Source organism: Alteromonas sp. PRIM-21 (genome assembly GCF_027563165.1).
Classification (GTDB): Bacteria; Pseudomonadota; Gammaproteobacteria; order Enterobacterales; family Alteromonadaceae; genus Alteromonas; species Alteromonas macleodii_A.
This window is the reverse complement of record NZ_JADOEK010000009.1, coordinates 173,014-218,299: the sequence shown is the minus strand read 5'-3', so window position 1 is coordinate 218,299 and position 45,286 is coordinate 173,014. Positions and strand designations below refer to the sequence as shown.

The window sequence follows — 45,286 nt, the reverse complement described above, 5'->3', positions numbered from 1 at the left end:
CATCAACTTCCTTTAACACCCCAATGATCTGAGATTCTGTATAGCGTGATTTTTTCATAGTCGTCTCCTGCGTTAATCATTGCAGAAAACTCCAATTATGTCTGTCTCAGTTTAGGGGAAGTGGACAAAGCTATCTCCCATCTAAATACCATCTGTCGGTTGAAGAAGCTAATTGATTCTAAAACTTATGCTCACATATGCACTAGTCAATCCTCGTTTAGTTTTGGCACAAAGCTAGGTATTGAAAAGGGAATACAACACGTTAAAGAGTATGCCATAGCGGGCAAGTGCGTGTGGAATTCATCTGAACAGTCTGAAAGATATTTAGAGTTTAAATCAGGCAAAGTCAGAAAAGGGCGTAGTCGATTGGGCTCCTTCAATAAAGTATGGAGACGTGTCATCCGAGAATTTGGCTTCGCATACTTTTACTCATGCTGAGATAAAACTCTTCTACACAGAGCAATATCAATATTTAGTTGCGCTGGACTTGGCTACAGCTGAATTCATGCCTTCGAAAAGGAGCTTGTTAATCAAGATTGAAAACAGGCAAAAGGTATTTGACGACTTATTGGCGATATTTGAACACTTTGACATTGCTCTTGAATTTACTATGAAGCACATAAAAAAGGCCTTAGCAGCTAATGGTGGTTACATCTCATCGGCAATTTATATCCATTGAGCTATAGATGAAACTCAGGGAAGCTTCAGGTAAAACCGACTTGTATTAGCTTAGGCTATTTGACTACTTAACCGCAGGAATAAATCTTAATCAGTCACTCAGTAATTGTTTTAATCATTGTTATTAGTATAAAGAAAAGATCTTCTGGGGTAATGATTGTACAAGTTTTACTCTTGAATATATGGGGTTCAATCGTCAAAGCGTAGGGGTGAATAATTTGGCTCTAGGATAAAGAAAAAATCATAAATACAATGGCTTATCGATATTAAAATAGTGTTTTTTTGATATGTTTTGTGACTGTTTCGACGAGAAATGATACATTAGCTCTTGGTGTAGGAGTAACGTTATTGCTGCCATTGGCAAACGAGTGATTGAAATGGACAAGATCAAAGAGTTAGCTAAGGTATTTAGTGGAGAAACGATACTTTTTATTGGGTCAGGGGCTTCGCGGCGGTCTGGTCTGCCATTCTGGGGAGAATTAATTGAGTGGCTAAAAGAGTATTGTGCAGAACAAGGTTGCGATATCTCTACAGCGCAAATACTTATAGATAAAAAACAACTTCTTAATGCATCTTCTGAATTAACCCACCAATTGCAACAAAAAGATAAGTCATTGGCTGATTTTTTTAATGAGTATGAAAAGAACACAGTATTCCGAGATGCTGAGCCTTCGGAAGTACATCAGTTACTAGCAAAATTACCGTCTCAATTATTTATTACACCTAATTACGACTTGTTACTTGAAAAGACATTTATTCAGAACCTGGGGTTTACGATTATTCGCAGAGGGGATAAAGCAAAAATTGGCGAACTGCTTTTTGGCGAGTTACAAAGTTATGTTTTCAAGTATCACGGGTGTATCGAAAATCCAGAAGATATTGTGCTTACCTATGAGCAATACAACAAAGAAATTCATAATTATACCGACGAGCTAGATTGCCTTAAAACATTGGTCAAGACTAAAACCATCGTTTTTATAGGGGCTGGACTAGATGATCCTGATTTTAAATTTGTACGTGATGAATTAATACAGCGAAGTGGAGCGGATAGACTCAGAGTGTGGGCTTTTATAAGTGATTGCTCAGAAGAAGCAGAGTTTTATAAACGAACACATGGCATAAATTTAATCAGTTACAATAGTGAGAATAACCATGCGGATTTACTCGTAAAGCTTGAAGAGCTAGTGAAAAATATTATTGAAGTTGATAATTCGAAAAAAGCTGCCGCAAGTATAGTAATGCAGGGGAATAGTCTTACCGAAAACCAAGAAAATGGTGAGATAAAACTAAGAGAAATACTAGTAGCCGCCAATGAGGAAGTTATACCACTAGACAAGCAGATTCTTGGTTTTGTTGCATTAATGAATGTTGTATTAAAGTCTGAGTGTGATGACTTTTTAGTAGGTTATAAAGGGAACAATAAGGCTGATGTTGCTAATAGAATTGATTTCCTTATTAACAGAGAGTTGATTAAACAAACGCAACATCATCTTATGTCAGTCAAAGAAGCATATTCAGTAGAAGCGGCTATGGGTATTGAGGATGATGTGATGGCATATGTAGCGGAGCGTGAAAATGGATGATTTAAAACTTAAAACAATTCAATACTTTGCGTCCAAGCCGCACGATGATGAAAAAGCCAAAAGATTTTTGGGTAAAGTGTATGAGGAATTGCGTGAAGCAATAGTCACTCCTCAATCATATGATGTTACCAGAAGCTCTTTGGATATTTTGGAAAAATTTATTAGCCATGTTTCAGAAGATGCAATTAACGATCTGGTAATCTGCTGGAAAACGCTACATCAATCAAAAGCGTTAATTTTTGGAGATAGACATTTAGCTAAATACCGTTCAGTAGAAAGCTTATATTCAAAGATAATTAGCTTATTGGGGCTTTTACGCTACCTTGAACAAGAAACTGTCGTAAGCGTTTTACTTGAGTTTTGGGAAGAAGATAGCGCTCTCAGAAGCAATGTTGAATCTACATTAAATGAACTTGCTGAATTTAATTTATATGCAGTAGAGAAAATTGGTTTTGCACCTCAACTTGCGTTGCTTGAGACAATTAAGGCCTTTAGTCATACTGAAAGAGAGGTGCGTAGCTCATTATTTTTGCCTATATTAGAAAAATTCTTATCGACTGAAATTGAAAGCCACGAATGGAATTACAAGGTCGTTAGCATAAAATCTATGGCTATTCCTGCTATTGATGAAATAAAGGTTCTAAGGGAGGGGGCTGTTCATATATTGATCGACATGTATGAGCATGCAAATGATGTAGAACTTAAAAAAGCTCTTATTTCCAGTATGAACAATGCTTGTCGTTTATGGTCAAGGAGCAAAATCTCTGAAGATGTTATTGAAATGGTAAAGGATAACTCAATACAAGTTCTTAGATATTGGGTTTCATTGGTACCAAGTGAGCCGCTGGATATAGTTCAAAAAATTGAGCACGATGCGTTTTGGAATTACTATCATGCTGCTAATGACAAAGTTAAACAAGTAGCTCTGGAAGTTGAGTCAGCTATTGAGCTAAATGAAGAGTATCAAATCTATCGTGACTTAGTCGGCTTTGAGGGCATTTTTTTACCCTGGGAAAAGGAAAAAAGCGAAGAAGCTGAAGGGTTAAAGCCTAGAGATATAAGGAAGAAAAGAGTCGAAAAGCATATTGCTTCTCTTAATGAAGCAAATGTACAAAAGTGGATCGATCGTGTAGAAATTTATTTTCAGACAAGATCAGATGATTTAGCGACTTTTCCTGAGCTATATCGTTTTGTAGAAAAATTATCTCAGTTGTTTCCATTACAGATTCTTGACAGATTCAAACAATCAGAAATACTCAAAAAGTCAGCTGTAGTTATATTCAGGGGTATTTGGTCATCTCATTATTCAGACGATTTTAAAGTAACTATAAATCAATGGTTAGATGATGGTCTTTACTTATGGGAGTTATCAGTAGCATTTTTGAACGCAGAAGATTTAGACATTAAGCTATTAGAAAAGCTTGTTAACAAAGCTATCGAACAGCATGATTTAACTGCTCTAAATTCCTTTGTTGAAACGTTTGACGAACATAAACAACAATTATCTCCTGATTTTGTAAATGAGCAATTTGAAAAGATTTTTCAGTATCTAAATGAAAAAGAAAGCACTGGTTGGTTAAATCGAGGATGGTATAGGAGTAAGCAAGAATCCTTTATAGAGGTTTTGTCTGACACAAACCTCAATTTGCTAATTGACAATTTGGTGTTTGTTAGAAAAATTGATCATAGATTAGAAGCTGTCATGGTAGTCATTGCTGATCGAAATGAAGAAATATTGTTTGAGCTGCTAGATAAGCGACTTACTTATGAGTCAGGTCATGGGAAAGGTGATGAGGAAAGGTACGAAGGAATTCCATATACATTCCATTCACTGCGCGAAAAACTTGCTATTCACCCACATTTATTACTTCAGTTGATTATAAAACACTACAAGTATGAATGGGGGGTTTACCATTATGGTGTCGCGGGCTTGTTTAAACAGTGTTTCTCTCAATTCACACCCGATCTAATCAAAATGTTGTTTGTCGAACTTGAACCATCGAACGGTGATCAGTTAAAGGTTCTTCTAGCTATCGTTAGCAGCTATGAAGGGGATGTCTCTATTTTTCCACTGGTTAAAAGAATCCTAGTTACATGTTCATTCGACGATGAGTTATGTAGACGTATTAATAGCGCATTAATAACGTCTGGAGTTGTACATGGTGAATTTGGAATTGCGAATAACTATAAAAATAAGTTAGAAAATATTAAACCTTGGCTTGATGACAATGAGGTAAATGTAGTTAAGTTTGCTCATCAGCACATCAAGATGCTTGAGTCTATGATAGAAGATGAAGTCAAACGTGTTGAAGAACAAGTTGCTATAGAAAAACATCAATATGGTATCGAATAGTTTAAAGAGCGGTTTATATGCGGGAGCGGGACATAATTTAAGTATCAGTTATATCATGTGACCAAAAATTTGTAGCCTAATTGCTAGCTCAGACCTGATCTGACGCCGACACCAGAAAATCTGTGTAACTGTATATGCACGCGTGATGACACTTTTAAAAGGGCACCTTTGGGTGCTCCAAATATTTTTTAGCTTGGAAATATTTGCTTGCGTAAGATCTCTCAGGCTTAACCTATCGAAAAATGCCGAAAATAGTAACCCAGCCTTCTAACCCTAGAAATGGATAAGATGCATGTGCTTCGAACTGAGTAATAAGTTGGTTTATCCACACTGCAAATAGCACTTCTCCAATCAATTACCCAATATAAAATCCGGTTAATGTAACTGGTATTTACGTTCTATCTCGCCTCCCTATTTTTTGAGTTGACCTGAAGAGAAATAAGGAGCCAATAGGGGAAGATTAGGCGCTTTGAATCGACCAGACTTTACTAGACAGATTTTCGTTTGAATTCTTCTAGCTTTTCATAAGCCAGTGGAGGCATATTATTCGCTTCACCATGCTTGCGTCTAGAGTTGTAAAACATTTCGATATAATCGAATATGTCAGCTCTTGCATGTTCACGTGTATTATAAATTTTTCGCTTTATTCGCTCTCGCTCAAGTAGTTGGAAGAAGCTCTCTGCTACCGCATTGTCATGGCAGTTCCCTCGACGGCTCATGCTGGCCTTGAGATTATGTTCTGTTAAGAAGTCACTCCATTCATAACCTGTAAATTGACTACCTTGATCTGAGTGTATGAGTACCTGCTTTTTGGGCTTTCGTCGCCACACCGCAGCTAGCAGTGCTTGTGTAACAAGCTCAGATTCCATACGAGAACTCATCGACCAACCACAGCGCGAGAGTATAAGTCTAAAACGACGGCAAGGTAGAGCCAGCCTTCATGAGTGCGGATGTAGGTAATGTCAGTGACCCAGTATCTGTTCGGTTTATCTACCGTAAATTGCCTATCAAGCACGTTATCGGCAACAACAGCAGGCTTTCCACTGTAATGCCTTTTATGCTTTTTATAACCGACTTGTGCCTTTATACCTTCTAATTTCATCAGTTTAGCTACACGATGTTTGCTGCAAGCTTCACCTAAATCTTTAAGGTCACTCGTGACTTTTCTATACCCATAGACACAGCCACTTTCTAGCCAAGAATGCTTAATTAGCCCCATCAGGCGCTCGTCCTCAAGCTGTCGTTTTGACTTCGGTTTATCCACCCATGCATAAAAGCCACTTCGTTGTATAGAGAGTGCTTCACACATGAGTTTTATTGGGTAATTCTTGAGCCTGGTCTTTATGAACGCGTATTTTTCTTTGACTCGCCCGCGAAAAATACGGTGGCTTCCTTTAGAATGTCGCGTTCCATTGTTACGCGTTTGAGCTCTTTTTCTAGCTGCTTAATTCGGTCGGATTGTTCTTGAGACTGCCTATGTTCTTCACTGTCTGGACCGTAGGCTTTTATCCAGTTATACAGCGAACTGCTAGTAACTCCCAGCCTCTCAGAAACGCTTGCCACCGAATAACCTTGGTCGGTAACTTGTTTGACGGCTTGTATTTTAAATTCTTCTGTAAATCGCTGAGACATCATTTCTCCTTAGTACACATAATTATAAAGCAATTAAGTGTCTAGAGAAGTCTGGTCGATTCACAATAGCACAGGCCCTTGGCCTTGGGTAGTGTAGAAAATTTGCTGATCATTAACGTTTAGAAATTGGCCTGAGCTACGCCATTGTGAAAGTTGCACACGAAAAGCCTTATTATGTTTTTATGCTCAGCTTGCCTATTGCGAGGCTTTAGGTCTGTCGTAAGCGCGACATTTAAACTATGTCGCGCTTGTTATGTCAACTTAAACCAAAACAAATGGGCGATAGGGCGGTAACTGCATTAACTCTCGACAGGTATACAAACTGTTACCGTGGTTCCTTCACCAGGCGACGATACTAAATCAATTTCGCCATTAAATTTTTGGCGAACGAGGTTGTACAAAATATTTAAGCCCAAACCGGTGCCGCCCTTGTCACGAGCTGTTGTATAAAAAGGCTCAAACACTTTTTTATGGAATTCTTCAGGAATGCCTTTTCCATTATCGTGAACGCTTACCACAACACCTTTTTCATTTTGGCTGCAGCTAACAGTAACTTTGTTTACTTCGTTATTTAGTGAGCCGTCGAAGGCATGGCGCTGGGCGTTCGATATTAAATTCGTAAGCAACTGGGCGATAATGCCAGGGCAGGTGGTGATTACTAAATCGGGTGTTACATCTATACTAAGCTCTATTTGCTCTTTGCGAAGCATAGGTTTTAATGGGTTACAAACCCGCGGTATGTATTCATCTAGCGCGATTTCTTCAATTTCCAGCGAGGTTTGGTCGGCTGAAGTTCGCTTAAAGTCTTGAACTAAGTTTGCGGCTCGCATCAGGCTTGTTTCAGCTAACGTAAGCCCCTCAGTGCAAATCGCTTCAAAATCTTTGAAACCCTCTTCTGTTAATTCACCATCTTCGAAGTCTCGATAAATCTCTTTCAGTTCTTCTTTGCAGTTACTTACGGAGGTAAGCGCAATGCCTAACGGCGTATTAACTTCATGGGCTATGCCGGCTACAAGGTTACCCAAGGCGGCCATTTTTTCTGATTCAACAAGCTTTTCTTGGGCAGCCTCAAGTTCGGCAGTGCGATCTTTTACTTTTTGCTCTAGATTCTGGTTAGCTTCTATAAGCTGTTGCTCATAGTCAGCCCGTTCGTTAGCACTTACCGCCCGCCCGTAAAGATCGGCAAGGGAAGCCGCAAATACCATTTCATCGTCAAGCCATTCACGAGCTTTGCCTTGGTGTTCACAGCAGATTATTCCTATCATCTTACCGCGGTGGCGAATAGGGACGTCCAGCATAGAACTTATGCCCAGTGGTGTAAGATATACTTCAGCAAATTCAAATGTCGCAACATCGGTTAGCGCGTCATGAGCGGCGATTGTTCTACCTGAATCAAGCGCTTCAAAGTAATGTGGAAAATCCCTTCGAGTTAGCACTAAACTCTCGTTATCAAGATCATTGCCTTTGTCTATAAGCAATGTGCACTGCACAAGAGTTTGGTGTTCATCATATAACCAAATCCCTGCTCGAGTAATCTTCAAGCCTTCACACACAGAGTTGATAATTAGCCTAGACGCCACGTCTAGTTCACCTTTATCAATATCTGGGCTTCGGCTAACGCGTAGTAAAATTAACTCTAGGTTTTCTTTCATTCATCTTCGTCCGGTTCTGTGGCACGGATCTCAAGTATTCTATCGAAGTGCTCTAGCATTATGTGGGTGATTAACGGGTCGAATTGTTTTCCTGCGTTTTCTTCAAGGTAAGCTTTTACCTCGTCAACGCTCCATGCGGGTTTATAGCAACGTTTAGAAAGCAGGGCATCCACCACGTCAACAATAGCCATGATACGCCCTTCAACAGGGATGTTGTCTCCGGCAAGCCCGTCAGGGTAGCCTTTACCGTCCCATCTTTCGTGGTGGGTCTTGGCAATAATAGCGCCCATTTTGGCAACGATGCGATCAGAGTCGGCAAGCAGTTCATAGCCCTTTTGCGCGTGGGTTTTCATTATTTCCCATTCATCAGGGTCAAGCTTTCCAGGCTTGTGTAAAATAGATTCTGGTATGCTGATTTTGCCCACATCGTGAAGGGCAGCAGAGTAGCGAATGGTATCTATGAACTCTCTGCTCATGTGCAGCTTTTCTGCTAGAAACTCTGTCATTAATATAACGCGTCTAACGTGGCCGCCGGTTTCCTTGCTACGCATTTCGATAGCGTCGCTTAGCACCATGATGAGTTCTTTCTGTGTTTTTTGTATATCTTCTTTCTGCGTGAGATTCTGGAAAATAACCGCTACATTGGATGCAAACATTTCCAGCGTTTTTCTTTGCATTGCATCTAAAGGTTGGTCTAGCTTTACATACAAAATATTGTGGCTATCTTCACCTGTGGGGTAATAACCGATAAATACTTTATCGCTTTGGTAGTGCGATTTATTCGCCAGTACCTGTTTAACCTCTTCTTCAATGTCTTCTGGTATACGCGTTGAGATACCCGGTTCACATAAACCAACAAGGTCTCCGCTTGCCCCTAATACGGTCATACTCGTATCGCCATACAAATCGGTATGCTGAGTGGACAGATATAACACTGAGTTGTTTAAGTTGAGAAGGGTAAGCGTTTGTTTCAGCACGGCAGTACCGAATTGAGCCAGCGACTGACTTGCCAGTACAGATGAGGATGACTTTAAGACCTCTTCCATACCACGCTTACCTTGCTCTATGGTTTGTATATCACGATAAGAGCGAATTGCTGTATAAACGCATGATTTAAGCTTTAGTGAAGAAAGCTCTGTCTTGGCTTTATAGTCATTTATGTCATACCGTCTAATCACATCCTCTTCAGGCGCTTGCCCGGGCTGGCCAGTCCTTAGTATTAGTCGAGTAACGTGGTTTTTAAGATCGTTGCGAATAGCATCTACCAGTTTCAATCCAGCGTCGTCGGTTTCCATCACTACGTCAACAAACGCAAGGGCAATGTCAGGGTTAGCTTTGAATAGCGCTAAACCTTCTTCGCCACTATGAGCAGATAAAAACTCTACGCCACGCTTCTCAAAATGGAATTTGCGTAGCGTGAGTTTGGTAACCTCATGAACGCCTTCTTCATCATCAATAATGGCAATTTTCCACGGCGCTAAACGCGGGGTATTTTGTTCAGTTTTAGACTTTTTGAATAACGACATACACAGTGCAGTGAACGATTAGATACCCTAAACGTAAGCCACAATTTTCATTCTCGCAAATCTGTGAATAAACTTTTGTTCTAAAGTTGAATGCCGTTGATTTGTTAAGGAAAGCGATTGTTATTGCTGACTCATTTCGTGTTCTGAATGGAAGTGAGTAAATGAAATTTTTTCAATATTTCTATATATATCTATAAGAACAATCAATCTTAATAAGCTTTCCTGCCTATTGAAGAGTCACTTCCCCGTGTTTACTCTAAATTAACAATTTGAATAACCGCGTTTAAGGAAGTGTATGAATTTTGCAGAGTTTGCAGCATCAAGAAAAAGTGTTCGAGGGTTCACCAAACAGCCCGTTACTAAGGAAACGGTGGACGCCATTATTAACGCAGCGAAGTGGGCGCCATCATCATATAACACGCAAACTTGGAAAATTCATGCGGTGGCTGGTGATGTTTTAGATAAAATTCGCGAGGGTAATACCAAGAATACGTTAGAAGGCAAGCCTCACGTTCGAGATTTTCCCTACAAAGAAGACTATGAGGGTATACATCGTCGACGCCAAATAGATGTAGCGATTCAGTTGTTTGACGTAATGGGTATCGCGCGTGAAGATAAAGAGAAGCGCATGGATTGGATGATGCGAGGTTTTAGACAATTTGATGCGCCTGTATCTTTGGTGCTGACGTATGATAAATCTCTGGAGCCTGCTGGTATAACGCAGTTTGGCTTAGGATCTTTAGCGTATGGTATCGTACTGGCGGCGTGGGATTTAGGTCTGGGTTGCGTTATCAATGGCCAAGGTATTATGCAGTCTGACGTAGTACATAAGTACGCTAATATCCCTGATGACGAAGCCATTATGATTTGTATTGCGCTAGGTTACCCAGACCCAGATTTTCCCGCAAACGATGTTCGCTCTACTCGTGCTGACAACGAAGAGTTTGTGACTTATCACGGGTTTTAGCCTATTAAACTTATGCTTTGCTTTTTTGATAGCGTAACGGTTGTGCCCTTCTTTAAGAAACACTAGGCTGGGCTACGCAACGCACTAACAAAGGAGCAAGCGAGGTGAAATTCTTAGTTTTTCTCGGCACCGTACGTGACAGCACGCCCCCTAGACCAGCAAGGTTAGGCCTTCGAGTCGCAAAAGCGATAATGAATTGGGCCAAAGATAATATGGCTGAACATGAGTTTGAGCTGATTGACCCTTTAGATTATTCAACCGGTGAAGTATTCAAACCTCATTTTGCGTACGCGCAAGGAAAAGCTCCCGAGGCGCTATCTACTCTTGCCGAGAAAATAGAGGCGGCTGATGGCTATGTGATGGTAAGCCCTGAGTACAACCATTCGATGAGTCCAGCGTTGGCGGATTTACTTAACCACTTTGGTAGTTCTTTATATTCATTCAAGCCCAGCGTTATTGCCACTTATTCAGCAGGGCAGTGGGGCGGAATGCGCGCTGCAGTCGCAATGAGAACTTTTCTATCTGAACTGGGGTGTCTTCCTGTTTCAGCAATGATCCACGTGCCTCATGCGCAAGATGCGTTTGATGAGAGTGGGGTAGCTGATAGTGAACAAGAAGATAATTGGCGAACCTACTTTGGTCGTGCGCTTAGCCAAATGCTCTGGTGGGCTGAAGCTACGTCAAATCACCGCCAAGAAAAAGATCCGTTTGAAACCTCAAAAGCTTTTAAAGCATCGCCAACTCAAAGAAATATTAAGTAGGAGCAAACTAAGCGCAAACGAAAAAGGCAGCATGGCTTAAAGCCTATGCTGCCGTTATTTCTACTTATTACCTTTCATCTGATGGAGCGTAACGCTCCAACCAATGAGCGTAAGGCGCAGGCATTACCCATGACGGTTTCTCAACGCCTAACTGTTTTGCTGCATAGTACGTCCAATGTGGGTTAGTAAGGTGCATTCTACCTACCATAACAACGTCAAGCTGTTGGTTTTCGATAGTCTCGTTAGCAAGCTCTGGTGTGTCTACACCCCAAGCCGTTGCAACAGGTATATCAGCTTCGTCTCGTACGCGTTTTGCAACAGGCGCTAAGAAAGCGGGGCCCCACGGAATATTCGCCTCAGGGGTATTGAAGCCCACGCTAACACTTACAAAATCAGCACCAATTTCTTTAAACTGTTTAATGAGTTCGATAGATTCGCTTAGCGTTTGCTCGTCTTCACCATCGTATTCAATAACGCCAAAACGCACAGTCAGCGGTAGGTTTTCTGGCCAAACTTCACGCACTGCGCCTAGTGTTTCAAGCAAGAAGCGTCCGCGACCTTGTGCGTCACCGCCGTATTCATCTGTACGCTTGTTCGCGTGTTTCGAGAAAAAGCTTTGGGCCAGATAACCGTGAGCAAAGTGTAGCTCAAGCCATTCGAAGCCAGCTTCAAGTGCACGCTCGGCGCCTTTAACAAAGTCAGCCTTAACACGTTCAATGTCGGCCTTGGTCATTTCGGTAGGTGTTACCGGAAGATGCGCGCCAAACGCTTCTGCAGATGGGCCAATAGGTTGCCAACCGTTTTCTTCACTTGGCTGAATGTGATCGTCGCCTTCCCAAGGACGGTTAGCGCTAGCTTTTCGTCCTGCATGAGCAATTTGAATACCTGCAACCGCGCCTTGGCTTTTAATGCGCTCTGCGATGTTTTTAAGGCCACTGACGTGTTCGTCTTTCCAAATGCCTAAGCAATTTGGCGTAATACGACCTTCCGGAGAAACTGCGGTAGCTTCGACGATTACAAGTCCTGCGCCACCACGGGCGAACGACTGATAGTTTGCTTCATGCCACTGGTTGGTAAAGCCGTCTTCTGCCGAATATTGGCACATAGGAGGTACAGCAATACGATTGCGAAGCGTGACGTCTTTTAACGAAAACTGTTCAAATAGTGCAGTCATATTTCTCTCTAATTAGGATAAGAATAAAAAGTACCCAGACTATGCTGGGTACTTAAATGTTGAAAAAGCATATGCGCATAGCGTCATATGCAACCAGGCTTATGCTGCGAGGGTTAAAATTTCGCGGGCTTTTGCCAGGTCGATATCGCCATGCTCACCAAGCGCTGTTAATCCGTTGCGCTCTAAGTTGTCGATAAGCCCATCAATTGCAGACTTTTCAATGTCGTAGTCTGATAGGCGGGTTTTTACCTGCATGGTTTCGAAAAAGTCTTGTACAGCCTTAATGGTCAAGTCGATGGCTTTTTCTTTGTCATCTTCTTGAATACCGAAGACGCGCTCGCCTAGCTGCAGTATTTTTTCCTGCTTCTTGTCGCGCTGCACGAACATAAGCGAAGGCAACACAATAGCTAACGTTGCGGCGTGATCTAAACCGTGTAAGGCCGTTAGTTCGTGGCCAATCATGTGAGTACCCCAGTCTTGTGGTACGCCTTTTCCAATAAGGCCATTAAGTGCCATAGTTGCTGACCACATCACATTTGCACGTACGTCGTAGTCTTCAGGTGTTGCTAAGGCTTTAGGGCCTTCTTGAATTAAGGTTTGTAAAATACCTTCTGCAAAACGGTCTTGAAGCGGCGCATTGACTGGGTATGTTAGGTACTGCTCGATTACGTGAACAAATGCATCAACTACACCGTTAGAAACTTGGCGAGGCGGTAGTGAATATGTGAATTCCGGGTCAAGTACAGCAAATACTGGCTGTACCGTTTCCGATGAAAAAGCGCGCTTCTGTGAAGTTTCCTTTCTGTTTACTACCGAGTTGCCGTTGCTCTCAGAGCCTGTTGCAGGCAGTGTAAGCACTGCGCCAATAGGTAGTGGATTTTCGAAAGATGCACCCTTGATTAATATATCCCATGGGTCTCCTTCAAAGTTTACTGCCGCAGCCACAAATTTTGCGCCGTCGATAACACTTCCGCCGCCTACAGCAAGAATGAAGTTAACGTCATTTTCACGGGCCACATTCACCGCTTTCATCAATGTTTCGAATTCTGGGTTTGGTTCAACGCCTTGAAATTCAATAACGTCAGCGCCTTCCAGCGCGGCATTTACTTTATCGTAAATACCATTTTTCTTAATTGAGCCGCCACCATACAGGAAGAGGACTTTTGCTTGTTCCGGCAAACGTGAAGACACTTCACTTAGTTGACCCTTGCCGAACAAAATTTCGGTTTGATTTTTAAATGTAAAATTAAGCATCGTGTTGCCTGTCCTTAATTAGTTTGTGAATTTAGCTGTTGTAATAACTTCTCAGCTAGCAGTTCGTCAGAGAATGGGTTTTGGCCAGTAATAAGTTCACGGTCTACTACTACATTTGGCGCCCACATTTCTTTGTATTCCATATTTCCACCCGCTTGCGCCATGGCATCTGCTGGGTAGTATAATAGCTTTGCATCATCTAAAGTGCTTTCAAAATACTCTTCTTCTGGTGTAGAGAAGATTGTCATTTTGTAGCCTTCATAAATCCAATTGTCAGATGTGGCTTGCTCGTCTGTTTTCAATGCCAGCTCAAATGCCTTTGGGTTAGATTGCCCAGAAAGTAAGGCGATTGGGCCATGGCAAATTGCGGCAGTAGGTTTTCCTTCATTGTGAAAGTGAGACAAAATCTTGCCCACTTGAGGGTTGTTTGCTAAATCGATAAGCGGAGCATGCCCACCTGGGATAAATACACCCTCAAACTCATCAAGCCCTTGTGCGATAACTTCATTTAATGACAATGTGTCATTAATTCCATCTATTGATGCAACAAATGTTTGAATATATCGCATTTGCGATTCGCCGCCATCAAAGTACTGTGGAATAACAGACTTTTTATCTACCGCTGGCGCATTGCCTTTAGGTGTTGCTAGTACTAGCTTGTAGCCCGCATCTACCAAAGCTTTAGCTGGCACGCCAAACTCGTTGAGGTAGTAACCGGTAGGTTCTGTCTTCCCTTCTGCAAGCTGCATTACATTTTCGCTTGAAAGTAGAACAAGCACTTCGCCTTTACTGGCTTTTGCCGACTGAGCGTCTGCAGCATACGCTGACTGTGATAACCCAGCGATGATGGCGAGTGATAGAATTGATGATGATTTTTTCATGTGCTTTTCCTGTCGCATTTGAAAGTGCAAGCATCTTAGAGTTATTGGTTTAAAAGCAGAAGTCAGATAAATTATGATGAGTCATCAAAAATCTGATGGGTGGAGAATTATGTCGTACCTAACACAGCTAAAAACTTTTGTAGAAGTCTATCGAAGCGGCAACATCACACGCGCCGCAGCAAGGCTTCATATGTCTCAGCCAGCAGTAACTTCACATATTCAGGCAATGGAGCATATTGTCGGTAAAGAGTTGTTTGTACGAAAAGCCCGGGGCGTTGAACCTACAGCCATTGCCGATGACTTAGCGCTACAAGTAGCCAGTCATATAGATACATTAGAACAAAAAGTAGCGTCTATCCGAAGCCGCGCTTCTACCGACCACGGTACCCTGCACTTAGCTGGCCCCGCAGAATATTTAAGCTTTGTTGCGGGCCCCGCGTTGGCAAACTTGCTTCAAGCAGACAAAGTAAATTTGGTTATCCATACAGGTAATAAAAATAACACTTATCAACTGTTAGAAGATGATGTTGCTGAACTTGCTATCACCGCCTCTGAACCAACTGATGGCATGTACGAATATCAGATGTTAGATAAAGAACGTTTAATTTTGGTCATGAACCGGGTTCAAGGTAAATTACTTGGTGGCAAAGAGATTACAGCGTCGTTACTGAATCAACACAAGGTAGTAAGCTATGACGAGCAACTTCCGCTTATTCGCCGTTATTTTTCAGAAGTATTTAACGCGCCCTGCGAGTCACCTGTGGCAGCGATATGCCCAGATATTCGCGCAATCAGCAGCATACTTAAAGCTGGAATAGGGTACTCTGTTCTTCCCGATTACCTGTGCAAGGAAGCAATAGCTAAGGGTGAACTTATTCCACTTGGAAGGAGTGGGCCTGAAAACGAGATTTACTTGGTATGGAAGAAAGGTGCGCTGCGACATCCTAGAGTAGACTTTGCGAAAGATGTGATAATGGCATTTGCCAATATTAATTATCTAGCCAGTTACCCAGGCTAACTTGCAGATGCAGTGCAACACGCAGAAAAGTGTGTCGCACTGTGACTAAAATAAGCTTTTTAGAGGTGGGCAGTTTAAAACGTGCCAACAACCTTTACTTGGCTGTCAACTTTGCTCTCATCGACAAATCCAATTGTATTTGGATTTGTCGCAACTAATTTCAACATTTCGTCTTCCGATGCAATCATCTCAGGTGGTGTACCGCGACCAGTAAAAACTAGCTTCGACCAAAATGCAGAATATTGTGATTCCGATTTTCCTAACACGCTGTTATTAAATGCATCTCTCGCTGCATTGCCTTGCTCGAACGTGAGTGGAATGGCGCGGTTGCCATCTGGAAATGCCTTCACTTTTCCCAGGTAAATCTTTTTCACTGTTTCGATATCTATACCTGAATTGTTGTTAGCATTTACAATCACAGCAGTGCCCGCATAAAGTGGTGCCGATAAAATTAAAAACAGGGCTGCAATTATCTTCATTGGTATTACCTTTAGTCCTTTCTCTGTCAGCTAAATTGCTACGTTAATACACTGCAGAGACATTATTGTGAAAGGGCACATCACCCTCTTTGAAGTATAACCAAGATTTGTGATTTGTCGCACTTCAACAAAAGGTGAAATTTAAAAAAAGGAAATCAAGTAACGTTATGGCAAAACCCAATGCAAAAGGGCCGGTAAGAACCGTTCAAATATTTTGTGCCAAATGCAAATTCCAACTACTTAAATACCGAAAAGGTGGCAAGGGGGCTTTGGTGAAATGCTTTAAGGAGCGGATTGTCGAAGACTACACTAATGAAGAGGGGATTTGTCCCTCATGTAATGTTCAGTTTGCCAGAGACACAATAATACGTGGTGCTCCCGCGCTTAAGGTTGTTGGTGGTAAAGTGCATATGAAGTGAAAGCGTGTGAAGCGGGCGCACGTTTAACGTGCATTCCAAATGTAACATGCACCGCTTTGCAACACGAAAATGTTTCAGAACTGAAACAACTTAGTAATGTTACAAATCAACTTTCCCTGTACCAAGGTTCAGTCGAGTTAATCAACAAATAAACTTATTTTAAACGTGTAACTTATTGAAACATAAATAGTGTTACGTTTTTATTATTATTTTTGTTAAGTGCTTGCTGTAAATACGTATGTATAAGAATTTATACCTTCCTTATACAAAAAAGCGGAAAGCAAAATGATTAATGAGGGTAACACACAAAAGTATAAGCTGAGTAAATCAGCTAAAGTCGTAAACGCGTTGTTGGCAGGGGCATTGTCACTGGGCGTAGTATCACTTAATGCTTCGGCCGATACGGTTTGGCAGGAAGATTTTGAATCCAGTGAATTGCAAGGAAAGGGGGCAACTGGTTCTAATCCTGATGGAGCCGTTCTAAGCCTCGACGGAGTAGAGCGTTGGTCAATTGACGTTTCCGCAGGCGCGTTAACTGCAACTACAGATTGGTTTCGCGTTGAGAACGGCGCTATGCAAGCCCGTGATGTGGATGGCGAAGTAGTTTGGTTGAGTGAATCAATCGATATTGCTAGTGCCGGTGAAGTCACTATTAACGCAGCACTTTCTCAAAGTGGTACGTTTGAAGCGGCAGATTACGTCGATGTATTTTACTCACTAGACGGCGGTGCTTTCGAGCTTATAACGCTAAACGAAGGAGCATCAAATACCGTTCAGGATGATTTCGGTAGTGCCACGGTAAATGAAACCATTGGAAGTGGTAGCACCTTAGTATTAAAAGTTGCCATGGCGAACAATGCTGGCTCTGAGTACCTAAATTTAGACAGTATTTCGGTAAGCGGTGATGGTGCCACCGGTGGTGGTGACAACGGCGATGGCGGTGATAACCCCGATAATGGTGGTGAACCTTCTGACGAACTCCTTTTCTTAAGCGGTACTTGCTTTAACTGCCCGGATTTAGAGGCAATTAACTTAACAAGTAATTTCGATGCATCAGACTACTACGCTGCTTTAGATACCGCTATCGCTAACGGCGATAGCGCACAAACACTGAAAGAAACAACACACAACATCATTGAAAACGGTCATCGCACATTATCCTACTCTGAGGTGTGGACTGCGCTTACCTATACTGATGAAGACCCTTCAAATACTGACAATGTTATCCTGTTTTATAAAGGGATATCACAAGGCAAGTTTACCAACGGAAGCGGTAGCCAAAGCACTAATCAAGAAAACTGGAACCGCGAACACGTCTGGGCGAAAAGTCATGGTTTTTCCAGCTCAAGCTTAACGGCATACAGCGATATTCTTCATCTTCGCCCTACAGACATTTCAGTAAATAGCTCTCGCGGTAATTTAGACTTTGATTTCAGCGATAGCGCACTTGCCGAAGCGCCTGAAAACCGCATTGATAGCGATTCTTTCGAACCGCGCGATGCAGTGAAAGGCGACGTTGCTCGCTCTATGCTTTATATGGATGTGCGTTACGATGGTAACACTGCAGGTGATACCGAAGAAGATTTAGTATTGCTAAACCGCTTAACCTCTACCGACGAAGCAGCATTTGGCAAGCTTTGTGTGCTGCTTCAGTGGCATGAGAGCGATCCAGTGGATGAATTTGAGCGTCGCCGTAACGAGCGTGTGTTTGAATTCCAAGGAAACCGTAACCCGTTTATTGACAAGCCTGAACTTGCTTCACTTATTTATAACGAAAGCTGCGACGGCACAGGCGGTGATACCGGCGGTGACACAGGTGGTGATACGGGCGGTGATACCGGTGGTGACACAGGCGGCGATACCGGTGGTGATACTGGGCCGTCAACCAATAGCATTTATATCTCAGAGTATATTGAGGGTGGTAGCTTTAACAAAGCGATAGAGCTTTTTAATAGCTCGACTCAGCCTGTGAGCTTGTCTGGCTATGAGTTAGTTTTACTTTCAAACGGTGATACTGCCGACGCTGACCGTAAAGTACTAGCGCTTGAGGGCGAAATTCCTGCAGGTGGCGTAGCTACATTCGCTCACGCCCAAGCCGATGCTTTACTTACAACTGGTTCTACACTCAGCAGTTTTGTAATGAACTTCAACGGCGATGATTACGTTGAGCTTGTCTACAACGGGCAAGTAGTAGATGCGCTGGGTACTTTTGGAGTTGATACTGATTGGGGTAAAGACGTTACGTTAGTACGTAAGAGTTCAGTTACAAGCGGAAACCCTAACCGCAACCCTGCTTTTACCACTGATGAATGGGATAGCTTTGCAAAAGATACGCTAAGTAATTTTGGTTCTCACAACGGTTCAGTAAGTGAGCCAACCGACCCAACAGACCCGACGGATCCTACAGACCCAACAGATCCAATTGCTGAAGTGGTACTTATCAGCGCAATTCAAGGTGATGGTGAAGAATCAGCGCTTGTCGGCACGGATGTTATTGTTGAAGCAGTAGTCACCAAAGTAGTACCTGCCATGAGCGGTTTCTTTGTTCAGGAAGAAGCAAGTGATTCAGACGGTAATACGGCAACATCTGAAGGTATATTTGTTTACGCAGGCTCATTTAGCTTGCCGGAAGCAGGCGATGCGGTGCGTTTGCAAGGTACAGTAGGTGAGCGCTTTGGCGTAACTCAGTTAGCCTTATCTACAGAACTTGAGGTTACGGGTGTAGGTGGTAATGTGCTTTACACACCTGTTGCTATGCCATTTAGCCTTGATACTGATTTAGAAGCGCTAGAGGGCATGCATGTTAGTTTTGAGCAAACCCTTAAAGTTTCTGATATCTACAATCTAGGGCGCTACGGGCAATTTAACGTGTCGTCTGAACGCTTAATGATACCTACAAACCAGTTTGTAGCGGGTTCACAAGAAGCGTTGGCACTAGCCGAAATTAATGCACGAAATACCTTATTGGTTGATGACGGAGAAACCTCACAGAATTTGGATGATATTCCTTTCCCTGTAGGTGGTTTATCACACAACAACCCACTGCGTTTGGGTGACAGTGTAGAGGCGCTTGAAGGTGTATTGCATTATGCTTTTGGTGCTTACAACCTCATCCCTGTTGGTGATATTCAAACCGTGCGCACTAATCCACGAATTGCTGCACCACAGCTAAATGCTATCGGTGATGTAAAAGTGGCTAGCTTTAATGTGCTTAACTACTTCAATGGCCCGGAATTCCCCACATCTCGTGGCGCAGATTCAGTTGCTGAATTCGAACGTCAGAAAGCGAAAACCATTGCGGCTATTGTAGCGATGAATGCCGATGTACTTGGCTTGGTTGAAATTGAAAACGATGGTTATAGCGGTGATTCAGCTATTGCGACATTAGTTGAAAGCGTCAACGCTGAACTGGGCAGCGATGAGTACGACTATGTTGCATTAGAGTCTCAACTAGGCGGCGATGAAATTGCTGTAGGTATTATCTATAAGCCTGCTGTAGTTTCGTTACAGGGTAACCCTGTGACTTCATCTGACGCACCATTTGACGATGGTAACCGTCAACCTTTACTACAAAGCTTTATCGTGAACAGTAATGGCGAAGACTTTACCTTAGCGATAAACCACTTTAAGTCGAAAAGTTGTGGTGACGCGACAGGCAACAACGCAGATTCAGGAGACGGTCAAGGGTGTTGGAACGAACTGCGTACCCAAGCAGCACAAGGCCTAATTTCACTTGTTGAGCAAAATAGTGATGTCTTGTCTGATCGCGTTGTCGTAATGGGTGATTTAAATGCCTATGCGAAAGAAGAGCCTATCCTTGCGCTTGAAGAGGCTGGCTACAGCAACTTGGTTAACTTCTTCGATGGCGACAGCGCTTATTCGTATAGCTTCGGCGGCGAAGTAGGTTACTTAGATCACGCTTTATCAAGCCCATCGTTAACGGAGTATGTGGTAGATGCAACGGTATGGCACATTAATGCCGATGAACCTCGCGTGTTCGACTATAACGTTGAATATAAGACTGAAACTCAGCTTTCTAGTTACTACCGCGCCGATGCGTATCGCTCGTCAGATCACGACCCAGTAGTGGTAGTGCTTAACTTCCCGGAAGAAGTAACAGTGGGAGATTTAGATGGAGATAACGATGTGGATTACAACGATATCATGGCCTTCTATCAACTGTTTTTACAAGGGCAAGCGACGGGTGAAAACTACGATTTCAACGGCGACGGTCAAATTAGCTTCTTCGATATTCAGGCATTAATGGCGATGTGTACACGCGCTAACTGTGCAATTTAATTTTAGGAAAATAACAATGAAAAAATTCTTTTTACTATTAATGGCTGCAGCAACCTTCAACGCAAATGCAGCACTCATTTCGATTACAACAGATAAAGACACTTATAATGTTGGTGAGACAATAATGGCCACGGTTAGTGCAACTGACTTGAACGACGACAACCGAGTTCAAACTTACTTCAATGGCTATTTTGCACTTTTTAACTTCGATAGCTTACTCTTAAGCCTTGATGTTTCTTCTATCTTGGAATTAGGTGCATTAGGCGCTCAGCCGTTTTTCTCGACTGTTGGAAGCGATGTAAATACTTTGAAAGTAGATGCTGGTGAATTCTTACTTGCATCGTCTATCCCTTTATTCCCGGGGGCTGTATTTGCTCAAAATGGTAAAGATGTCGTAGAACTCTTTTCATTTAGCTTGCTTGCACAGAACGCTGGTTCCGTTGAGTTATCACCTGTGAGTGCGGTGTTGGCGCAAGGAGGAGGCCTGATAGATGACATTAGTATTGAGAGCACTAGCTTCACCATTGCTGAAGTACCTGCGCCAGGTACCTTTGCGCTATCGCTACTGGCGTTAGGTGGTATGTTTTTCGCTCGTAAGCGTGCGAAGTCATAAACCCTAAATGCTAAAAGTTGAAGCCCAGCCAAGTGCTGGGCTTTTTTATGTCTCTTGCTATTTACATGCGGCTTTAAATAAACCACACTGAATAAAAATACAATAAGCGCGCACCATGTTAGAGACTATTTCTTTTTCTCAACGCCAACGACTGGCGTATATCGATTTCTGCCTTTTATTTAAAGGGGCCATTCATCGCCAAGATTTAATCAACCGTTTTGAAGTGGGTTTATCGGCCGGCTCTCGTGACTTTACGCTGTATAAAGAACTCGCGCCCGATAACTTAATCTACGATCCAAGGGAAAAACGTTATTTTCAAACAGAAAGCTTCGTTCCGGTTTTCGAGCACGATGCAAAACGTACCTTGGTAAAGCTCGCCAACGATATATCGGACGGTTTCGATGCGATTGGCGATGTACATTTCCCGGTAGAAAGTGCGTCTTCCCTTAACGTACCTGATATTTTTGTAGTAGCGAAAGTAGTACAAGCCATAGTAAACAAAAAGGCGATGAGCGTTATTTACACATCGCTGTCCAGTGGCAGTGGCGCACGTGAACTCGTGCCACACAGCATTGTTGACAATGGTCAGCGATGGCATGTGCGAGCCTTCGACAGAAAATCACAAAGTTTTCGCGATTTTGTGCTTACAAGAATTAGTAAGGTAACAGTAAAAACCGAACCTGAAACTCACGAATGCATCGAGCACGATGAAGAGTGGGGAAGGCTTATTTCTCTTGAAATTGTGCCTCACCCGAAAAATATTAAATATTCTACGGCTATTGAGCTCGACTACGCTATGGAAGAGGGTGTGTTGACCTTAGAAGTACGCGCTGCCATGGCAGGGTATTTGTTAAGGCGTTGGAACGTTGACTGTACGAAGCATGCCAGTTTACGCACCGGTGAATACCAGCTTTGGCTTAGAAATCAGCAGAGCCTAGCAGACACTGATAACCTTGCCATTGCCCCAGGCTATGTAGGGGAACAAGAGGCTTATACCGCTTAGATACCGTTTACATGCCTTATAATTGACGTTTGGTAAACCTAGCCCATAAGGCCAAGCGTCTTTACTAACTTATGTACTTTTTAATCGTGACGAGCAGAGTGTCTTTGTCTAGGGGTTTGGGGAGAAAATCGTCCATGCCCGCAGCTAAGCACTCTTCTTTATCTTCTGCGAATGCATTTGCGGTGAGTGCGATTATTGGTGTGTTAGTTTCCAGTGTTTTTCTTAAAATTATAGAAGCTTCGATACCGCCCATAACTGGCATATTGCAATCCATAAGAATAACATCGAAGTTATGCCGTTTGGTTACTTCAACGGCATCGCGGCCATTTTTAACATGCAAAAATTTATAGCCTTCTGTTTGCAATATAGCTTTAACAATCTCTGCGTTAATTTCGTTATCTTCGGCCAATAGTATCCGTTTCTTTTTATTAAGTTCTTGAATCTCTTGGCGGCTAACAGGTTTAGATTCAATTAACTTACTTAAATCATTTTCCAGTTCACGTCGGTTGATTGGTTTGGCATGAGTTTTCCAAATACTTTCGAGTATTTCGTGTTCGTCTTCCAGTCTTTCTAGTTCAGCCGAAATCAATATCACTTTAGGAAACTTAGGCGGTGTTAACTTCTTAAGCTGGTGCAGTAAGTCTACGCCGCTCATTACTGGCATAGAAAGGTCAAGAATAATGACATCAAAACTAAAAGGTTCGTCATCTAAAAATGCTTTTGCACTTTCATAGCTACAAGGCTCAATCGACATAGATGCAACGATGTGCTCAAAGTATTCGCGACTAGTTTGTAAATCGTCAACGATGGCACAGCGTAAGTTAGCATTAGGAACAATTTCAATGTCTGGTAGGTGTGCCTCTTTAGCCGGCATAGTGAAGCTGAAAGTACTGCCTTGGCCTGTAAAAGAGACCACATTTATGTCGCCACCCATTAAGTTAGCTAGCTGCTTTGCAATGCTAAGTCCTAACCCCGTGCCACCAAATTCTCGTGTTGTAGATTGGTCGGCTTGTTCAAACTTTTGAAAAATGTTTTCTAGTTTAGAAGCGGGTATACCAATGCCTGTATCGATAACATCGAAAACAAGACGATTGCCGTTTTTATGTTTAGTGTGTGTAACTTTTAGTGTTACCGAACCTTCGGCCGTAAACTTAATCGCGTTGCTTAGCAGGTTGTGTAAAATTTGTGCTATTCGCGTTATGTCACCTTCAATGACATGGGGAAGGTCAGCATCTTTCAAATAGTGAAATTCAAGTCCTTTGCGCTGGCAATAAACCCGTTGTAACGACACCACATCATCGAGTACTTGCAATAAATCAACAGGGGCCTGTTCTATTTTTATTTTGCCGGCTTCAATCTTTGATATGTCGAGAATGTCATTAATCAAAACCAATAGCTGCCGGCCGGCTGTTTTAGCCTTTTTTAAGTACAAGTTACTTTTTTCCGGGTTATCGATCGCCAGCTCAATCATGCCAAATAAACCATTCATAGGCGTACGTAACTCATGGCTCATGCTTGAGAGAAATTCTGACTTTGCCTTACTGGCTTTCTCTGCCTTATCTGCGGCTTTTTGTGCCAATTCTCTCGAGTGCTCTAGCGAGTTAATAGAGCGTTTAACCTGTCGCTCCATAGGAAAAAAGATGAACGCAGCTTCAATGCTTAATAGAACAAGTGCTGCTAGCCACAGGTACATCTCAATAGTAAGAACGGTATCCACACGTGATGTTGCATCCTGCTCAAATTGGTTCACAACATTGTCTAGTTCTTGTAGAAGCGTCGTAAGGTCTTCAACTGGCATAAGGGAAGAAGTTTCGCAACTTGCATTGCTTAAGACGGCCTCGGTTTTATCGACGAAGTTTTTTACTTTTGCATCAAGCTGCCCTTGCTGAAAATAAGTATTAAAGATTTGAATAGGCAGATGTTCTAAAGAGGTAAGATACTTATGATTTTGTTTAAACTTAGCAAGGTCTTGCTGTAAGTAGCCTAATTCTTTGCTGTCTTCACACAATGTCGATGACGCTGCTAGCATCGCTATACGTTGCGATAGCATACGCTGCTGGCCCGCAATATTGATAATTTCTCCATCTTGCTTTTTTTCTTTAATCAATCCAGAAAGAATGAAAAAAGACAGGGTAATTAGCGACGCTGTTAGCGCTAAAGCAACGATATAACGAAAACGTATGGACATAAGGTAACGGAATTCATAGTGGTAACTAAAAGATAATAGATGCCAACTAGTTACGCAAACTGATAGGAGAAATAGTTAGATAAACTTTCGGTGCTTAGAGTCGGTGCTCAGGGCACTGTAACAAATATTTCATAATCTGACCAAATAGCCCAATCTTTATTAAACATACATTCAATAAGCACAGGTTTTACGCAGGCTAGGTTATTTCTTCTACTCGCATCAATCACCTTGTCAAACTCTGGTGTCAATAAATCTTCATTTTGGTGTCAATTCACTGTCACTGAAATGTCACAAATGTCATCCACACTTTTTGCCCGCTAAGACCGTTTACCGAGGTGAGATTTTCGCTTGCCTCTAATCAATATAGAAAACAACTATAAGCAAGGAACCACAATGAAAAGCGAAACTCTTCGTGGAATTAAATATTCAGCGATAGCTCTAGCTGTAACACTTGGAATGACAGCCTGTTCACTAGAAGGTGATGATGGCGAAGATGGCGCACAAGGCCCTGTGGGAGAGCAAGGCCCAGTAGGAGAACAAGGTCCAGTAGGTGAACAAGGTCCGCAAGGTGATACAGCGGGTACGCTTACACGTATTGCAACGGTTCCGCTTGGTGCAGAAGTTACCGGTATTTTCTTAACTGATGAAGGCGACCTTTTCTTCAACGTCCAGCATCCTTCAGGCACTAACGCTGCGACTACTAGCGTTAACGATATGCCTATCAACACAGGTACTGTAGGTGTACTTGCAGGCGCTAACTTCAACAACTTACCTGTTACTTTGCCAAATTCTCCAGTACCTAGCTCTGATGAAGAGAAAGAGCTGGTTGTTTCTGCTATCGGTCAGTATCAAGTGTTAGGTCAAACCGGTGACACCTTTGGTTCTGACCTACCAGAAGGCTTGGGCCATATCTACACACTCGATGGCGAAGAGTTAGTGTTAGAAAACGATATGCCTGACTTTAACGGCTTTATTTCAACTGCCGAAGGCGAAGGGTACCTGTTCTCAAACTGGGAAGAACTACCTGGCGGTATGAGCCGCATGAAAGTAGAAAAAGATGAATTCGGTATGTGGGAAGTCACAGAAGCGATGATGCTAGATTTCTCGCCAGTATGGGGTACAGCTGCTAACTGCTTTGGTTCAATGTCACCTTGGGGTACGCCACTTACCTCTGAAGAGTGGGTGGTAAATTCGGCAGTGGATACTACAACGTCACCTAGTTGGAATAACCCAGAGGCTGTTTCGACTGACGCGCGTTTAGGTCGTATGTGGCAGATGACAGCACCAGATGCGCCAAACCCTTATAACTATGGCTACATTGCAGAAGTAACAGAGCCATTGTCTGATGAGCCGGTGATTGTTAAGCACTTCACGATGGGTCGTTATGAGCACGAAAACTCAACAGTAATGCCTGATGGAAAAACCGTTTATCTTTCTCAAGATGACACTGGCGGCGTGCTGTTTAAATTTGTTGCTGATACTGCAGAAGACTTATCTGCAGGTACGCTTTACGGCGCTAAACTAACTCAAGATGCAGGGCAGAATGACCCAGCAACAACAGGGTTTGCTGTTGAGTGGGTTGAGCTAGCTAGTGGCGACAATATGACTATTCGCGCATGGATTGACGAGTATAACGGTATTGGTACCGACGATTACGTAGATGGCCAAAGCTCTTACATCACAATGGCAGACGTTCAGGCGTGGGCAGATGGGGATGCAACTTACCCAACGGTAGAAGAGGGCGGTTCAAGCGTTACAGCCGGTGAGCCAATGGATGACCGTGTTGCATTCCTAGAAAGTCGTGCGGCGGCTCGTCTTAAAGGCGCAACGGCAGAGTGGAGAAAACTGGAAGGTATCTCTATTAACCAAAAACGCGCGCAAGAAGCCGTAGAAGGCGTCGATACCATTGAAGGTGAAGTTGTCGAGAATGCATACCTTTACATTGGCATTGCAGATATCGACAACACAATGATCGATGATGAAGGCGATATGCAGCTTTCTGCCCGCGTTAAAGATTGTGGTGGTGTTTATCGCGCCAAGCTGGAAGAAGGCTACAACATTTCTCGCATTGAACCTGTAGTGATGGGCGGTACGTATCGTTCAAGCCTAACAGGCGCAGAGCGTTGTGACGTTGAGCAGCTTTCTCAGCCAGATAACGTTGTTGTAATGAACGACGGCCGTATTCTTATCGGTGAAGACGGTTTCCAAGAAAACAACACGCTGTGGATGTATGAGCCAGCAGATAAATAAGTTTTCTTTTTAATTTAAAATACGCCGGGTGTTTACGCGCCCGGCTTTTTCCGTTGTGACGATTATGAAAATACTAAAAATAATTCCAGGTGCAGGTATTCTGCTTTCACTACTTATCAGTGCAGGGTGCACTGAAAGCTCAAGTGCTGATTTAAGCAATCAATCAAATAACGGCGTAAGCGCGAGTACTTACCCTACAAATGGGAACGGGCCTTCATCGGCTCAAACAGACGGCGATAGCGCACATTCCTACCCATACCGAGAAGGGGACGATATTCCCGCTCTTGCCTATATTGAGCATAATGAAGTGTATAACCCTGAGTCGGTGATCCCTCCCCAGTGCTATACCAAAACAGAGGGCGTAAATAACCCCTGTTACGCATGTCACCAAAGTTACGATTCGATAGAAAAGCGCCCTAACCAAATGGGTGATGGTACATTGCAGGGTAACTATGAATTTTCCGATGTGGGGCTAACAAACAGCTGGAAGAACCTGTTTATTGACCGAACGTCGCTTATAGCGGGTATTGACGATGCCACAATTAAAAAATACGTAGAGCAAGACAACTACACCGCTTCACTTAAAAAACACACAATGCCAGAGTATATGCGTATTGAAAACTTGAGCTCTGCTGACAAAGCCTTTGATGGCGACGGTTTTGCTAAAGATGGCAGCGGATGGGTATCATACAACTACAAACCTTTCCCAAGCACTTTCTGGCCAACCAACGGGTCGACGGGTGATGCTATGATTCGACTTCCGGAAAACTTTCAAACGCTAAATGGCGACTACAACAAAGCTATATACACATTAAACCTAAGCCTAGTTGAAATGACGCTTAAGGAACTTAATAAACTAAGCGTAGCGCCAGTAGATGAGACTGCCATTAATATAGACGTTAACCAAGACGGTAAGTTGTCGCCATCTGTAACTGAAATTGTTCGCACCTCACATTATGTGGGTGATGCCAGTGCGGTTCCTCTGGCCCGTATGCTTTACCCTGAAGGCACCGAGTTTTTGCATACCGTACGCTACATTGGTGTGGATGATAACGGGGATATTTATAATGCGCCGCGCATGAAAGAAGTGCGTTATATGAAAAAGCACATGTTTAGAAGCCGAGAAAGCCTAGCTTCTGCCTATTATGCTGAGGCAAAAGATAAGCATTTTGAAAAGCTGCCTCAAACTCGCTACCTAGGCGAAAAGGGAATAGACAACGGCTTTGGCTGGACAATCAATGGCTTTATCGAAGATGAGCAGGGTGAACTGCGTGCGCAGCACGATCAAGAGCTAGCCTTTTGCAACGGCTGTCATAAAACAGTAGGGTCTACATTTGACCAGACATTTTCATTTGCCCGTAAAGTACCTGGCGAAGCTGGGTGGGGCTATATTGATTTGCGTGCCATTGAAGATGTGCCAAATATTAACGAAGAAAAAGGTGAATACCTCACCTACATGGAGCGTGTAGGAGGCGGTGATGAATTCCGTCAAAACGGTGAAATGTTGGCAAAGTGGTTCGATGATAAAGGGATGGTTAACATAGAAAAAGTGCAGCGTGCTAAATCGGTGTACGACATCATCACACCATCTTCAGAGCGCGCTTATGCGCTAAACAAAGCTTACTTAACCATAGTTAAAGAGCAAAGCTATTTGTTTGGTCGCGATGCTACGCTTACCGAGGCAACTAATGTTTTAAGTAATATTGATGCAGCGCAACCGCCGTTAAAACCTGAGCATCGCTTCAAGTGGGATATGCGGCTTGACTGGCAGCAAGACAAAACGAGCACTATCGCAGACGCGCAATAGTGCTGGCATAGTTTGTTGAAAATGATGCTTGCGAACTACAACGGGTTCGCAGGCATTATTTCAAATTGAATTGGCTTATATCGAAAGTTGTTAGACTCACCGGCAGAACAAGCCGTTAACCCTACAATCATATCCATTTTAGCTTCAAATATCGTGTAGTCGCCGGCTTTCGATTTGGGCGGCAAAACAGCTATTTTACCCGTACTGTCTACCTCAACATTCATAAATGTATTGAAGGTTGTGCAAACATGGTGCTCTGGAATATCGAATTCAGCGAAAGCGGCAACTAAGTTACCGTGACAACCTGGTACTGGCTCTTCATTAGGGTAGAAGTGTTTGAAGGTGTCTACGCTACAAGGCGTTAGTAAAAAATCATGGTCTTCTACTTTATCTTCGATAATTTCAAACATGATGTTGCTTTGATTTGAATAAAGCAAACTGCCTTTTTTAAATTTAAGGCTTTCGTTGTAATCCAGACTTCTACCCGAGGAGATGAACTCGTCTTTATTATGCTCGTTAAAGGCATAAAGGTCGGCCACTTGTTCGCCCTCAGGGTCAATGACTTTAAGGCGTTCACCTTTCTTGATAGTAAATGCAGTACCGCTTCTTGGCTGTATAGTTTGTCTCATACTGTGCCTTTTATATTTTAAGAGTTAATTTTTTACTTGTTTAAAGGGGCATTCCCAGCTTTCTGAATGTTTTTTACCACTGTATTGATAAACTTCAGAACTTTCACCATGGTTAGCAAGCAATGGGTTTTTGCTGCCGCAGTAGGCGGCATCACGCTTTCTGATATGATCTCTAAATGCTTCAAACTTCTGTTGTTTCCGAAGCAGTTCAAACTGTTCGTGTAAATTAAATACAATTGCGGGATGAGAAAAACGTCGACTCTTTCTAGAAGCATTTGGGTGCAGCCCAATCACGAAAAAACCCTTCCCGCCAAGGCTTAAACTAAATTGTGCACTGTGCGGATCGCTCGATACTTTGCTATCCCAACTTTTTAAGCATGCGTCTACTTCATGAAGACGTTGAAGCTTTTCCCAGAGTACTTTATCAAACTCAGTTTCGGTAATGGTATCGGGCTGTTCGAACGTAACTACAAGTGAGGAGTACATATCGCGATTAAGCGTAAATGCTTCCACGAATTTGTGAATTGAAGCCAAGATATCAGGTTCATTACTTTCGCAGTAGATATCATCAAATTGCAGAACGTGTATTTGCTTCTTAGTTAGCGCCGATTTGGCGCCTACACAGGGGAAGTCACCTTCCCCTACAAATGATAAAAAACGGTGTGTTAGATCGGGTTTTAGTAAAGACATTCCATATCTCCCTACTTAAACAATACCGCCTATTTCTTCCACAGAAATTAAGCCGTGCTGCTTAAACGCTCTTGGTTTTTCGCTGGCGAATGAAAAGAAGTGAATTCAAATCCCGTAGAAGCCGTGGCAGCGCTTGAACCGCTCGTATCTACATTGCTTGAGTTATCTTCCTGCTCGGGCAACTGAATAATCTTCAACCCATTTTCTTCATAGTTTGAATCGATAAAGCCTTTTTCCGCATAAGCGGTGAGTACTTCAGCGCAAGGGTAGAAGCCCCATTTCGAATGAAAGCGCTGCGCATTATGCACAAAGTCTAATAAGTGATTGACGGGACATTGGTAATTGGGGCGCTGTGGCGCAAAAGTGCGCGTAGGCAATTGCTCTAACGAATAGCCGAGCGCCCTACAGTTGGTGAAAAAGTCTTCGTCGTTTAGTCCGAAACCCGCGTAGCCTTCATCGAAGCCGCCGGTTTTCTGAAAGTCTGTCTTACGAATAAAAAACACTGTAGAACAAATACTATCGTCACTAAACTTTCCATGATTATTTCCCTGATCTCTTGAAGGTATTTCGTTGTTATCTTCTTTTGGTAACGTTTCATCGTTACTTGCTAGATAACCAATTTGCTGTTCGTTTTTTGAAATAGTTGAATACGGCTTGTTGCAACGTTCCTTCGGTAAAAAGACAACGGAGGTAAACACCACTGTGTTGTCTTTTAATGCCAAAAGACCATCTTTACAGAGCGTAGGTGAAATAACCGCATCAACGTTTAAGTAAACAAGGTTTTCATGCTTAGCCGCCAGCATTCCCTTATTTCGCGCTTTCGCAATTGGCAATTCTTCTTGGGTAGTGAACTTGTGCACAATATCGAATTTTTCGCTTTGAATGAGGGACAAATCAGAAGGAGGTGCCATCCATACAATAACAAGTTCATCTGGCGTTGGTGAGCATTGCTCCAACTGCGAAATCAAATTGCAAAGCTTCTCGGTTCTACTTTTAACAATAGTTACTGCACTTACTGGTGAACGCATACTCAACCTCCTTTGCTAACCTTTCTAAAGCCCTTGGCTTAAACGGTGTACCTTGTACGTTATACTTTTGTATAAAGCAAAGAGTGCTCCAAAGTTGCAAGTTATTGAAGATGTGAGGTTTTTGGTTTTTTGTTTGCCGATTTAACAGTAGTTAGCTTTAAAAGCGAGCAAGAGCTGCAAAGACAGAGAAAAATTTACAAACGAAAAAAGTAGGTAGGTTTAGCGCTGAAGTAACTTTGAAAATCGGTCGTCATTCATTGCTCATTAAGGGTTTCGCTTTCAATACTTTCTAATTTGGAGTCAGTAAGGGGGCTAAGGTATTCAATGGGCTGATTTCTAACACACATAAGTGTTTTTTCGAACATCTGGCAGGTGCCTTTATATATTTTATCTTTGCCAACCATGTAGCGACATGGCTCACCTTTACTTAATGATTGGCAGGCAATTAGCGGTGCTTTATGCACGTGCCCGCTATGGGCAAAGCTGAGTGTTGTGAAGCACAATGACAAGCTAAATGCTGCAACCCGTGTTGTTGTTATTTTCATGAAAGACCCCTCAAACTGTCTATTTATTTTTGTTAGTTACTATCGACGGTAATACTGCCTTGCGCACCTTTGAAGCACCCGATAAACATATTTTCGGCGGCGCTCGCTGCATGATAGTGATAACCACGGGTTTCATCGCTATGACCTCTGCACTCGTCAAGGTCAAAATCTTCTTCGCCTTCACTATTTAACATGGCGTAAATACCATACCCATCCAACGCGTAACCTAATATATTAGCGTGACCGTCTAATGAAGAAATAACGTCACTGCAGCCTAATGCCGCGTGATAGTGGTATCCTTCTACTGGGTTAACGTGCCCGCCACAGTCGTCGAAAGCAGCTATGGTATTTGCACTTAAAATAGCGTCTACAGGAGCAGGGCCCGCAATAACAACGCCATTTAGCGACACTCCTAAATCAGCTGAAAGTGAATTTGGGTTGGCAAGCGCAACGGGTTCAACAGGAATAAGCAGTGTTTGGGTAACCCCACCGCCATAATAGTCAATGGAACACTCAACGCAGTGGTTTTGATATTCCGGATCGACATCTGGGCGGGCGGCAGCTTCACATGCAATCTGTGAATCCGTAACAAATACTTCTCCGGTTGCTTCATCATAGAGTTGCCAGTCACTGCCATACAAATCAGGAAGACTTAGAATAAAGCTTCCGTCCACTTGATAAAGTTCTCCGCTCCCATCAAACCATACACCACCTTGCGTAGCATCATCGGTAATATTGCGAGGGCAGAATGGACCAATGTCGGCGTTAGCAGGTGTTCCGTTAATTACCACTTTAAAGCACTCGGTTTGCGTGCCATCAGTAAGTGTACATGCAGTAGTGGTAATGCTTTCAGCAAGCCCTGCTGCCAAAAATAAGTCAGGGTCTAGACTTGCCTGTATTGCTTCATTATCGACAATTTCGCTAGACGATGTATCGTCAGTCAGTGACGTAGAGCTGTCTTCTGAATCTCCGCCTGAACATGCACTTACTCCCATAACGCAAGCAGTGTAAAGACATAGGTGAACGGGAAAGCGTGTGTTACTTGACTGCATGATATCGTCTCTTAGGCATAGGTTCGGTTAAGAACTTTTATGATAAAAGTGAAATGTGCAGATATTTTGCAGGTTCAACGCATAATGTAAGAAGTTTGAGTCAGCTCAGTTTGTACCCTATACCGTATACAGCCTGAAGCGGCGAGATTTCGTCATCTTGCATTAGCTTGTGGCGTAAGTTTTTCATGTGGCTATCAATAGTGCGATTGCTAACGATGCGACCGTCGACATAGCCTTTGTCCATAAGCTGTTCTCTGGAAAATACATGTCCTGGCTTTTCTATAAATGCTTTAAGCAATCTGAACTCAACCGGTGTGAGTTCTATGGTTTGGTCTCTTCGTTCACAGACATAAGCGTCTAAATCCAACGAAATATCTTTAAATACTAGCTTTCTCGAGCCTTTATCTCTTATGTTATTAGTGGTTTGCGTTCTTCTTAAAATAACTTGTACCCGAGCTACAACCTCACGTGGAGAAAAGGGCTTGCATATGTAATCGTCGGCTCCTGCATCTAACCCAATGAGCCTATCTATTTCATCAATTCGAGCGGTTAGCATCAAAATAGGCACATTTGAAAACTGCCTAATTTGTTTGCATAAGGTTAGTCCATCTACCACAGGCAACATACGATCAAGAATTACTGCGCTAAAGGTGTTTTCTTTAAGTTCAGAGATAACCTGTTCACCGCTATGTAGCACTTTTGTGTTGAAACCTTCTAGAGCAAAGAAATCTACAAGTATCTGGGCAATTTTCTCTTCGTCTTCAACAATTAAGACAGGATATTGAGTAGACATTAGATAATATTTCCCCTAATTGGTAGCGCGATTGATATTTTAACGCCTCCAAGCTCAGAACTCGCAGCGTTTATCGTACCTTTGTGCGCATGAATAATTGATTGGCTTATCGATAAACCTAAGCCAGCGCCTTCAGTACGCCGTTTTCGAGATGAATCCTCTCTATAGAGAGGGTCAAATACTTGCTTTTCATTGCCGGTGGTTATGCCAGGTGCACTGTCTTCTATGTCGATGGTGGCTTTATTTCCGGTTTCAACTAATGTTATCCGTACTTGGCCCGGAGAATCTGTGTATTCAACACTGTTGCTCAAAATATTTGAAAATACTTGGCGCAGTCGTTGAGCGTCCGCATGAACTTCTATATTGCTAGGAATGTAAGTACTAACGGTAATGCTTTTGGCCTTTAGAGCTAAATTAAACTGTGCCAAACTATCATTTAATAAGCCGCCGATATCAACCATCTCGAAATCGAAATGCATGCCTCCTATATCTGATAAGGACAACTGATATAAATCATTAACCAAGCGTGTTAAACGGCTAACTTCGTCTTGGAATGAAGCGAGTTGTACTTTATCGAACTGCCTAACACCTGCTTCAACTAACTCCATTTCACCAGCAAGTATTGAGAGCGGCGTGCGCAATTCGTGAGAAATATCTGCCAACCATTGTTTTTGCGTAGCCTCATGTTTTTCTAGAGCCTCGGCAAGGGCGTTAATGTCTTTCATCAACACGCCAAACTCATCACTGGGCGGCTGCCTAAATTTTACATCGTACTCGCGTCTAGCTAATTGTTCGACAGCTTTGACTATCTTTTTGAAAGGCGATAAAAGTTTAGGCACGATGATCACCGCTGTAATCAATGAAACCAGTAATGCTAATGCACCTACAGCGATAAATGATGTGCGCTGCTGTCGCATAAACTCTTGCGCCATTGTAGAGCTTGGTGAAGGTGGCAGATAGCTTTCCAATGCGCCAATCTTGCGACCTTCGCTAACAATAGCGACAGATACTTTAATATCTTGGTTGGTCGCAGCGTCGCTAGGCATACTGCCCGCTATGACGTTACTTTGTGAGTCAAGTAATGTGGTAGGAGGGCCTATGTGCTGTTCATTTTGACTAGGTAGCTGATAGGCACGCCTTTGTGGAGGATGCTGATTAATACCTCTATGTTCTTGGGCTCCAAACTTGGGCCTTCGCGGAGGGGGGCGATTGCTTTGGTGAGAAAATGCATAGGGCGATATACCTTCCCAGCTTCGCTCATTCAGTGCGTACTCTAACGCGAGCATTTCTCCTAGTTGACTAAGCCGCTCTTTTTCCTGAGCAATAATAAATTTGTTGAAACCTTGTTCAAAACTCCAACGGGCAGTAGCGAGCGCAAGCATTAAAGACATGCAAGAAAACGCGAGTAAAATGATAGTAAGTTTATGAGATAACTTCATATTTCGAGTATAGCGACCTAGGGCCTACCTCTACAATATCCACAGCCTGATTAACCCTCAAATCATGGGTTAATACTCATGTTCTGCACTATTTCTGCACATTTAAGTTCTATGATTGGAATTATAGAGCCGGTGCCATTTGCGGCCACTGCAAGTGGCACCGATTACAGCAAATTTTGTATATATTTTGATTACAAAAGTTAGGAGTAGTAGCAATATGAACAAGACGGCAATTTTAATTGGTCTACTTAGTTTGAGTACCGCGGGATGCTTCGCGAAAGGCGATAGAGAACATCCAAGACAACCACCTCCAGAGGCTATAGAAGCTTGTGAAGGAAAAGCTGAAGGCGAAACCGTGTCTTTTGAAACGCCAAGAGGTGAAACCGTTGAGGGTACGTGCACGCTAAAAGATGAAACCCTTGTTGCGATGCCAGAGCGTCGCCCGCAAAGGTAATTTTAAATCCTTCCTATAATGCGGTGTTGTACGATGTTTGTTATGTCGTTTCTCACCGCCTATTTAGTACTTAATAGCTTTGCCCCCGATATAAATTTTGATATGCTTACCTAGTAGGTTAAACATTACATTTCAATAGTTTGCATATTCCTACAATTATTACTTAACACGTTTCCTATCGAGTAAAATTCGTCTTTTAAAATTGGTGTTTACTCATTCAGAGTGTAGGTAAATCTTCAGCCTTACTTGTAACGTATTAATTTCTGTATTTCGTATTTTTCTTTGGTGGACAAAGGCTGTGGAATCACAATCGTCTGTAATTATTCGAAACTATGACAAGCAATCTCTAAAATTGGTTGATGTTATATCAGGTATCTCACCAAACGCTATGCGTAGAGTTTTCGGTGGTTGGATATTTTTTGCGGCTGTTGTTGGGGTTATTGTAAGTGTGGCACCTGATTTGAGCGCGCAGTTTATTGGTCTAACACTTTTTGTTCTTGTTGCTTTTACACTTATCATGTTCGGGCAAAGTAGAATAACGGAAGGCTGGCCTGCTATCATTTGTGACAATGACTATATCGGCGTGGTACGCGACCCTGTAAAGCGAGAGTATATTTGTGTACGCTCAGCTTTGGTTAAAGACGCTAAGCCTACGCTGATAAAGCCCAATAAAAAAGCCATTGAGATTATGCTAGATAGCGAGCAACTTCTCGCAAATGATAAAGAGCTCCTCAACCAAGCTGTTTGGCCAAGAGAGCATAGCTTAATTGGTTTGGCACACTTCAAAAAGCGTGAAGAGGCTTGCGACAGCCTCATGTGGTGTGTAAAGCATCGTGGGGCTCGTTAAACATCCTTGAATTGCATTATTCTTTGTCGGTCATTAACGCAAGTTCGGTATAAAGAGGGTAGTGGTCAGATCCCACCCCCTCTAACTTCTCAATGTTTACTAAACCAAAGTGTTTAGAGTGAAAAACGTGATCTAGCGGCCACTTCACCAACGGGTACTTTGCGTGGAACGTGTTAAAAAAGCCTCGGCCTTCCCTAGGATCTAATAGGCCGCTTATTTTCTTAAATTTCCTGGTAGTAGGTGACCAGGCTACGTCATTTAGATCGCCAGCGACTATGATTGGACCTTCTGTTTTAGCAATTTCCTCTCCGACTACGGTCAACTCGACATCCCTCGGTTTAGCATAGGTATTTTCGGTGGGGCTTGGCGGTTTTGGATGAAGAAAATAAAGCAGTATGTCCTGTCCATGATGGTTGATTTTTACTCTCATAGATGGAACATCGTCTTCTATCATAAAACGCAGTGTAGCCTCTTCAAATGGGATTTTGCTGTATAGATGCATGCCGTAAAGATTTTCTAATGGGCAAAATTTTCGGTAAGGATATTCTGATTCTATTTCGCTAATGCCCTTTTGCCACTTTTCATTAGATTCAAGGGTGACCAGAAAGTCAGGGTGTTTATTACGCACATGCTCAATGAGTTTGCGAAAATCGTTGTTTGGCATATATACATTACTGGAAAGCACGCTTAGTTTGCGACTTGTGTCTTCATTACCCACGCGTTTTACTTCACGCTTGTAAAGAGGAGTGTAGGGGATTATCCAAACTACCTGGTAAATCAAGCTAACAATTAAACCTACGACCAAAATTAGCGAAAGGCTATTTAACGGGGCGTAATACGTTGCTTTAAAAGCATACCCAATAAGTAATAAAGAAATAATTGCTGCTATTTGAAGTCGTGGAAACTCCCACACCCTTACCAACCAGTGTGAAGAAGGTAGAAGCGGAGCCCAGCTTACAGCGATAAAAAAGACTGAAGCAGCAGTGAGTGCAGTATCCATGTCTAGATGGTCCTTGAATAAAACTGACAAAACACATCTTACCCAAACCAAAAAGTTAGTTGGCTTGGTAAAGGTTATGTGGATGATGATAAAACAATAGTTATAATTACGGCGGTTTCCTAAAATAAGTTTAACCTTACCTTTCTATTGAGCGTCAGTATCTGTGCATAGTTCTATGTATTTTTTTAATGTTAATTCCACCATGTTGTTTCCACTGTGTTTTTCCATAGAAACATTAAGTGGCAACTTATAAATAGCGTAATTTCCGAGGGGCATACACAATTTGCTTGTGTTAAGTAAAAAATTCTCGAAAACAGGCAAAGTTTGCAAACTTCAGAAGACCGATATAGTCGAAAGTCAATAATTAATGCATATAAAACAATAGGATATTATGTTGGCAAGGTTTTAGCACCTGTAGTTGTGAGTTTCGACAAAGGAGAAATGTTATGAAACGTTCAATTATTTCTATGATTGTTGCTACAACATTAACTACAGCTGCTTATGCTGGTGATATGGACACAGACAATAAGTGGGAAAAAGGTGCTAAAGACGCATGGATTGACGGTAAAGCAGAGGCTACGCTGTTGTTCAATGGCAATCTAGATTCATTCGACATTAACACCGACGTGAAAGACGGCAACGTCGTTCTTACAGGCAAGGTTGAAAATTCTGTCGATAAAAAACTAGCTGAAGAGTTGGTAACTAACATCGACGGTGTCACTTCGGTAGACAACAAGCTTACCGTTGTTGCTGATAACGATATGCACAAAGAGATGTCTGACGATATGGAAGACACCGTAGATGAAGGCACAAGCGAACTGACGGACGCCAAAATTGCTACAGTAATAAAGACTCGCCTTTTAATGGATACCGATATTTCAGGCTTTGACATTGATGTTGACGTAGAAAATGGTGTGGTAACACTGACTGGTGAAGTTGATTCTGACGCCGAGCGTGACCTAGCAGTGGAAATTGCTAAAAATGCTTCTGACGTAAAAGATGTTGAAAGCGACCTACGTGTAGTTACTGAAACTGCAATGAATTAAAGGTTTCTTTATTCGATTTAATGAAAAGGGGCATTCGCCCCTTTTTTTCTGCCTAGCCTAAGTAAGGTAGAATGGTTAGCACTTCGACATAACTAGTGTTTCCACTCTTCATCCAATAAGACAACTTCACCATTTTCAGATTTAATTTCTTTACGGGATTCAGTGCCATTTTCTGCCACTAGATAAAATTCGTAAATCGTAATATCAGTTCCGTATTGCTTACTCTCAATGATACGCCTAACTTGATCAGAGTTTTCCTGCTTCTTGATAAGTGTTTTTACCGCGGAAGGTAAATCTTCCATAGTTAAATCCCGCTGTACTTCAACAATTTTCCACTGCTCGCCATCTTGCAGCATATCGAATTCTATTTCATTGCCGTTAGCGTCTTCACCTTCAACATCAAGATATACATGATCGTGTTTGTATTCCTTCTCAACTTCTTGTATCGCAAAGTTAGGAGCAACACTTTTTATTGCCGTTAACGCGGAAGTAGGAATAGCATCAATGGATATCGCTTCTTTTTTGTTTAGCGTAGCGCCAATCTTAACATTGTCGCTTTTCGCCACAGGTCTTTGCGCCCCAGGTTTTTGCGTAATTAGGTTCGCTTTGAAGGTTTCAGTCGGTTCGCTGCTTTCACCTACCGTTAAGTTGGAAAACGCGACCTGTACATAGTCACCATTTTTCTTATCTTCTTCCCAGTTTCCTGTACCCATACATGCAGCGTACCAAAAGCCATCATCATCTTTAGTACTGCATTGGTTATAAGCGCCCGCTTTAAAATAATTCCAATCTAGCGTATAGCCGTAAGGGTGATCGTGCTGGTCTAGCTCACCATAGGCATTTACCCCATTGGCAAGATTAATAGCATAATTAACGGTTTCGTGTCCGTCTGATTTAAAGCTTAGGTACATCACATCGCCGTGAACGTTAACTTCATAGCTAAAGTTCTCGTTAAGTTTAATACCTTCGCTACCCGGGTCTTCTGGATCGGTCCATAAATTTCCCCAAACTGGATAAGCAATATCAGTACGGTTTTTATCATTTTTGGGCAAGTTGCGCTCATACGTCCAGAATACGGAACCAGTTTCATGCTGTGGCCACTTTTTATAATAAATCTTAAGTGGTTCATTACCCCAACCAAACCCTTTGACCTTTTTCTTCCATTTACTGGCGTGTATTTGGCCCACTACCACTGAAAAAGCCGGCGCTTTGTCAGGGTATTTAGCTCTGGTAGCAACGTGCTGCACTTTAAGCGTGGCATTTAATTTTCCGCCTACTTGCGCAAAGCGGTCTGAAATAGGGTTGCTAGCGACAGTAAAGTTATTCTTGGGGGAGTGAGTTTTTATACGCGTGTTAGAACCGCGAAGCATGTGACGAAGTTCGCTACGGGTATTAGATGAATTTTGAGTGGTTAGCGCTTTATTGGGCGCGGCAAAAACCATATTGCCTTCATCATCAACATAGAAAAAATCTTTGTGCTCAAAGCTCTGAATATCCTTTACGGATATTTCGTCAACTTTCCCATTGTTGTCTTTATCTGTAGGGATTGTGATTTTCCATTCGCTTAAATCAAACTTCTCAGCTGGAAGTGCTTCAGCATTAGTAAAACCTGAAGCGAAGACTAATGGAAGGCACGTCAACAGGGGCTTTGTCCATGGGATAACAGAGACGGTGAATAACGAGAAGGCAGTAGGCATTGTTTTTATTTTAGACATTTAAACCTCTTGGTAGACAATCGCTTACCAATACAACTAATACTTAAGTCAATATTATTGGTAAGTCCAGTTCTGGGTCAAAGTTTTACTTTGTAATGCCAATTTATCATTCTTGTAAACCAATTGCAAAATGTTACCAAGTCGTTAAATTCAGAGGGCTTAAAAGGGGAGGGTAATTATACGAGCTTTACTTCTACCGTTGATTTCGATGCCTTTTCATACTTATGTCTATACGCGCCGCGATATTTGGCACAAGAAATAAACTTTTTGGTAATACCAAATATGCAATAGACACTATATTCTTTACCCATTGTTTGTTTGAGCCTGTTTCACAAACTCAAGTTTAGAAACGCTTAAATCAAACCAGTAGGAAAGACACGGAAAATTTCTCTTAAAGTGTGTAGAAAGTTCTTTATATACATTTTGCAGTAGCAGTCTTGTTTCATATCTTCCTGATATTTAAAGAAATATATTGTGGTATAGAAGCTGCAATTCTAAATTAAATATAGCAATTAACATTAGCGCGCTGTTTTGCATACATTACCTTTTCAGCGCCGAAGAAGTCGTTAACCAAGTAGAAGTCGTTAGCCAAAAAATTGCTATCCAAATTATGAGCAGTTCACAGTTGGTCAAGGAGTGAGGCATGAACATTTTAAAGTGGGTTTATTCAGCTATTGTTGTTTCAGTTGTCATAGCATTAATCGGCATGTTCGGGCAGGGTAAGCTGTCAGTTAGCCAAGCAACGGCCGATGACGCAGAACGCACTGTTCACGCCGATATTGTTAAGGTCGAACAGACCTTATCACTGGTAGAGTTTGATTTATCTAAAAAGGCGCATCTGCTTAGAAAAACACGATTAGATTTTTATGTTAAGCAGGCAAAACAAGCTGATTTAAGAGGTTGGAAGTTTAAACGTGACGAGTTTGTTGAACGGGCTGAAAACATCATAAGCCACCACCTTACGCAATATGCGAACGATATAGCTCAAGAGACAGAGACCTACACTGCACAGGCAATCTAGTCTAAACAGTATTAACGAAAACGCCCCTTACATCATAAAGGTGTAAGGGGCGTTTTGGGTTTTGATTCTATATAAATCTAGCCATTGATCTTTGAAATATAGGCTTCAATTATTTTTGCGACAAAGGCCTGGCAATCTTCGGCTGTCGTAGGGTCATATTCACCATGATTGGTTATATTATTTGATAAAACGCGAACACCTAAAAATGGGATATGGTAGGCGTGAGCTATTTGGGCTGCTGAAGCTGTTTCCATCTCTTCCACGCTAGTACCCAAATTCTTATGAAGCCATGCAATTCTATCTAGTTCATTGTTCCAAAAGTTGCCGCTGCCGATCGTTCCTTTTACTACACTACCTCGTTCATATTGGTTAGCTAGCGATGAAGCGAGCGCGATCAATTGCTTATCTCCCAAATAAAAGCGCAATTTCTCAGCATCTTTTGCACTGCTACCTTCTCCTGCACTTCCTTCAGAAGCCATAATATCCATTGGTATCCAATTGAGAGGATCAGTACCTTCTCCTTTTGGTACCTTTGGAGTTTTAAAATTTGATGCGTTAATACTTCGCTCGCCCAAAACGATGTCTCCAACTTTCAAAGATGGGTCATGCCCTCCAGACGTACCTTGATTGATGATGAGGCGAGGATGGTATCGCTCGATACCAATAGCTGTCGCCGCCGCGGTGTTCTCTAAACCTTTACCGGTTTTAGCAACTACAATGGGGTAACCGTTTAGAGTACCTTTGTAGAACACAGCATTACCTGCATATTCGATGGTTACATTACTCAGTAGCGCAGCAAAGTATTCAGCTTCTATAGGCATAGGGCCTTGAATCATTATTGGCTGTAATGGAGTACTTGGTGAGCTTACTTCAACACTTTTCATATTATGCGACAAAGGGGCACTGGCCCATGCGCAGTTACTGATAACGGTAAGAAAGGCTATTGCAAGTAACCTAAATGTATGTTGTTTATGGATGTGGTACATACTTATCCTTAATCTTATTTTTTATAGTTCTTGTCCTGAGAAGTTTATAACGAAGGAACGCTTGGCACGTTAGGCAAAGTTTATTATTCCAATAGCTTTCACGCCACATTCTTATTATGTGTTTGACTTGGTATGACTAATTAAATTTCAGGCAAAAAAAAGCGAAGCTTAAGCTTCGCTTTCAATATTCATTTTAGGCTATTCAACTTCTACAATTTTTAAAGTGTTAGTTGCGCCTACCTTTTCCATTTCATCGCCATAGGTGAGGATGATGCTGTCACCGCTTTTCACTAAGCCTTTATCTTTCAGCGAAGCAATAACATCGTACTTTAACTTTCCTGGTTCGCTGTTAGACGAGTCAAAGTAAACTGGCTTCACACCACGGCATAATGCCATAGTGTTAAGCGTAGATTCGTGGCGAGACATAGCAATTATTGGTAGTGACGTAGTAATACGAGACATCAAGGTTGGCGTAGTTCCACTTTCTGTCAAACCGACAATCGCTTTAACGCTTGGCAGGTGGTTCGCTGCATACACAGCAGAAAGTGCAATTGACTCGCTCGTCGATGAAAACTTCTGATCCATGCGGTGCTTTGAAATTTTAACGCTTGGATGAGTTTCTGCACCTTCACAAACACGGGCCATTGCTGCAACTGTCTCGATAGGGAAGTTACCGGCGGCGGTTTCAGCTGAAAGCATGACCGCGTCGGTACCATCTAGTACAGCGTTCGCCACGTCCATAACCTCAGCACGTGTTGGCATTGGGCTATCAATCATCGACTCCATCATTTGAGTCGCAGTGATAACAACCTTGTTCAGTTGACGAGAGCGGGCTATTAACTTCTTCTGAACGCCAACAAGTTCTGCGTCTCCAATTTCTACACCCAAATCACCACGAGCTACCATAACAGCATCAGAAGCTGCGATAATATCGTCCATGGCTTCGTCAGAAGCGACGGTTTCAGCACGTTCAACCTTTGCACAAATTTTGGCGTAGCAGCCTGCTGCTTCAGCAAGCTCTCGCGCGTAGTTCAAATCTGCGCCGCTTCGAGGGAATGACACTGCAAGGTAATCGACGCCGATTTTTGCCGCAGTTTTAATATCTTCTTTATCTTTGTCGGTAAGCGCATCTGCCGAAAGACCACCGCCTTGACGGTTAATGCCTTTGTTGTTTGAAAGTTTACCACCAACGGTAACTTCAGTAACCACTTTGCGTCCTTCAACACCCGTCACACGAAGCTGAATACGACCATCATCAAGAAGAAGGATGTCGCCAGCAGATACGTCGTCAGGAAGCGCTTTGTAATCAATGCCTACTTGGTTGATATCGCCTTCGTCACGACCTAACTCAGCGTCTAAGATGAACTTAGCACCGACATCTAAATGAACAGCACCCTCGGCAAAACGGGCAACACGAATTTTAGGGCCTTGAAGGTCACCTAAAATAGCTACGTATTTGCCTAAGTTCTTTGCAGCCTGGCGAACGCGCTTAGCTCGCTCGATGTGGTCTTCAGCCTGCCCGTGTGAAAAGTTCATTCGCACTGTATTCGCGCCAGCGGCTATTAGCGCCTGAATTTTCTCAAGTGAGTCTGTTGAAGGTCCTAGGGTGGCAAGAATTTTAGTTCTTCTGGTCATGTGATTCCGTCGCTGTTTCTAAGTTAGAAAAGACAAAGAGTAATAAGCGTTGATTATTATATAAACGCCTGTAATCGCTTTACGTAATTTTATTACAGAATAATAGTTGAATTTGACAATAATGTGAATGAAATAAACAAAAACGCCCAACTGGCTCGACCAGTTAGGCGCTTTTCTGAATCTATCCGCCGTAAATTGCTACGGCAATAAATACAACTATGATCAAGTTGGTGATGATTTAATCGCCACGTTTTTCGTATCGCGAACCACGCAGCGTGTCTTTAACACGCTTGAGGTTTTCTCTGAATTTATTGCCTCGGCGCAATGTGAAACCAGTGGCAAGAACGTCGATAAGCGTAAGCTGAGCTATTCGAGAAGCCATAGGCATATACATGTCGGTATCTTCTGGGACTTCTAGCGAGAGTACATAGCTGCACTCTTGGGCGAGAGGGCTTTCTGCTGACGTTATGCCCACAACCGTTGCATCGTTCATACGAGCTATTTGAGCTATCTCAACCAGACTTTTAGTACGACCAGTGTGGCTTATCAAAACCACTACATCACCGGCTGAACAATTCATACAGCTCATGCGCTGCATAAGAATGTCTTCAAAGTAAACAACAGGCACATTGAATCGGAAGAACTTGTTAAGTGCATCGTGAGCCACAGATGCCGACGCACCTAAACCGAAAAATGAAATTTTCTGAGCCTGGGTAAGTAGGTCAACTACGCGATTCACTACATTGACGTTGACCGACTGTCGGGCAACTTCAAGCGAGGCCATAGTAGACTCAAATATCTTGTTCGTATATTCGTCAGGGCTGTCGTTTTCATCGACGTGACGATTAACATATGGCGTGCCGTTAGCTAAGCTTTGGGCCAGATGAAGTTTAAAATCTGGAAAGCCTTTCGTATCCAGTCTTCGACAGAATCGATTAACAGTGGGCTCACTAACATCCGACATTTTAGCGAGGGTTGCTATACTCGAATGAATGGCTGTTTGTGGGTTAGCTAAAATTACTTCAGCTACCTTTTTTTCAGATTTACTGAATGCCGCTTGGTTTTGTGTGATTTTTTCTAAAATGTTCATACAGATATAGCAATTGGTTAGCACAAATTATTGTAAGGTACACCTGTAATAGTACCCAATGTGACGTCTGTGACAAGAAAAATGTAATTTTTTGACAAAATTTGTTGTTTCAAACAGGTTAAATCAGGGTAAACTGAGGGAAATAGTAAAGATTCAGATCCTATAGTTGGTTCAAGTTGTAATTTTACTACATTTGGTGTTAACTATACGGTAAAAATAGTCGTTAGTGTTGTAAATAACTGTACAATACGCCGCGCACACATACATTTAAAAGGTCGACGAATATGGTATTGGATAATTCCTACGAGCCCTGTGATTTTGTACTTTTTGGTACGCTGGGAGATCTTTCACGACGCAAGTTATTGCCTTCTTTATATCAGCTAGAAAAAGCCAACTTGATGCACCCTGAAACCACAATTGTTGGTGTGGCGCGTCAGGAAATGGAACTAGACGCTTACATAGAAGAAGTTCACGCTAATCTTATAAAGTTTGGTGAAAAGGACTTATGTGAAGCTACATGGGAAAAAATGAAAGCGCGTTTGCATTACGCATGCGTAGACATGAAAGATGTCGAAAGCTATTGCGTACTAGACGACCACGTTGACCCAACTCGCACAATGGTGTGTTACTTAGCTACACCGCCTGCTATTTATGGCGACATTTGTCGCGGTCTGCATAGCTGCAAAATCATCGATTCAAGCGTTCGTGTAGTGCTTGAAAAGCCAATCGGTCATGATTTGGAGTCGTCCAAAGTTATCAACGAACAGGTTGCTGAATAT

The 45,286-nt window shown here is 42.5% G+C and carries 35 protein-coding genes and 2 pseudogenes (1 of these 37 cut by a window edge); 17 read left to right on the top strand and 20 right to left on the bottom strand.

Features of this window, described 5'->3' with window-relative positions; all coding sequences use genetic code 11:
• Positions 1–394: 394 nt before the first annotated feature.
• The 3 genes from IW644_RS14040 (at position 395) to IW644_RS14030 (ending at position 4,614) form a co-directional block, all read left to right on the top strand.
• The gene (locus IW644_RS14040) at positions 395–679 is read left to right on the top strand and encodes a hypothetical protein (protein WP_269918128.1); all 285 of its coding nucleotides are present in this window, start codon (positions 395–397) and stop codon (positions 677–679) included.
• Positions 680–1,055: 376 nt separating this feature from the next.
• Complete coding sequence (locus IW644_RS14035) at positions 1,056–2,261, top strand: SIR2 family protein (RefSeq protein ID WP_269918127.1); 1,206 nt, start codon at positions 1,056–1,058, stop codon at positions 2,259–2,261.
• Positions 2,254–4,614 (top strand): hypothetical protein, encoded by a 2,361-nt coding sequence (locus IW644_RS14030; protein ID WP_269918126.1) that lies wholly within the window; start codon positions 2,254–2,256, stop codon positions 4,612–4,614. The genes IW644_RS14035 and IW644_RS14030 overlap by 8 nt, the downstream gene beginning before the upstream one ends.
• A gap of 488 nt (positions 4,615–5,102) precedes the next feature.
• Here the strand turns inward: IW644_RS14030 and IW644_RS14025 are convergent.
• The 3 genes and pseudogenes from IW644_RS14025 to IW644_RS14015 all read right to left on the bottom strand — a co-directional run bounded on the left by IW644_RS14025 (position 5,103) and on the right by IW644_RS14015 (position 9,424).
• Positions 5,103–6,249: pseudogene (locus tag IW644_RS14025) on the bottom strand (IS3 family transposase).
• Positions 6,250–6,545: 296 nt separating this feature from the next.
• Positions 6,546–7,898, bottom strand: coding sequence for a sensor histidine kinase (locus IW644_RS14020; RefSeq protein WP_269918125.1), 1,353 nt, complete (start codon positions 7,896–7,898; stop codon positions 6,546–6,548).
• Positions 7,895–9,424, bottom strand: a complete 1,530-nt coding sequence (locus IW644_RS14015; protein WP_269918124.1) for a DUF3369 domain-containing protein — start codon at positions 9,422–9,424, stop codon at positions 7,895–7,897. Before IW644_RS14015 ends, IW644_RS14020 begins: the two co-directional genes overlap by 4 nt.
• A 295-nt stretch (positions 9,425–9,719) precedes the next feature.
• Between IW644_RS14015 and IW644_RS14010 the strand changes: the two genes are divergently transcribed.
• Together IW644_RS14010 and IW644_RS14005 are read left to right on the top strand one after the other, a co-directional pair.
• Positions 9,720–10,391: a nitroreductase gene (locus IW644_RS14010; RefSeq protein WP_269918123.1), complete on the top strand. Its 672-nt coding sequence runs from the start codon at positions 9,720–9,722 to the stop codon at positions 10,389–10,391.
• A 104-nt stretch (positions 10,392–10,495) separates the two neighbouring features.
• Positions 10,496–11,152: an NADPH-dependent FMN reductase gene (locus IW644_RS14005; RefSeq protein ID WP_269918122.1), complete on the top strand. Its 657-nt coding sequence runs from the start codon at positions 10,496–10,498 to the stop codon at positions 11,150–11,152.
• A gap of 67 nt (positions 11,153–11,219) precedes the next feature.
• Here the strand turns inward: IW644_RS14005 and IW644_RS14000 are convergent, their stop codons facing one another.
• The 3 genes from IW644_RS14000 to IW644_RS13990 all read right to left on the bottom strand — a co-directional run bounded on the left by IW644_RS14000 (position 11,220) and on the right by IW644_RS13990 (position 14,461).
• Entirely contained in the window at positions 11,220–12,326 is a 1,107-nt protein-coding gene (locus tag IW644_RS14000; RefSeq protein ID WP_269918121.1) for an NADH:flavin oxidoreductase/NADH oxidase, read from the bottom strand.
• 99 nt (positions 12,327–12,425) lie between these two features.
• Positions 12,426–13,580, bottom strand: coding sequence for an iron-containing alcohol dehydrogenase (locus IW644_RS13995; protein WP_269918120.1), 1,155 nt, complete (start codon positions 13,578–13,580; stop codon positions 12,426–12,428).
• Between the two features lie 14 nt (positions 13,581–13,594).
• Positions 13,595–14,461 (bottom strand): type 1 glutamine amidotransferase domain-containing protein, encoded by an 867-nt coding sequence (locus tag IW644_RS13990; RefSeq protein WP_269918119.1) that lies wholly within the window; start codon positions 14,459–14,461, stop codon positions 13,595–13,597.
• A 109-nt stretch (positions 14,462–14,570) separates the two neighbouring features.
• On the opposite strand from IW644_RS13990, the gene IW644_RS13985 reads away from it, so the two are divergent.
• On the top strand, positions 14,571–15,479 hold the full coding sequence (locus tag IW644_RS13985) for a LysR family transcriptional regulator (RefSeq protein WP_269918118.1): 909 nt from the start codon (positions 14,571–14,573) through the stop codon (positions 15,477–15,479).
• Between the two features lie 74 nt (positions 15,480–15,553).
• On the opposite strand, the gene IW644_RS13980 is transcribed toward IW644_RS13985, so the two are convergent.
• Positions 15,554–15,958 carry a phosphate ABC transporter substrate-binding protein gene (locus IW644_RS13980; RefSeq protein ID WP_269918117.1) on the bottom strand — a complete coding sequence of 135 codons (405 nt, stop codon included), beginning with the start codon at positions 15,956–15,958 and terminating at the stop codon, positions 15,554–15,556.
• A gap of 167 nt (positions 15,959–16,125) precedes the next feature.
• Here IW644_RS13980 and IW644_RS13975 point away from each other — a divergent pair, with 167 nt between their 5' ends.
• From IW644_RS13975 to IW644_RS13960, 4 genes are all read left to right on the top strand, one after another.
• Positions 16,126–16,377 carry a hypothetical protein gene (locus IW644_RS13975; protein ID WP_269918116.1) on the top strand — a complete coding sequence of 84 codons (252 nt, stop codon included), beginning with the start codon at positions 16,126–16,128 and terminating at the stop codon, positions 16,375–16,377.
• Between the two features lie 285 nt (positions 16,378–16,662).
• Positions 16,663–20,676, top strand: coding sequence for an ExeM/NucH family extracellular endonuclease (locus tag IW644_RS13970; protein WP_269918115.1), 4,014 nt, complete (start codon positions 16,663–16,665; stop codon positions 20,674–20,676).
• Positions 20,677–20,692: 16 nt separating this feature from the next.
• Positions 20,693–21,289 carry a PEP-CTERM sorting domain-containing protein gene (locus tag IW644_RS13965; RefSeq protein WP_269918114.1) on the top strand — a complete coding sequence of 199 codons (597 nt, stop codon included), beginning with the start codon at positions 20,693–20,695 and terminating at the stop codon, positions 21,287–21,289.
• A gap of 115 nt (positions 21,290–21,404) precedes the next feature.
• Positions 21,405–22,292, top strand: a complete 888-nt coding sequence (locus IW644_RS13960; protein ID WP_269918113.1) for a WYL domain-containing protein — start codon at positions 21,405–21,407, stop codon at positions 22,290–22,292.
• A 64-nt stretch (positions 22,293–22,356) separates the two neighbouring features.
• On the opposite strand, the gene IW644_RS13955 is transcribed toward IW644_RS13960, so the two are convergent.
• Entirely contained in the window at positions 22,357–24,480 is a 2,124-nt protein-coding gene (locus tag IW644_RS13955) for a response regulator (protein ID WP_269918112.1), read from the bottom strand.
• A gap of 393 nt (positions 24,481–24,873) precedes the next feature.
• Here IW644_RS13955 and IW644_RS13950 point away from each other — a divergent pair, with 393 nt between their 5' ends.
• Together IW644_RS13950 and IW644_RS13945 are read left to right on the top strand one after the other, a co-directional pair.
• The gene (locus IW644_RS13950) at positions 24,874–26,730 is read left to right on the top strand and encodes an alkaline phosphatase PhoX (RefSeq protein WP_269918111.1); all 1,857 of its coding nucleotides are present in this window, start codon (positions 24,874–24,876) and stop codon (positions 26,728–26,730) included.
• A gap of 64 nt (positions 26,731–26,794) precedes the next feature.
• Positions 26,795–28,537, top strand: a complete 1,743-nt coding sequence (locus IW644_RS13945; RefSeq protein ID WP_269918110.1) for a hypothetical protein — start codon at positions 26,795–26,797, stop codon at positions 28,535–28,537.
• A gap of 35 nt (positions 28,538–28,572) precedes the next feature.
• On the opposite strand, the gene IW644_RS13940 is transcribed toward IW644_RS13945, so the two are convergent.
• From IW644_RS13940 to IW644_RS13910, 7 genes are all read right to left on the bottom strand, one after another.
• Complete coding sequence (locus IW644_RS13940) at positions 28,573–29,166, bottom strand: DUF1989 domain-containing protein (protein WP_179983768.1); 594 nt, start codon at positions 29,164–29,166, stop codon at positions 28,573–28,575.
• A 24-nt stretch (positions 29,167–29,190) separates the two neighbouring features.
• Entirely contained in the window at positions 29,191–29,856 is a 666-nt protein-coding gene (gntA, locus tag IW644_RS13935; RefSeq protein WP_269918109.1) for a guanitoxin biosynthesis heme-dependent pre-guanitoxin N-hydroxylase GntA, read from the bottom strand.
• A 47-nt stretch (positions 29,857–29,903) separates the two neighbouring features.
• Positions 29,904–30,884, bottom strand: coding sequence for a glycosyltransferase family 2 protein (locus tag IW644_RS13930; RefSeq protein ID WP_269918108.1), 981 nt, complete (start codon positions 30,882–30,884; stop codon positions 29,904–29,906).
• A 254-nt stretch (positions 30,885–31,138) separates the two neighbouring features.
• Positions 31,139–31,429, bottom strand: coding sequence for a hypothetical protein (locus tag IW644_RS13925; RefSeq protein ID WP_269918107.1), 291 nt, complete (start codon positions 31,427–31,429; stop codon positions 31,139–31,141).
• Positions 31,430–31,461: 32 nt separating this feature from the next.
• Positions 31,462–32,481 carry a YHYH protein gene (locus IW644_RS13920; RefSeq protein ID WP_269918106.1) on the bottom strand — a complete coding sequence of 340 codons (1,020 nt, stop codon included), beginning with the start codon at positions 32,479–32,481 and terminating at the stop codon, positions 31,462–31,464.
• Positions 32,482–32,581: 100 nt separating this feature from the next.
• The gene (locus IW644_RS13915) at positions 32,582–33,274 is read right to left on the bottom strand and encodes a response regulator (protein ID WP_269918105.1); all 693 of its coding nucleotides are present in this window, start codon (positions 33,272–33,274) and stop codon (positions 32,582–32,584) included.
• Positions 33,274–34,713, bottom strand: a complete 1,440-nt coding sequence (locus tag IW644_RS13910; RefSeq protein WP_269918104.1) for an ATP-binding protein — start codon at positions 34,711–34,713, stop codon at positions 33,274–33,276. The genes IW644_RS13915 and IW644_RS13910 overlap by 1 nt, the downstream gene beginning before the upstream one ends.
• A gap of 217 nt (positions 34,714–34,930) precedes the next feature.
• On the opposite strand from IW644_RS13910, the gene IW644_RS13905 reads away from it, so the two are divergent.
• On the top strand, positions 34,931–35,167 hold the full coding sequence (locus tag IW644_RS13905; protein ID WP_179983763.1) for a hypothetical protein: 237 nt from the start codon (positions 34,931–34,933) through the stop codon (positions 35,165–35,167).
• Between the two features lie 298 nt (positions 35,168–35,465).
• Positions 35,466–36,014, top strand: coding sequence for a hypothetical protein (locus tag IW644_RS13900; protein WP_269918103.1), 549 nt, complete (start codon positions 35,466–35,468; stop codon positions 36,012–36,014).
• A gap of 16 nt (positions 36,015–36,030) precedes the next feature.
• On the opposite strand, the gene IW644_RS13895 is transcribed toward IW644_RS13900, so the two are convergent.
• Positions 36,031–37,014 carry an endonuclease/exonuclease/phosphatase family protein gene (locus IW644_RS13895; protein ID WP_269918102.1) on the bottom strand — a complete coding sequence of 328 codons (984 nt, stop codon included), beginning with the start codon at positions 37,012–37,014 and terminating at the stop codon, positions 36,031–36,033.
• Positions 37,015–37,460: 446 nt separating this feature from the next.
• Between IW644_RS13895 and IW644_RS13890 the strand changes: the two genes are divergently transcribed.
• Positions 37,461–38,060 carry a BON domain-containing protein gene (locus IW644_RS13890; RefSeq protein ID WP_118493973.1) on the top strand — a complete coding sequence of 200 codons (600 nt, stop codon included), beginning with the start codon at positions 37,461–37,463 and terminating at the stop codon, positions 38,058–38,060.
• Between the two features lie 620 nt (positions 38,061–38,680).
• Here IW644_RS13890 and IW644_RS13885 read toward each other — a convergent pair.
• Positions 38,681–39,757 (bottom strand): annotated as a pseudogene (locus tag IW644_RS13885) (polysaccharide lyase family 7 protein); the annotation flags it as partial.
• A gap of 661 nt (positions 39,758–40,418) precedes the next feature.
• Here IW644_RS13885 and IW644_RS13880 point away from each other — a divergent pair.
• Positions 40,419–40,796: a hypothetical protein gene (locus tag IW644_RS13880; protein WP_179983759.1), complete on the top strand. Its 378-nt coding sequence runs from the start codon at positions 40,419–40,421 to the stop codon at positions 40,794–40,796.
• 77 nt (positions 40,797–40,873) lie between these two features.
• Here the strand turns inward: IW644_RS13880 and IW644_RS13875 are convergent, their stop codons facing one another.
• The 3 genes from IW644_RS13875 to IW644_RS13865 form a co-directional block, all read right to left on the bottom strand.
• Positions 40,874–41,782 (bottom strand): 5'-methylthioadenosine/S-adenosylhomocysteine nucleosidase, encoded by a 909-nt coding sequence (locus IW644_RS13875; protein WP_269918101.1) that lies wholly within the window; start codon positions 41,780–41,782, stop codon positions 40,874–40,876.
• A gap of 198 nt (positions 41,783–41,980) precedes the next feature.
• On the bottom strand, positions 41,981–43,417 hold the full coding sequence (pyk, locus tag IW644_RS13870; protein WP_269918100.1) for a pyruvate kinase: 1,437 nt from the start codon (positions 43,415–43,417) through the stop codon (positions 41,981–41,983).
• 238 nt (positions 43,418–43,655) lie between these two features.
• The gene (locus IW644_RS13865) at positions 43,656–44,507 is read right to left on the bottom strand and encodes a MurR/RpiR family transcriptional regulator (RefSeq protein WP_025255586.1); all 852 of its coding nucleotides are present in this window, start codon (positions 44,505–44,507) and stop codon (positions 43,656–43,658) included.
• 284 nt (positions 44,508–44,791) lie between these two features.
• Here IW644_RS13865 and zwf point away from each other — a divergent pair, with 284 nt between their 5' ends.
• A protein-coding gene (gene zwf, locus IW644_RS13860) for a glucose-6-phosphate dehydrogenase (RefSeq protein WP_118493985.1) crosses the window boundary here: on the top strand, positions 44,792–45,286 show its beginning. Its footprint extends 999 nt past the window's final position; 495 of the gene's 1,494 nt are visible here — the first part of the coding sequence; it begins with the start codon at positions 44,792–44,794; the stop codon falls past the right edge of the window.

Coding starts and splice junctions, on each gene's coding strand:
- pyk (WP_269918100.1), bottom strand. CDS start 43,417: ATGACCAGAAGAACTAAAATTCTTGCCACCCTAGGACCTTCAACAGAC.
- IW644_RS13905 (WP_179983763.1), top strand. CDS start 34,931: ATGAACAAGACGGCAATTTTAATTGGTCTACTTAGTTTGAGTACCGCG.
- IW644_RS14010 (WP_269918123.1), top strand. CDS start 9,720: ATGAATTTTGCAGAGTTTGCAGCATCAAGAAAAAGTGTTCGAGGGTTC.
- IW644_RS14030 (WP_269918126.1), top strand. CDS start 2,254: ATGGATGATTTAAAACTTAAAACAATTCAATACTTTGCGTCCAAGCCG.
- IW644_RS13950 (WP_269918111.1), top strand. CDS start 24,874: ATGAAAAGCGAAACTCTTCGTGGAATTAAATATTCAGCGATAGCTCTA.
- IW644_RS13980 (WP_269918117.1), bottom strand. CDS start 15,958: ATGAAGATAATTGCAGCCCTGTTTTTAATTTTATCGGCACCACTTTAT.
- IW644_RS13945 (WP_269918110.1), top strand. CDS start 26,795: ATGAAAATACTAAAAATAATTCCAGGTGCAGGTATTCTGCTTTCACTA.
- IW644_RS13895 (WP_269918102.1), bottom strand. CDS start 37,014: ATGGATACTGCACTCACTGCTGCTTCAGTCTTTTTTATCGCTGTAAGC.
- IW644_RS13960 (WP_269918113.1), top strand. CDS start 21,405: ATGTTAGAGACTATTTCTTTTTCTCAACGCCAACGACTGGCGTATATC.
- IW644_RS13930 (WP_269918108.1), bottom strand. CDS start 30,884: ATGCGTTCACCAGTAAGTGCAGTAACTATTGTTAAAAGTAGAACCGAG.
- IW644_RS13965 (WP_269918114.1), top strand. CDS start 20,693: ATGAAAAAATTCTTTTTACTATTAATGGCTGCAGCAACCTTCAACGCA.
- IW644_RS14000 (WP_269918121.1), bottom strand. CDS start 12,326: ATGACTGCACTATTTGAACAGTTTTCGTTAAAAGACGTCACGCTTCGC.
- IW644_RS13890 (WP_118493973.1), top strand. CDS start 37,461: ATGAAACGTTCAATTATTTCTATGATTGTTGCTACAACATTAACTACA.
- IW644_RS13920 (WP_269918106.1), bottom strand. CDS start 32,481: ATGCAGTCAAGTAACACACGCTTTCCCGTTCACCTATGTCTTTACACT.
- IW644_RS13990 (WP_269918119.1), bottom strand. CDS start 14,461: ATGAAAAAATCATCATCAATTCTATCACTCGCCATCATCGCTGGGTTA.
- IW644_RS13880 (WP_179983759.1), top strand. CDS start 40,419: ATGAACATTTTAAAGTGGGTTTATTCAGCTATTGTTGTTTCAGTTGTC.
- IW644_RS14015 (WP_269918124.1), bottom strand. CDS start 9,424: ATGTCGTTATTCAAAAAGTCTAAAACTGAACAAAATACCCCGCGTTTA.
- gntA (WP_269918109.1), bottom strand. CDS start 29,856: ATGTCTTTACTAAAACCCGATCTAACACACCGTTTTTTATCATTTGTA.
- IW644_RS13995 (WP_269918120.1), bottom strand. CDS start 13,580: ATGCTTAATTTTACATTTAAAAATCAAACCGAAATTTTGTTCGGCAAG.
- IW644_RS13865 (WP_025255586.1), bottom strand. CDS start 44,507: ATGAACATTTTAGAAAAAATCACACAAAACCAAGCGGCATTCAGTAAA.
- IW644_RS13985 (WP_269918118.1), top strand. CDS start 14,571: ATGTCGTACCTAACACAGCTAAAAACTTTTGTAGAAGTCTATCGAAGC.
- IW644_RS13925 (WP_269918107.1), bottom strand. CDS start 31,429: ATGAAAATAACAACAACACGGGTTGCAGCATTTAGCTTGTCATTGTGC.
- IW644_RS14035 (WP_269918127.1), top strand. CDS start 1,056: ATGGACAAGATCAAAGAGTTAGCTAAGGTATTTAGTGGAGAAACGATA.
- IW644_RS14020 (WP_269918125.1), bottom strand. CDS start 7,898: ATGAAAGAAAACCTAGAGTTAATTTTACTACGCGTTAGCCGAAGCCCA.
- IW644_RS13910 (WP_269918104.1), bottom strand. CDS start 34,713: ATGAAGTTATCTCATAAACTTACTATCATTTTACTCGCGTTTTCTTGC.
- IW644_RS13970 (WP_269918115.1), top strand. CDS start 16,663: ATGATTAATGAGGGTAACACACAAAAGTATAAGCTGAGTAAATCAGCT.
- IW644_RS13975 (WP_269918116.1), top strand. CDS start 16,126: ATGGCAAAACCCAATGCAAAAGGGCCGGTAAGAACCGTTCAAATATTT.
- IW644_RS13915 (WP_269918105.1), bottom strand. CDS start 33,274: ATGTCTACTCAATATCCTGTCTTAATTGTTGAAGACGAAGAGAAAATT.
- IW644_RS13955 (WP_269918112.1), bottom strand. CDS start 24,480: ATGTCCATACGTTTTCGTTATATCGTTGCTTTAGCGCTAACAGCGTCG.
- IW644_RS13940 (WP_179983768.1), bottom strand. CDS start 29,166: ATGAGACAAACTATACAGCCAAGAAGCGGTACTGCATTTACTATCAAG.
- IW644_RS13875 (WP_269918101.1), bottom strand. CDS start 41,782: ATGTACCACATCCATAAACAACATACATTTAGGTTACTTGCAATAGCC.